40 protein-coding genes and 2 pseudogenes are annotated in these 44,853 nt (G+C 67.0%); 20 read left to right on the forward strand and 22 right to left on the reverse strand.

Translation table 11 applies throughout. The features are described from left to right. Window positions 1-245: 245 nt before the first annotated feature. Window positions 246-608 (forward strand): annotated as a pseudogene (locus A5724_RS07890) (FCD domain-containing protein); the annotation flags it as partial. On the opposite strand, the gene A5724_RS07895 reads toward A5724_RS07890, so the two are convergent. From A5724_RS07895 to A5724_RS07905, 3 genes are read right to left on the reverse strand one after another with little or no spacing between them, the layout of a single operon-like run. Next, window positions 605-1,189 carry a TetR/AcrR family transcriptional regulator gene (locus A5724_RS07895; RefSeq protein WP_067798885.1) on the reverse strand — a complete coding sequence of 195 codons (585 nt, stop codon included), beginning with the start codon at window positions 1,187-1,189 and terminating at the stop codon, window positions 605-607. The pseudogene A5724_RS07890 and the gene A5724_RS07895 sit on opposite strands and share 4 nt — an antisense overlap. Then, complete coding sequence (locus A5724_RS07900; RefSeq protein ID WP_067798888.1) at window positions 1,189-2,430, reverse strand: cytochrome P450; 1,242 nt, start codon at window positions 2,428-2,430, stop codon at window positions 1,189-1,191. The genes A5724_RS07895 and A5724_RS07900 overlap by 1 nt, the downstream gene beginning before the upstream one ends. Before the next feature lie 56 nt (window positions 2,431-2,486). Further along, window positions 2,487-3,851 carry an FAD-binding oxidoreductase gene (locus A5724_RS07905; protein ID WP_067798892.1) on the reverse strand — a complete coding sequence of 455 codons (1,365 nt, stop codon included), beginning with the start codon at window positions 3,849-3,851 and terminating at the stop codon, window positions 2,487-2,489. 72 nt (window positions 3,852-3,923) lie between these two features. On the opposite strand from A5724_RS07905, the gene A5724_RS07910 reads away from it, so the two are divergent. Continuing rightward, complete coding sequence (locus tag A5724_RS07910; RefSeq protein WP_067798895.1) at window positions 3,924-7,079, forward strand: adenylate/guanylate cyclase domain-containing protein; 3,156 nt, start codon at window positions 3,924-3,926, stop codon at window positions 7,077-7,079. On the opposite strand, the gene A5724_RS07915 is transcribed toward A5724_RS07910, so the two are convergent. Both A5724_RS07915 and A5724_RS07920 read right to left on the reverse strand, forming a co-directional pair. Continuing rightward, complete coding sequence (locus A5724_RS07915) at window positions 7,080-9,686, reverse strand: LuxR C-terminal-related transcriptional regulator (protein WP_067798897.1); 2,607 nt, start codon at window positions 9,684-9,686, stop codon at window positions 7,080-7,082. 54 nt (window positions 9,687-9,740) lie between these two features. Next, a complete protein-coding gene (locus tag A5724_RS07920) occupies window positions 9,741-10,967 on the reverse strand; it encodes an MFS transporter (RefSeq protein ID WP_067798900.1) in 1,227 nt (408 codons plus the stop codon). A 74-nt stretch (window positions 10,968-11,041) separates the two neighbouring features. Here A5724_RS07920 and A5724_RS07925 point away from each other — a divergent pair, with 74 nt between their 5' ends. The 3 genes from A5724_RS07925 to A5724_RS07935 are packed head-to-tail and all read left to right on the forward strand — an operon-like array spanning window position 11,042 to window position 13,364. Continuing rightward, complete coding sequence (locus A5724_RS07925; protein ID WP_067798903.1) at window positions 11,042-11,860, forward strand: uracil-DNA glycosylase; 819 nt, start codon at window positions 11,042-11,044, stop codon at window positions 11,858-11,860. Between the two features lie 7 nt (window positions 11,861-11,867). Further along, complete coding sequence (locus A5724_RS07930; RefSeq protein WP_067798992.1) at window positions 11,868-12,917, forward strand: LLM class flavin-dependent oxidoreductase; 1,050 nt, start codon at window positions 11,868-11,870, stop codon at window positions 12,915-12,917. A 15-nt stretch (window positions 12,918-12,932) separates the two neighbouring features. After that, the gene (locus tag A5724_RS07935) at window positions 12,933-13,364 is read left to right on the forward strand and encodes a Clp protease N-terminal domain-containing protein (RefSeq protein WP_067798906.1); all 432 of its coding nucleotides are present in this window, start codon (window positions 12,933-12,935) and stop codon (window positions 13,362-13,364) included. On the opposite strand, the gene A5724_RS07940 is transcribed toward A5724_RS07935, so the two are convergent. Genes A5724_RS07940 through A5724_RS07950 form a run of 3 tightly spaced genes read right to left on the reverse strand, consistent with a single transcriptional unit; the run spans window position 13,361 to window position 14,735 of the window. Then, the gene (locus A5724_RS07940) at window positions 13,361-13,810 is read right to left on the reverse strand and encodes a nitroreductase family deazaflavin-dependent oxidoreductase (RefSeq protein ID WP_067798907.1); all 450 of its coding nucleotides are present in this window, start codon (window positions 13,808-13,810) and stop codon (window positions 13,361-13,363) included. The two genes, A5724_RS07935 and A5724_RS07940, sit on opposite strands and share 4 nt — an antisense overlap. A gap of 4 nt (window positions 13,811-13,814) precedes the next feature. Further along, a complete protein-coding gene (locus tag A5724_RS07945; RefSeq protein ID WP_067798909.1) occupies window positions 13,815-14,252 on the reverse strand; it encodes an HIT family protein in 438 nt (145 codons plus the stop codon). 9 nt (window positions 14,253-14,261) lie between these two features. After that, window positions 14,262-14,735, reverse strand: coding sequence for a glyoxalase/bleomycin resistance/extradiol dioxygenase family protein (locus tag A5724_RS07950; RefSeq protein ID WP_067798911.1), 474 nt, complete (start codon window positions 14,733-14,735; stop codon window positions 14,262-14,264). 65 nt (window positions 14,736-14,800) lie between these two features. Between A5724_RS07950 and A5724_RS07955 the strand changes: the two genes are divergently transcribed. From A5724_RS07955 to A5724_RS07965, 3 genes are read left to right on the forward strand one after another with little or no spacing between them, the layout of a single operon-like run. Continuing rightward, a complete protein-coding gene (locus tag A5724_RS07955; RefSeq protein ID WP_232004742.1) occupies window positions 14,801-15,079 on the forward strand; it encodes a hypothetical protein in 279 nt (92 codons plus the stop codon). Between the two features lie 17 nt (window positions 15,080-15,096). Continuing rightward, window positions 15,097-15,909, forward strand: a complete 813-nt coding sequence (locus tag A5724_RS07960; RefSeq protein WP_067798914.1) for a helix-turn-helix domain-containing protein — start codon at window positions 15,097-15,099, stop codon at window positions 15,907-15,909. A gap of 8 nt (window positions 15,910-15,917) precedes the next feature. Then, window positions 15,918-17,297, forward strand: coding sequence for an amidase (locus tag A5724_RS07965; protein WP_067798916.1), 1,380 nt, complete (start codon window positions 15,918-15,920; stop codon window positions 17,295-17,297). Here the strand turns inward: A5724_RS07965 and A5724_RS07970 are convergent. Then, on the reverse strand, window positions 17,294-20,338 hold the full coding sequence (locus A5724_RS07970; RefSeq protein ID WP_232004743.1) for an adenylate/guanylate cyclase domain-containing protein: 3,045 nt from the start codon (window positions 20,336-20,338) through the stop codon (window positions 17,294-17,296). The genes A5724_RS07965 and A5724_RS07970 overlap by 4 nt on opposite strands. Window positions 20,339-20,477: 139 nt before the next feature. Continuing rightward, entirely contained in the window at window positions 20,478-20,975 is a 498-nt protein-coding gene (locus A5724_RS07975; RefSeq protein WP_067798922.1) for a DNA-deoxyinosine glycosylase, read from the reverse strand. Window positions 20,976-21,014: 39 nt separating this feature from the next. Here A5724_RS07975 and A5724_RS07980 point away from each other — a divergent pair, with 39 nt between their 5' ends. The 3 genes from A5724_RS07980 (at window position 21,015) to A5724_RS07990 (ending at window position 24,874) form a co-directional block, all read left to right on the forward strand. Further along, a complete protein-coding gene (locus A5724_RS07980; RefSeq protein WP_067798997.1) occupies window positions 21,015-22,133 on the forward strand; it encodes an adenylate/guanylate cyclase domain-containing protein in 1,119 nt (372 codons plus the stop codon). Between the two features lie 109 nt (window positions 22,134-22,242). Next, window positions 22,243-23,460, forward strand: a complete 1,218-nt coding sequence (locus A5724_RS07985; RefSeq protein ID WP_067799000.1) for a glycosyltransferase — start codon at window positions 22,243-22,245, stop codon at window positions 23,458-23,460. 40 nt (window positions 23,461-23,500) lie between these two features. Further along, window positions 23,501-24,874: an HNH endonuclease signature motif containing protein gene (locus A5724_RS07990; RefSeq protein ID WP_067798925.1), complete on the forward strand. Its 1,374-nt coding sequence runs from the start codon at window positions 23,501-23,503 to the stop codon at window positions 24,872-24,874. Here the strand turns inward: A5724_RS07990 and A5724_RS07995 are convergent, their stop codons facing one another. From A5724_RS07995 to A5724_RS08010, 4 genes and pseudogenes are all read right to left on the reverse strand, one after another. Then, on the reverse strand, window positions 24,875-27,064 hold the full coding sequence (locus A5724_RS07995) for a cation-translocating P-type ATPase (RefSeq protein WP_067798928.1): 2,190 nt from the start codon (window positions 27,062-27,064) through the stop codon (window positions 24,875-24,877). Then, window positions 27,061-27,351: pseudogene (locus A5724_RS08000) on the reverse strand (hypothetical protein); the annotation flags it as partial. The pseudogene A5724_RS08000 and the gene A5724_RS07995, both read right to left, overlap by 4 nt. Continuing rightward, a complete protein-coding gene (locus tag A5724_RS34165; protein WP_067798934.1) occupies window positions 27,327-27,533 on the reverse strand; it encodes a hypothetical protein in 207 nt (68 codons plus the stop codon). The pseudogene A5724_RS08000 and the gene A5724_RS34165, both read right to left, overlap by 25 nt. Beyond that, window positions 27,533-27,739, reverse strand: coding sequence for a heavy-metal-associated domain-containing protein (locus A5724_RS08010; RefSeq protein WP_067798949.1), 207 nt, complete (start codon window positions 27,737-27,739; stop codon window positions 27,533-27,535). Before A5724_RS08010 ends, A5724_RS34165 begins: the two co-directional genes overlap by 1 nt. 57 nt (window positions 27,740-27,796) lie before the next feature. On the opposite strand from A5724_RS08010, the gene A5724_RS08015 reads away from it, so the two are divergent. Beyond that, window positions 27,797-28,390, forward strand: a complete 594-nt coding sequence (locus A5724_RS08015; protein ID WP_067798952.1) for a DUF305 domain-containing protein — start codon at window positions 27,797-27,799, stop codon at window positions 28,388-28,390. A 19-nt stretch (window positions 28,391-28,409) separates the two neighbouring features. Here the strand turns inward: A5724_RS08015 and A5724_RS08020 are convergent, their stop codons facing one another. Further along, on the reverse strand, window positions 28,410-29,957 hold the full coding sequence (locus tag A5724_RS08020) for a class I adenylate-forming enzyme family protein (protein ID WP_232004744.1): 1,548 nt from the start codon (window positions 29,955-29,957) through the stop codon (window positions 28,410-28,412). 36 nt (window positions 29,958-29,993) lie between these two features. On the opposite strand from A5724_RS08020, the gene dtd reads away from it, so the two are divergent. Continuing rightward, complete coding sequence (gene dtd, locus A5724_RS08025; protein ID WP_067798958.1) at window positions 29,994-30,425, forward strand: D-aminoacyl-tRNA deacylase; 432 nt, start codon at window positions 29,994-29,996, stop codon at window positions 30,423-30,425. On the opposite strand, the gene A5724_RS08030 is transcribed toward dtd, so the two are convergent. Further along, on the reverse strand, window positions 30,422-31,270 hold the full coding sequence (locus A5724_RS08030) for an AIM24 family protein (protein ID WP_067798960.1): 849 nt from the start codon (window positions 31,268-31,270) through the stop codon (window positions 30,422-30,424). The two genes, dtd and A5724_RS08030, sit on opposite strands and share 4 nt — an antisense overlap. 40 nt (window positions 31,271-31,310) lie before the next feature. Between A5724_RS08030 and A5724_RS08035 the strand changes: the two genes are divergently transcribed. Then, window positions 31,311-31,511 carry a hypothetical protein gene (locus tag A5724_RS08035; RefSeq protein WP_067798963.1) on the forward strand — a complete coding sequence of 67 codons (201 nt, stop codon included), beginning with the start codon at window positions 31,311-31,313 and terminating at the stop codon, window positions 31,509-31,511. Here the strand turns inward: A5724_RS08035 and A5724_RS34440 are convergent. Both A5724_RS34440 and A5724_RS34445 read right to left on the reverse strand, forming a co-directional pair. After that, window positions 31,498-31,704, reverse strand: coding sequence for a hypothetical protein (locus A5724_RS34440; protein WP_232004745.1), 207 nt, complete (start codon window positions 31,702-31,704; stop codon window positions 31,498-31,500). The two genes, A5724_RS08035 and A5724_RS34440, sit on opposite strands and share 14 nt — an antisense overlap. After that, window positions 31,701-31,847 (reverse strand): MerR family transcriptional regulator, encoded by a 147-nt coding sequence (locus A5724_RS34445; RefSeq protein ID WP_232004746.1) that lies wholly within the window; start codon window positions 31,845-31,847, stop codon window positions 31,701-31,703. Before A5724_RS34445 ends, A5724_RS34440 begins: the two co-directional genes overlap by 4 nt. A gap of 160 nt (window positions 31,848-32,007) precedes the next feature. Here A5724_RS34445 and A5724_RS08045 point away from each other — a divergent pair, with 160 nt between their 5' ends. Both A5724_RS08045 and A5724_RS08050 read left to right on the forward strand, forming a co-directional pair. Continuing rightward, window positions 32,008-32,478: a class I SAM-dependent methyltransferase gene (locus A5724_RS08045; RefSeq protein ID WP_067798966.1), complete on the forward strand. Its 471-nt coding sequence runs from the start codon at window positions 32,008-32,010 to the stop codon at window positions 32,476-32,478. A gap of 41 nt (window positions 32,479-32,519) precedes the next feature. After that, window positions 32,520-33,077 carry a hypothetical protein gene (locus A5724_RS08050; RefSeq protein WP_067798969.1) on the forward strand — a complete coding sequence of 186 codons (558 nt, stop codon included), beginning with the start codon at window positions 32,520-32,522 and terminating at the stop codon, window positions 33,075-33,077. On the opposite strand, the gene A5724_RS08055 is transcribed toward A5724_RS08050, so the two are convergent. From A5724_RS08055 to A5724_RS08065, 3 genes are read right to left on the reverse strand one after another with little or no spacing between them, the layout of a single operon-like run. Beyond that, window positions 33,074-35,254: a molybdopterin-dependent oxidoreductase gene (locus A5724_RS08055; RefSeq protein WP_067798972.1), complete on the reverse strand. Its 2,181-nt coding sequence runs from the start codon at window positions 35,252-35,254 to the stop codon at window positions 33,074-33,076. The two genes, A5724_RS08050 and A5724_RS08055, sit on opposite strands and share 4 nt — an antisense overlap. A gap of 19 nt (window positions 35,255-35,273) precedes the next feature. Next, window positions 35,274-37,175 (reverse strand): ABC transporter ATP-binding protein, encoded by a 1,902-nt coding sequence (locus A5724_RS08060; RefSeq protein WP_197518587.1) that lies wholly within the window; start codon window positions 37,173-37,175, stop codon window positions 35,274-35,276. After that, a complete protein-coding gene (locus A5724_RS08065; RefSeq protein ID WP_067798976.1) occupies window positions 37,172-38,908 on the reverse strand; it encodes an ABC transporter ATP-binding protein in 1,737 nt (578 codons plus the stop codon). Before A5724_RS08065 ends, A5724_RS08060 begins: the two co-directional genes overlap by 4 nt. A gap of 196 nt (window positions 38,909-39,104) precedes the next feature. On the opposite strand from A5724_RS08065, the gene A5724_RS08070 reads away from it, so the two are divergent. Beyond that, window positions 39,105-39,614, forward strand: coding sequence for a DUF3558 domain-containing protein (locus A5724_RS08070; protein ID WP_067799006.1), 510 nt, complete (start codon window positions 39,105-39,107; stop codon window positions 39,612-39,614). Next, the gene (locus A5724_RS08075) at window positions 39,611-40,171 is read left to right on the forward strand and encodes a DUF3558 domain-containing protein (RefSeq protein ID WP_067798980.1); all 561 of its coding nucleotides are present in this window, start codon (window positions 39,611-39,613) and stop codon (window positions 40,169-40,171) included. The genes A5724_RS08070 and A5724_RS08075 overlap by 4 nt, the downstream gene beginning before the upstream one ends. Before the next feature lie 84 nt (window positions 40,172-40,255). Here the strand turns inward: A5724_RS08075 and A5724_RS08080 are convergent, their stop codons facing one another. Then, the gene (locus A5724_RS08080) at window positions 40,256-40,762 is read right to left on the reverse strand and encodes a histidine phosphatase family protein (protein ID WP_082964921.1); all 507 of its coding nucleotides are present in this window, start codon (window positions 40,760-40,762) and stop codon (window positions 40,256-40,258) included. Window positions 40,763-40,960: 198 nt separating this feature from the next. Here A5724_RS08080 and A5724_RS08085 point away from each other — a divergent pair, with 198 nt between their 5' ends. Together A5724_RS08085 and A5724_RS08090 are read left to right on the forward strand one after the other, a co-directional pair. Beyond that, window positions 40,961-42,142 carry an exonuclease SbcCD subunit D gene (locus A5724_RS08085; protein ID WP_067798986.1) on the forward strand — a complete coding sequence of 394 codons (1,182 nt, stop codon included), beginning with the start codon at window positions 40,961-40,963 and terminating at the stop codon, window positions 42,140-42,142. Then, window positions 42,139-44,763, forward strand: coding sequence for an ATP-binding protein (locus A5724_RS08090; RefSeq protein WP_067798989.1), 2,625 nt, complete (start codon window positions 42,139-42,141; stop codon window positions 44,761-44,763). The genes A5724_RS08085 and A5724_RS08090 overlap by 4 nt, the downstream gene beginning before the upstream one ends. Window positions 44,764-44,853 lie beyond the last annotated feature (90 nt).

The raw sequence follows: 44,853 nt of genomic DNA on the forward strand, positions 1-44,853 counted from the left end.
AGTTGAGCGCGCCGAGCAGCCGGTTGGCGGCGGTGGTGTTGCCGCCGTCGGCGCGGGTGCCGCCGGGTACGTCGGCGGGGGGGGGGGGGGGGGGGCCCCGGGCCCCCCCGGCGCTGCCCGGGGGGGAGGACCGCCGGGGGGGGGGGGGGGGGCGGGCCGCGCCGCCCAAATAACCCCCCACCACCACCCCCGGGGCTACCCCTTGGGGGGGGGGGCCCCCCCGGGCGCCCCCCGAGCGCGCGACCGAATTCGACAGGATGCAACTGCGTTCAGCGCAGCAGGCGATGGTTGATGTCGACGACGGAGCCAGGGCCAAGGCAGCGGCGAACCGGCGCTTCCATGAGGCGGTGTGGACGGCGAGCCACAACCCGACCCTGGTGGACTTGTTACAACGACTGAACGTTCACCTGGTGCGCTATCCGACCACGACGCTCACCTACGGCGATCGGTGGCAGGCCGTGCTTCGTGAGCATGAGGAACTGCTCGGGGCGATCGAGGCGCGTGACGGTGAGGCCGCGCGTCGCATCGCCGAACATCACATGTTCGGTGCGCGTGAGGTGCGCCTGCGCATGTATGCCGAACGCGAGCATGCAGGCGGCACAGGCTAACCCGTGGTTTCCCGCTGGGTAGGAACCACCATCGGCACGACGAACTCCTCGAGCATCGCGCGCTCGTCGGCCTCGTCGTGGCCGGGGAACAGGAACAGCGACGTCATCACCCGCACCAGCCAGCGGGCCCGCTGTGCGACGACGTCGGGCTCGTCAGGTCCCAGCGAGATCACGAATGCCTCGGTGAGCGCTCTGATCACCTCCGACTGCTCGGCCATCTCCGCGCCGATCGGCCGTTGGGTCGTCGCGAACCACGAAGCCAGCGCAGGGCTTTCGCGCACATTGCGGATCGAGGCGATCATTCCCTCGATCAGCCGTTCGCGGGGATCGGTCACGGAGTTGATCTGCTCGGTCATCTCGCGATACAGGCGGTACGCCTCGCGATGCACATAGGCGGTGTACAAGGCTTCGCGGTTCTCAAAGTACCGGTACAGCGTGGCGCGCGAACACCCAGCGGCCGAGGCGATTTCGTGCATGCCGACGGTCGCCGCCTCCTGCTGGGCGAACAGTTCGCCTGCCGCGTCGAGGATTCGGTCGGCCGCCACCTCGGTGCGCCGCGCTGCCAGCCAGTCCCCGGTCATCAGGTTTTCACCGTGATCGGCACCGACAACGGCCTGCGCACATAACTGCCGCCGGCCCACACGATTCCGTCCTCGTCGACGTCGAAGTCGGGGCAGCGCGCCAGCAGTTCGGTCAACGCGACGCGTGACTGCATGCGGGCCGCCGCGGCGCCGAGGCAGAAATGCGCGCCGTGGCTGAACGTCATGATGTTTCGCGGCCGCCGCTGCACGTCGAGTTCGGCTGCGTCGTCGCCGTATTCGCGCTCGTCGCGGTTGGCCGAGCCGTAGAGCAGCAGCACCTTGCGGCCGGCAGGGATCGTGGTGTCGCCGATGGTGACGTCCCGAGTGGTGGTGCGTGCCAGCCCCTGCACGGGGGAGGTCAGCCGCAGGAACTCGTCGATCGCCTCGGGGATCAAGTCGGGGTTCTCGACGAGCAGCCACCGCTGATCTGGCCGCTGATGCAGCAATTGCGCTGTGCCGCCGAGCATTCCGGTGGTGGTGTCGTTGCCGCCGGTCACCATCGTGAAGGTGAACGCCAGGATCGACAGCACGCCCGCGGTGTCGCCGTCGGCTCCGACTCCCGCCGCCACCAGATGTGAGATGGTGTCGTCGCCGGGGTCGCATCGGCGGCGTTCGATCAGCGCGGCGAAGTAGGCCATCATCTCGCCGAGGGCGTCGCCGAGGCCGCCAAGCGCGCCCGCCACACCGCCTGATGTGGTGTTGGCGGCCACGATCGCTTCGGTCCAGCCGTCGAACTGATCGCGGTCCGCATCGGGGACGCCGAGATAATGGGCGACGACCATCGACGGCAGCGGTTTGAACAACTCGGCGACGATGTCACCGCCGCCGTTGGCGCGCAACGCCTCGATGCGCTCGACGACGAACTCGCGCACCTTGGGCTCGACGGCCTCCACCTGTCGCGGGGTGAATCCCCGCGACACCCGCTTGCGGAACTCGGTGTGCACCGGCGGGTCCTGCATCACGAACGGCGGGTTGTCCTGAAGGCCGATCAATTCCAGCTCGCCGTAGTTGACGGTCAGCCCCTGCGCTGAGGAGAACGTCTGGTTGTCGCGGGCGGCCCGCCATGCGTCGGCGTGCCGGGACAGCACGTAGTAGTCGTGATCGGGATTGGTCTCCGGTACGACGCGGTGCACAGGGTCGTGGTCGCGCAGCGCCTTGTACATCGGCCACGGGTTCGGCCAGGTATCGGCGTCGGCGAGCCGAAACTGCACCGGCGACTCCTGAGACACAGTGGCTGTCATGTCTCATTCGTACGACAGGACGCTAGGACGTGTCAATAGCGTCTAGCGATTGGCGGTCAAATGGCGGCGCCCGGGTTCAGGATGCCGTCGGGATCCAAAGCCCGCTTGATCCGCTGGTTGAGTTCCATCGCTTCTGGGCCGAGTTGACCGGCCAACCAGGGTCGCTTCAACCGGCCAACACCGTGTTCGCCGGTGATCGTGCCGCCCAATCCGACCGCCAGATCCATGATGTCGCCGAACGCCTTGTGAGCGCGTTCGACCATCGCCTCGTCGGCGGGGTCGAACACGATCAACGGATGGGTGTTGCCGTCGCCGGCATGCGCGATGACCGAGATCATCACGTCGTGGTTGGCGGCGATCTTGCCCACTCCGGCGACCAGATCGGCCAGCGCGGGGAGTGGCACGCCGACGTCCTCGAGCAGCAGCGACCCCTTCATCTCGACCGCGGGTATGGCGAACCGCCGCGCGGCCACGAACGCCTCACCCTCGTCGGGATCCGACGTCGAAAACACTTCTTTCGCACCATGTTCCGTGAACACCGTCGACATGAACTCGGCGTCCTCGACCCCGGACGGTCCGCGGTCGTCGGTGGCGGCGACCATCATGGCGGCGGCGTTGCGGTCCAACCCCATCCGCAGCTTGTCCTCGACCGCGTTGATCGCCGCCGCGTCCATGAACTCCAGCATCGACGGGCGGATCTTCCCGGTGATGGCGACGACGGCATTGGCGGCGGCTTCGACTGAGTCGAAGGTCGCGACCACCGTGCACGCGACCTGCTGCGGCGGCAGCAGTCGCAGCGTGACTTCGGTGATGATGCCCAGCGTGCCCTCGCTGCCCACGAACAGCTTGGTCAGCGACAGCCCGGCGACGTCCTTCAAGCGCGGGCCGCCGAGACGCACAGCGGTGCCGTCGGCCAGCACCACCTGCAGGCCGAGCACGTAGTCGGTGGTGACGCCGTACTTCACGCAGCACAACCCGCCCGCGTTGGTGGCGATGTTGCCGCCGATGCTGCAGATCTCGAACGACGACGGATCCGGCGGATACCACAACCCGTACGCGGCGACCGCCCTCTTCACCTCGGCGTTCAACAGTCCGGGCTGCGCGACGGCCGTGCGCGTCACCGGGTCGACGGAGATATCGCGCATCTTCTCGGTGCTCAACACGACGCCGCCGGTCACCGCGGTCGCCCCGCCCGACAGCCCGGTGCCCGCGCCGCGGGGCACCACTGCGACCTTGTTGGCCGTCGCCCACCGCATCACGGCCTGCACCTCTTCGGTGCGATGCGGCCGCACAACGGCCATCGCCGTACCCGCATTCGGGTCCAGCGCACGGTCCTGCCGGTAGGACGCCACGATGTCGGGATCGGTGACCACGACGCCGTCGGGCAGTTCAGCGATCAGGCCGGCCAGCACAGAATCCACGCATCCGATCGTACGAGTCGCAGCTGTGCAGGCGCAGAAGCGCTTATCCTGAGCAAACGGGGAGGTCGGGGGATGACTGCAGCGACGGCGTGCATTGCGTGCGGCACCGACCTGCTCGAAAACGCCCGGTTCTGCCACGTGTGCGGGTCATCGATCACGACACCTGACGCGGGTGCCGAGTACAAACAGGTGACCGTCCTCTTCGCCGATGTCGTTGCATCGATGGACCTCGCGGCGGCCGTGGGCCCGGAACGACTCCGGGAAATCATGGGCGAACTCGCCCGTCGCGCATCCGCCGTCGTGCAACGCTACGGCGGCACCGTCGACAAGTTCACCGGCGACGGCGTGATGGCGTTGTTCGGTGCTCCGAGAGCGCTCGAGGATCACGCGATCCGAGCATGTTTGGCGGCGCTGGACATTCAGCGCGACGCGCGCGTCTTGGCGGCCGAGGTCGAGCACCGCGACGGCGTCGAGTTGCGACTGCGGGTCGGCCTGAACTCAGGCGAGGTGATCGCGGGCGAAATCGATTCGGGGACAACGAGCTACACCGTCATCGGCGAACAGGTCGGGATGGCTCAGAGGATGGAGTCCGTCGCTCCCGAAGGCGGTGTGATGCTGAGCGACTCCACTGCACGGCTCGTCGGAGAAGTCGCCATCCTGGGCGATCCGAAAACGGTGAACGTCAAGGGACTCCACGAGTCCGTCGAGGGACGAAGCCTGCTCGGTATCGCCTCCCACCGGCACGCGGACCGAGTCGCGCCGACCTTCGTGGGTCGAAAATGGGAACTGAGCGCGCTCAGCGGCATCCTCGACCAGGCGATCAGGGGTAAGGGAAGCGTGGTCGGCGTGGTCGGTCCCGCGGGCATCGGCAAAAGTCGCATCGTCGGCGAAGCGGTAGCGCTGGCGACCCGGCGAGGGATGGACAGTTTCACCGCCTACTGCGAATCACATACCAGCGAGGTGCCGTTCCACGCGGCGACGGAAGTGCTGCGTGCCGTCATCGGACTCAATGACCTCGACAGCGCCGCGGCGCGCGGGCAGGTGCGCGCGCGGTTGTCCGACGCCGACTCCGACGATCTGCTCCTGCTCGACGACCTCTTGGGAATCGCCGATCCCGACGCCGCCGAACCGCAGATCGATCCCGACGCTCGCCGTCGCCGCCTCGCCGCCATGGTCAACGCCGCGGCGTTGGCCCGTGTCACTCCGGCGGTCCTGGTGATCGAGGACGTGCACTGGATCGACGAGATCAGCGAGTCGATGATCGCCGGATTTCTCGCGGTGGTTCCGAGAAGTCACTGGTTGCTGATGATCACCTACCGACCCGAATACGACGGGGCGCTCTCGCGCACCACACGGTCGCAGACCTTGGCCCTTGAGCCGCTCGACGACGCGCAGATATCGGCACTGAGTTCAGAATTGCTCGGGGACCACCCCTCCGTCGGAACGCTTGCAGCGACGATTTCCAAACGCGCCGCGGGCAATCCGTTCTTCGCCGAGGAGATCGTGCGTGACCTGGTCGAGCGTGGCGTGCTGACTGGCACCCGTGGTGCCTACGTATGTGAGGATCCCGGCACTGAAGTCAGCGTGCCGGGAACTCTGCAGGCGACGATTGCCGCGCGCATCGATCGGCTCAGCCTGTCGGCCAAGCGGACACTCAGCGCAGCGGCGATCATCGGGTCCCGCTTCGACGCCGAGTTGCTCACGGCCCTGCAGCAGGTCGAGCCGTCGCTCGATGAGCTGATCGCGGCGGAACTGGTCGATCAAGTCACGTTCACGACGCGGCCGGAGTACGCCTTCCGGCATCCGCTGATCCGTGCCGTGGCCTACGAGTCGCAGTTGAAATCTGATCGTGCATCGCTGCATCGGCGGCTCGCCGCCATGATCGAGCCGGATGATCAGAATGCGGCGCTGATCGCCGAGCACCTCGAGGCGGCAGGCGATTTGGACGACGCATACCGCTACCACATGCAAGCAGGCGCTTGGTTGGCCAACCGGGACTACCCAGCGGCAAGGGTGGCCTGGCAGCGAGCACGGCAGGTGGCCGACCGGTTGCCCGCCGATCACCCGAACCGGATGGCGATGCGGATCGGCCCCCGCACTCTGCTGTGCGGCAGCGCGTACCGCACCGCCGCGGGCATCGCCGACGTCGGCTTCGACGAGTTGCGCGATCTCTGCACCGCTGCGGGTGACAAGTCCGCGCTGGTCGTTGGCATGGCGGGCCTGGTCTCGGTCTACGTGCTGCGCAACCGAATCCGTGAGGCCTCGCAGCTGGCATCCGAGTACATGGGGCTGGTCGAATCACTGGATGATCCCGTGCTCACCGTGGGACTTTCCTTCTCGGGCATCATCGCCAAGATCCAGCGGGCGGAAATGGGTGACGTGCTGCGGTGGTCGCAGCGAGTGATCGACCTCGCCGCGGGCGATCCGGAGATGGGCAATCTCTTCGTCGCATCGCCACTTTCGGCGGCACTCGCGTGGCGTGGCACCGCCTTGTTTTCGTTGGGCCAGCCGGGATGGCGGGAGGATTTCGAACGCGCGGTGAGGATGGCTCGGTCGACGGACCTGAGCGCCCAAGCAGTCGTCTTCGCCTTCAGCTACGGCCTCGCAATCCCGCGCGGTGTGCTTCCCGCCGACGACAAGGCGGTGCAGGAAATCGGGGAGGCGTTACAGATCGCCGAGCGAGCCAGCGACGAGGTCACACTCGTGCTACTGCGCTTCGCGCTGTGCGTCGCTTTGATGCACCGCGACGGAGCCGACGACCGCCAGCGCGGCATGGACATGCTGATCGAACTCCGCAGGACCTGTGTATCCCACGCCTACGCAATCAATCTGATTCCGGCTATCGACGCATTACTCGCGCGCGAAATGGCACTTCGAGGGGGCGTCGACGATGGGGTAGCGCAACTGCGGGCGATCACAGATGACGTGTACACCGCCGAGTACTTCTGGCCGTTTGTGCTCACGACAGCCATGCTGGTGGAGACGCTAGTGGAGCGTGGCACCGTTGATGACTTGGTTGAGGCCGAGGCCGCGATCGCTCGGATGGCGGCGCTGCCCAGCCATATCGATCCGGTAGGACGCGAGATCACGTTGTTGCGACTGCGCGCTCTACTGGCCCGCGCTCACGGCGACGAACCTGCCTACGCTGATCACCGCGATCGGTACCGCGAGAAGGCGACATCGCTCGGCTTCGAGGGCCACATCGCCATGGCCCGCGAAATGGCGTGACTACCGGTCGGGGAACACCATCTTGACGAGCTCGTCGCGAGTCGCCGCGCCGGTTTTCATCATCGCCCGGTAGATGTGGCCCTCAACGGTGCGCGCAGAAACGCACAACCGCTCGGCCACTTCCTTCGTCGAATACCCGGAGCCTAGCAGTCGCACGATCTCGCGTTCACGTCCGGTCAGCGGCAGCGGTTCGCTGACCTCACGCAGTGCCGGCGTACTGATGCCGCCACACCGCCGAGCCAACGCCTCGGCCCGCGCCGAACAGCCCAGTGCCGATCCGCGCAGTTCGCCTTGGCGGTAGGCGATGCAGGCGTGCGCGGCGGCGTCCACCGCCGCGACGAGGTCGCCGGCCTTCTCGAATTCCTCTGAGATAACCGACAATTCGGTGGCATCAGACGTTGCGAGCGCCGATGCGAACCGCGCGGCCAGCGGTGCCCGCGGCCCTTCGGCCATCGATGCCAGCTCGGCCAGTCGACCGGCGGGCGTCGCATCGCCGAACTGCACCGCGGTCTGCAGGCACATCACTTCGGCGCCGAATTGCCCCTTCTCCCTCGCCTTTTCCGCCGCCGACAGCACGGTGGTGACCGCCTCGGTCAGCGCGCCCTGGCCCGCCGCCAGCCATGCCCGCGCCAGGCTCTGCTCGTAGTCCAGCTTGCGGAACGGGCGCCGAATCGTGCCGAGCGAATACAGCACGGCGGCCGCCTGATCGGTGGCCCCCCGGATGGCCAGCGCGGTCGCATAGGGGACGTGATAGCGGTACCCCCAACCCATCTCGTTTCCGGATGCGGACAGCGCAGGCGCCGCGGTACCCAACAAGGTGCACGCCTCGTCCAATCGGCCCGCGAACAGTGCGGCGCGACCGGCGATCGCCGTGCCCACCAGTTGCGCCGCCCCCGGCAACTCGGCGCCCTGCTCGCGAACGCGTTGCGCCACCGCAAGACCCTGCGTGAACTCGCCCGCCAGCAGCAAGGCGCTCACATGCGCGTCGGCGATGTTGAACCGCATCTGCGGCGAGTCGAAGAAGCGTGCGGCCAAGGCGTAGCCGGTGTCCGCGACGGCCGCCGCCTCGGCAGCCTGTCCGGCGTCGGCAAGTACCACCGCGAGCGCCCATGCCGTCTCTGCGCCCGCGACCTCCGGGAGGTTTTCCAGCACAAAGTTTTTCGACGCTTCGATCGCTTCCTGCGGTTGATCGAGAGCAAACCAGTACACGGTGAGGAAGGCGTCGATCCACAGCCGAGGGCAGGCGCCACGCGCGGCATCGTCGATGATCTGTTTCGCGCGCGCGGCGTCTCCGACGGCCCACAGCATGTTCAGCGCGCGCATGTAGGCGAGTCGACCGCGGTCGTCGTCGCTCAGCTCCAACCCAGTCAACTCCGCGAACACGGCCTCGGCCTCAGCACCGGCCGGGAACCACGACAACGCATGCGCGCGAAGGAAATACGCCCGAGGTGAGCCGCCAGCCCGGATCGCAGCCTTGGCCAACCGGTCGGCCAGCCGAAGATCGCCAACCCAGACCGCGCCGCCCGCCGCCTTCAGCAGCAGCTCGGTGTCGGGCGTCAGATCGGAGTCGAGAATCAGCGAGGCGCGGCGCACGACCATGCTCATCTCGTCGCTGCCCGGTGTCGCCGCCAGTTCCGCCGCGACCCGCCCGCGCAATCGTCGCAACCTGGTCTCCGGCGAGCGGGCCCGTCGCACCTCGCCGTAGAGCGGGTGGGCCAGCCGCACCTCCAGCTCGTCGTCGAGTTCGTCGACCGTGATCAGGCCTCGAACGTGTGCGTCCTCGATCGCGTCGGGGTCCGCGATCCGCCGCAACGTCGACATCCCCAGCGGTTCTCCGACGGCCAGCGCGTCGACGACCTCACCGACGGTTTGGGACAGGCCGCTGAAGCGGGACTCGATCAACTCGACAAGGCCCCTTGGCATGCTTGGCTCACCGATCCACTGCCAGAAGCCGCTCTGCTGTGTGATCCGGCCGTCGGCGATCTCCTGTTCCACGATGTTGCGCAAATACAGCGCGTTGCCGCGGGTCAGCTTCCATAGCCTGGTCGCAGCGTCGGGATCCACCGGTCCGCCGAGCGCTTCGACCAGCAACTGACCGATGTCGTCGGCCGCCAGGGGTTGCAAGTCCAGGCGGTCGAACTGGCCGCCCCGCCATATCTCGTAGATCTCGGTGGGGACGCGTTCACCCTCGCGGACAGTGAGCACCACCTTGGCGGCGTCGCGCTGCACGATCTGGTGCAGGACGAAGGTCGACAGTTCGTCGAGCAAATGGACGTCGTCGACGCCCAAAACAACCTTCGTGCCCGCCGGGGCGGCCGTCACCGAGTCGATGACGCTGCGCACCAGTTGGAGCCGGTCGTTGGACGCCGAACCGGTCCACGGCGCGAACGCGCCGAGCGGCAGTTTGCGCGCCGACATCGTGCCGACGGCCCAGCGCGGCTCGAAACCCTGGGCTGCGATCGACGCCAGCCCCTCGCGCACGATGCGACTTTTGCCGACACCTGCGGGCCCGCTGATCAAAATGCCTGCCAGCCCCGGATCCGTAGCGGCCGCCACGATAGTCTGCATCTCCTCGGAGCGGCCGATCAATGGCCACCTCAACCGCACATCGAGAGCCTAGAACGCCGACCGAGCCTCGCACGGCAAACACGACGATCCGACCTAGTCCAGTGTCCGGTCCAATTCCCGCAACGCAGGCATGGCAGTTGCGGCCAACCCGAGTAGCAACATCGGCAGCGACAACGCCAGGAACGTCACATGCAGGCCTGCGGCATCGGCCAGCGGACCCGCCACGATCAGCCCTAACGGCCCCGCGGCGTAGGCCAGCGAGCCCATCACGCCGACCACCCGGCCGCGCAGATGCTGGGGTGCGCGGGTCTGCATCACGTAGTTGTAGATCGGCGCGATCGGCCCGTACACCAACCCGACCACCGCGCACAGCACCAGGATCACCGGCAGCGGCGGCAGGAACGCGATGATCGTCATCGCCACGCCAAGCGTCAGGACCGCGGTCAGCATCACGGTTCGCCTGCGCGAGTACTTCGACAGCACCGCATAGCCCAGCGCGCCGACCAGACCGCCGATGCTCAACGCCATCAGCACCCACCCCAGTTGCGCCGGTTCGTTGCGATCGGTGAAGTACTTCGGGAAGAGAACCGACTCCATCGGCATGTATAGCCCCGTGGCGATCAGGTCGACGATGGCCAGCGTGCGCAGCACCTTGTTGTGCCACACGAACTTCAAGCCCTCGACGATGCCTGCCCACACCCCTTCCGGCAGCACCGCGCGGTCGGGTTTGCCTGCGCCCTCCAACCGCAGACCGGCAATCGCTCCGATCGACAGTACGAACGCCGCCGCGGTGACCCACATGGTGTTCACGCCGCCCAGTACGGCGATCAGCAGGCCGCCGATACCGGGCCCGACGATGTAGGCCAGGTTGAAAATCGCTTCGTAGACGCTGTTGGCGTGGTCCAACGTCCACCCGGCGCGGGCCGACGCCTCGGGCAGCATCGTCTCGCGCGCCGTCATCCCGGCCGGGTCGAACAAGGCGCCGAGCGCCGCCAGCGTGGCCAGCACCCCGACGTTGATCACGTCCGCCCCGAACGTCAGCGCCAGCACCGGCACCGCCGCGACCGACATCGCTGACAGGGCATCGGAGATCATCGACACCCGCCTGCGGCCGAGATAGTCGACGGCGGCACCGGCGATCAGCGTCGCGGCCAGCAGCGGCAAAGTGCCTGCCATCGCCACGATCGAAGCGCTCAGAGCGGAACCGTTGCGCTGCAACACAAGCCAGGGAAATGCGACGATCGAGATGCCGTTTCCGGCGCCGGCCATGAGTGCGGCGAACAGAATGACGAACAGGGGGCCGCGCTTACCGGTCATCATGAGTTATCGCCGCGAATCTAACAGCGACCCAGCCCCCTGGGCACTCGTTTTTGCTCCGCGTGCACAGTGGTGGGGTGAAGCTGGCCCATCCGCGTACCGGCGCGATGTTCGATTCGCCCGTGCCTCCCGGCTCGGGCTGGCCCGGTGATCCCGCCACCGCACGCACCGCGGTGGCGCGGACGCAGGCGCAGGTCGTCTCGATGGCGGCGACGGTCAGAACCCTCGACGAGCTGGACGCGGAGGTGTCGGTCTGCCGCGCCTGCCCCCGCCTGGTCGAGTGGCGCGAAGAGGTGGCCGTCATCAAGCGCAAGTCGTTCGCCGACCAGCCGTACTGGGGCCGACCGATCACCGGCTGGGGGTCGTCGCGGCCACGCATATTGATTGTCGGCCTGGCACCCGCGGCGCACGGCGGCAACCGCACGGGCCGGGTGTTCACCGGCGACCGGTCCGGCGACTTCCTGTTCGCGGCGCTGCACCGCGCCGGTCTCGCGAATCAGGCCGAGTGCGTCGATGCTGCAGATGGGTTGGTGCTCAACGACACTCGGGTGGCCGCGGCGGTGCGCTGCGCTCCGCCCGGCAACGCGCCGACACCGGCCGAGCGTGCGACGTGCGCGCCGTGGCTGGACGCAGAGTGGCGGCTGGTCAGTCCTGACGTCCGGGTGATCATCGCGCTCGGCGGCTTCGCGTGGCGCGCGGCCCTGCAGATGGTCGGCGGCGCCCCGACACCGGCGCCGAAGTTCGGGCACGGCGCGACCGCCACGCTCGGTGAGGTGACGCTGATCGGCTGCTACCACCCCAGCCAGCAGAACACCTTCACCGGCAGGCTCACCCCGCAGATGCTCGACGACATCTTCGCGCTGGCCCGGGAACGAGCAGCGCAACGGAGGCGTTGAGATGTCCATGCGACTTTCCGTTCTCGACCTGGTGCCGGTGCGCACGGACCAGACGACGTCCGATGCCCTGGCTGCGACGACGCACCTCGCACAGACGGCCGACCGCCTCGGCTACACCCGTTACTGGATCGCCGAACACCACAACATGCCTGCAGTGGCGGCCACCAGCCCACCGGTGCTGATCGCACACCTGGCCGCGCAAACGGCGCAGCTGCGACTCGGGTCGGGCGGGGTGATGCTGCCCAACCACGCGCCGCTGGCCGTCGCGGAGCAGTTCGCCCTGCTCGAGGCAGCCCATCCCGGGCGCATCGACCTCGGGATCGGCAGAGCGCCGGGCTCTGACCCGGTCACCTCGCTGGCGCTGCGCGGGGCGGCGGGCCGCGACGACAGGGATATCGAGGCGTTCCCGCAGTACCTCGACGACGTGGTGGCGCTGATGGGCACCCACGGCGTGCGGGTGCCGTTGCCGCGGGACCTGATGCGGGAGAACTACATCCTCAAAGCGACACCGGCGGCGGCCTCAGAACCGAAGCTGTGGCTGCTGGGCTCGTCGATGTACTCCGCGCACCTGGCCGCGGCCAAAGGCCTGCCGTATGTGTTCGCGCATCACTTCTCGGGGCAGGGCACCGCCGAGGCGTTGGAGGTCTACCGGTCGGAGTTCCGGCCCAGCGACCTGGCGCCCGAACCGCTGACATTCCTGACCGTCAACGCGGTGGTGGCCGAAACCCGGGACGAGGCAATGGCTTTGCTGCTGCCGAACCTGCAGATGATGGGCCGGCTGCGGACAGGTCAACCGCTCGGCGCGCTGGATCTGGTCGAGGATGCGCAGCGCCAGGTGATGACGCCGCAGGCCCAGCGGGTGGTCGAGGGTGCGCTGCAGCGCGCGGTGGTGGGCACTCCGACCGAGGCGGCCGAGCAGGTGCGTGCGCTGGCTGAGCAGTTCGACGTCGACGAGGTGATGGTCAATCCGGTCGCGTCGGCTAGGCGGGGAACGGATCCCGCGACAGCGCCTGCCCGGGACACGACGCTGGAGTTGCTCGCCAAAGAGTTGTTCTAGTGCCAGGCTGGCCCGATGTTCGAACGATTCACCGAGACAGCACGACAGTCGATCGTGGGGTCGCAGCGCGAGGCCAAGTCGCTGAATCAAGCGTCTGTCGGCGCGGAGCTTCTTCTCGTGAGCGTGCTGGACCAACCAGATCCGATACTCGGCCCGATCCTCGAATCACATGGCATCAATGCCGCAGCCGTGCGCGGGCGCATCTGGGCGGTCTGCGATGCCGGCGGTGAAACACCAAGCGGGCACATCCCTTTCAGCCCGGAGGTGAAGAAGGCGCTCGAACTGTCGCTACGCGAATCGCTCGGGCTCGGGCACACTGAGATCGGACCGCTTCATTTGCTGCTCGGTGTGCTGGCCGAAGGCGACAACGCTGGCGTGCAGACCCTGCGCGACCTGAACGTCGATGTCGCCGCTCTGACGCGCGAGCTCAAGACGCGAGCCGGTTAGGGTGTCAGCACCACCACGGGTATCGGGCGCGACGTGCGCTTCTGATACGCCTCGTAGCGGTTGGCGTTGTTCTTGTTGACGATCTGCCAGAGCCGCGGGTAGTCGGGGTCATCGGGCAGTACCGGCTTCGCCGTCACCGCGAACCGCTTTGGCCCGACGTTGATTTCGACCTTTGGATTGGCTTTCAGGTTGTGATACCAGCCGGGCGCCTTGGGATTCCCGGCTTTGGAGGCGACCACCAGGTAGTTGCCGCCGTCCTTGGCGTATGTCAGCGAATTGGTCCGCTGGATACCGGTCTTCGCCCCGACAGTGTGCAACAGCAAGTTCGGCGGGGTGCCGGGCAGGATCCGATGCCCGATCCGGCCGTTGGTGCCCTTGTAGATCTTGTCGTGCAGCATCAACAACGGCAGGCCGATGTACTTCTCCAAGGCGGGCATACCACTCATGGGCTCAGTCTTGCGTAGCCGAGTCCAGTTCCGCTAGGGCCTCGCGCAGCAACCGCCCGGACTCTTCGCGATCCGGATCCTTCCGCAGCAGCATGCCCTTGGCGAACGACAGCTTGTCGCCGTTCTGCCGGGGCAGCACGTGCAGGTGGATGTGGAACACCGACTGGAACGCGGCCTTGCCGTCGTTGATGACGACGTTGTTGCCGTCGGCGTGCAGTCCCGACCGGCGTGCGGCGCGGGCGATGCGGTGACCGATACGCACCAGGTCGGCGACGGTGTCCGGCGGCGTATCGGTCAGGTCGACGGTGTGGCGTTTGGGGATGACCAGGGTGTGACCGCGGGTGAACGGGCGGATATCGAGGATGGCCAGGTAGTCGTCGTCCTCGTAGATCCGGATGGCCGGGGCTTCACCGGCGACGATGGCGCAGAAGACACAGGACATTCCGCCACGTTAGCCACCGACGTTTTCCTCGGCCCACTCGGCCAAGCGGCGGTCGCGTTCTTCAGCGGAGACATCCTCGACGCGGGTCATCACGGTCCAGCGCTGACCGAACGGGTCCAGGATCGAGGCGAATCGGTCGCCGGTGACGAACGTCTGCGCAGGCTCGCGGATGGTGGCTCCCGCCCGTTCTGCCTTGGTGACCACCGCGTCGACGTCCTCGCAGTAGAGGGCCACCGAGTGGGTGGCCGGTGCCGTCGGGTCTGGTGCAGCGATCTGATAGGCCTCCGCCGGGTCGCCGAGTTGCAGGCGGCCGTTGCCGAAGTCGAGTTCTGCGTGCGCGACCGCGCCGTCGGGGCCGTCCATCCGGTCGACGAGCTTGGCGCCGAACACCGACACGTAGAAGTCGATCGCTTGCGCCGCACCGTCGACGCAGAGGAAGGGGGTCAGGCTGGTGTAGCCCTCCGGAATTGCGTTGCTACTCATGTCGGCATCGTCGCGCGGCGCCGCTCGGCGGTATTGGAAAAACGCGACTGGCTAGGCTGATCGGCGTGCTTGACGATGCCGATTTCGAAGACGAATCCACTGACGACATGGAAGACACCGAAGAGGACGACAACGGCCATACGCTCTCGATACGCCGGGCAAACGGCGAAGAGATTCTGACCGTGTTCTCGCCTGGCGAGCAGTGGAGCGCCTATCTGTCCCCTGGCGGAGGGATGACCAACGCGTTCGTCGGGTCACCGGGTGATCCGATCGTCTGGGTCAACGCGAACGACCGCCAGGTCGAGCGCGACGAAGACGGAACCTACGTGATCCGCATCGACTAGTTCGTAGCCTGGTCTGTATGGGTGCTCGGAACGCGACGGCGCACGCCGCACCCGAACGTGGTGTGGTGGGCCGCGCCGCATCCGCCTCGGTGTTCGACCTCGAACGCTGGGCGCCGGCCGGTGACGCCGCCCGGTTCGTCGAGCACTACTGGTCGGTGAGCTGGAACCTCGACGACCCATTCGACAGCACAGTGATTACGTTTCCCGCTGTGCACCTGACGACCGAATGGGGCACCGACGGTAGCCGGCACGGTCACGAGTTGCCCGCGGTGCTGCTGCACGGGGTCGTCGAACGCGTCTTCCGCACGACGATCCGCGGTATCGGCACTGTCGTCGGCGCACGCTTTCACCCCGGTGGCTTCACCGCGCGCTACGGGCGCGACGCCGCGTCGTTGACCGGCAGGGTCGAGCGCGCAGAGGATCTGCTGGCCGATGCACCACACGATGTCGAGACCTGTTTGGCCGCAATGGAATCCGCAATCGCATCGGGAGCGCCGCTCGACGACACCTATGTACGGCTGCGCAAACTGGTGGAACGGATCCGCGACGACGACGGGCTGCACCGTGTCGAACAGGTGATGCAGTTCTCGCCGTGGAGCCAGCGCACCACGCAGCGCCTGTTCCGCCGTTACGTCGGCGTGCCGGTCAAATGGGTGCTGTGCCGGTATCGGTTACAGCAGGCCGCACTCGAAATCGAGAGCACGCCGGGCATCGACCACGCCGATCTCGCGATCCGGCTCGGCTGGTACGACCAGGCTCATTTCATCAACGACTTCCGCGCGATGTTGGGCACCACACCCGGCGAATACGCCGCAGCCCATGGACATTAGGAGATTGCGTGGACAGCAATGAGCTCGCGTTCGCCGGTGCCGCACAGCAGGCGCGATTGCTTGCCGACGGCGCCGTCACGGCGCAGGCCCTGTTGGACGTCTACCTCGACCGGGTCAGCCGGATCGATCGCGACCTGAGGTCATATCGCGTGGTGCTGGCCGACAGTGCACGCAAAGAGGCAGCCGCGGCGCAGGCGCGACTGGATGCGGGGGAGCGGTTGCCGCTGCTCGGCGTGCCCATCGCCATCAAGGACGACGTGGATGTCGCGGGTGAGGTGACCACGTACGGCACCGCCGCGCACGGCCCTGTGGTCAGCCAGGATGCCGAGGTGGTGCGACGACTGCGGTGCGCGGGCGCGGTTATCATCGGCAAAACTTCGGTGCCGGAGATGACGATCTGGTCGTTCACCGAGACCGTCACTTTCGGTGCCACCCGCAACCCGTGGAACACCGACTACACGCCAGGCGGCAGCAGCGGGGGTAGCGGCGCCGCGGTGGCGGCCGGACTGACATCGATGGCGCTGGGTTCGGACGGCATGGGTTCGATCCGGATCCCGTCGACGTGGTGCGGGTTGTTCGGGATCAAGCCGCAGCGCGACCGGGTGCCCATGGCGCCGCATGACGACGCGTGGAACGGATTGAGCGTGAACGGGCCGATGGCGCGCACGGTGGAGGACGCCGCGCTGTTCCTCGACGCCACGGCGCCAGGAAATGATTTCGTGGCTGCCGCCAACCGCCTGCCTGGTCGGTTGCGAATTGCATTGAGCCTCAAGGTTCCTCCACCGTTGACTGCGCGCGTCGGCAAGGCGCAGCGGGCGGCGGTGGAGGAGGCAGGGGTCCTGCTGCGAGAACTCGGACACGAGGTGGTGACGCGGGATCCCGACTATCCGCCGTCCGGCATGTACGGCCAGGGTCTGCCGCGGTACTTCCGCGGCGTGGCCGACGAAGTGCGGTTGCTGCCACACCCGGAGCGACTCGAACGCCGCACCCGTGGTTTCGCCCGGATCGGCGGACTGATCTCGGATCGGCGCATGAACGCCATCCGCGGCGCGGAAAGTCAAGTAATCGAACGGGTCCTTTCGATCTTCGATGACGTCGACGTGGTCGTCACACCCGGTACGGCGACGGGTCCGTCGCGTATCGGCGCGTACCAGCGGAGAGGCGCGGTTTCGACACTGGCGTTCGTGGCGCAGCGCGTTCCGTTCCAGGCGATGTTCAACGTGACAGGTCAGCCCGCGGCGGCGGTGCCGTGGGATCTGGACGGCGACGGTGTGCCGACCTCAATTCAGCTGGTGGGCAGGCCATCTGACGAGGCGACGTTGCTGTCGCTGGCGGCGCAGATCGAGCAGGCCCGGCCGTGGGCGCAGCGCCGCCCGCCGGTGTCTTAATCCATCGCCGCCGCCCACGCCATGTGGCCCTCGAAGTCCAGGCCGGTCGCCATTTGCCGATAGCGGTCGCGACAGTCGCGGTACGTCGCCTTGTCGCCGCGCGCGTCGGCCAGCAGCGCACGCAACTGCAGCAGCCAGAGGTCATGCAGCACAAAGCCCGGCTCAGTCGGATAGGCCGCCAATCTGTCGATGGCTCTCTGCGCCTCGTCGACGTCGCTGTCCAAGCGGCGTCGCAACAGCGACTCGACGAGTACGGAGGTGGCTTTCGCGATCCACTGTGCGGCCTCTGCCGCGTACAGCTCGTCGAGCGCCGCACGGACCAGTTCGACCGCCCCGTCGAGGTCACCGGTTCTGGCTTTCTCTCTCGCCAGGTGCAGCTGTATCACACGCAGATTGTTGCTGAAGTGGTAGGTGTCCGACGCGGCCAGCTCTGCGAGCAGTTGGTAACCCTCGTCACGCAGCGGTCCTTCCTGATGCACGACAGTGATCGCCCGTGTCGCCCTGGCCATGTCCAACACGAAATCGTCGCCGAATTGTTCCGCCGCAGAAAGTATCTCAGTGGTCTCTCTGAGAGCCACTGCATCCGGCAACAGGATGCCGTTGGCGATCGGGATGAGGCGAACGGTCCACAGCGCACCGGAGCGCATCGCGGGCTCGATCGTGTCGGCCGCCTCAATGGCCTGTGCGAAATCATCCCGCCAGCCGGGCAGACCCATCAGGCACCTGTTCAGCCCGCGATACGACAGCGCGGTCGTGAGCGGAGAGACGGTCAACATCCTGCCCCCGGTCACATCGCCCTCGGCCAAGTCGATGACCCGCTGCGCCAGCGCCAGGACGGTAGAGAAGCGACCGGCCTCCATATTGGCCGACATCGGCGGCACAGAGAGCGCAACGACCAACGTCGGGTCGTCGATGGCATCGAGAAGTTGGAGCAACTCGGAGGCGAGGCGCGACGACTCTTGTTCGTGCCCAAGGCCTTCCAGCTGCCTGGCCATCAGCAATCCGCACGTTCCGACGGCCAGCGACCGCTGATCGCCGGCCGCCGTGCACAGGCGACGCAGCTCCTCAAAGCCGGTGTCGAGCCCTTTGACACCAAGACGGTATGCATTGGCGCACAACTGCGTGCGTGCCGCTATGCGCATGGCCATGTGATCGGGTACGTCGTCGGACAACCGGTCGGCGACCTGTTTGGCCCTGTTCCAACTTGATCGCGCGGCCGCGATGTTTCGCCATGTCGACCAGGTCGCCGCGCGCATGTGCCAGCCGAAAGCGCCGGATAGATCGCCGGCCGCCTCTAGATGTTCGGCGATCAGGGCCGCGTTCTCGTCACCCGGTTTGCGCGATTCGATCGCCGAAGCCAACCGTCGATGAAGTAGCGCGCGATCGGCTTTCAGTTGAGCCTCGTAGGCGACGGCCCGGATGAGTGGGTGCCGGAAGCTGTATTCGGCCGACGGCGTGAACCTGACCTGGTCGACAAGCTGCGCTTCGATCAACGGTGTCACGTCGTGCTCTTCGACAAGCGCCGTCAGCAGTTCGGCGTCGAAGCGCATCCCGACGACGGCGGCCGCGTTGAGTGTTCTCTTCGCCGCAGGATCCAGGCGGTCGATACGAGCCCCGATGGTGGCTTGCAGAGAAGCAGGGACGTCGACGCTGGTTACGTCCCCATGTAGTTGGTACGACCCGGGCCGGCCCACAAGCACCCCGCGCTCGGCCAGGTCACGCACCGTCTCCTCGGCGAAGAAGGGGTTTCCGGCAGCCCGTTCCGCGACCAAAGCTGTCAACCCGCCCAATGAAGGATCTGTGCCGAGCAACTCCTTCGTGAGTGTGGTCACCTGCTCGTCGGTCAGCGGTCGCAGCGCGATTGTCTGCGTGCCTTGGGTGCGGGTCAGCGCACCCTCGTATTCCGGGCGGTACGTGATCAGCATCAGCGATCTGGTCTGCGGGATGACCGCGATGAAATCCGCGAGCATCGACTCACTGGCCTCGTCGATCCAGTGAGCGTCTTCAACGACGTATACGGCGGGCTCCGTTCGTGCCGTGGAACTCGCCTTGATCAACGCGGTCAGTCGGCGTCGACGCGCGTCGGGTCCAATAGCGGGGAGCGTCTCGGTCGGATCGCGGATTCCGAGTAGGTCCTCGAGCATTCGCACATCGTCGGCGCCGATATGGGGCGTTTGCGCCCGAAGGTGCGCACGCGCGGCCTGTCTGTCGAGGCCCTCGACTCCCGAGATCGCGCGCATCAGACGGCCGATCACGTGGAAAGGAACGTCACTGGTGTGCGATTCGCAGTAGGTGGTGAACACCGGCAGCTCACCTTTCGCCGCGACTGCGGAGACTTCACGGATGAGCCGGCTCTTTCCGATACCTGCCGGACCGACAATGTTGACGACACCGCCCATACCGGTTGTTGTTTCGGCGAGGATAGCGGTGACTGTGTCGAGTTCCCAGGTACGACCCACGAGTGTCGACTCGATACGCGCGGTCGGATGTGCACCGCCTGCCGCGAGCAGGCGTCGGGCGGCGACAGGAACGTTCGTGCCTTTGATTCGGACGAGTTCTCGGTCGGCGAGCAACACCGCGTTCTCGACCAGGCGCGCAGTCGACTCGCCGAGCATCACCCCGCCCGGCGGGGCGGCCGATTCCATGCGTTGGGCCATCCCGACCTGTTCCCCGATAGTCGTGTAAGGCGCAACGCTGGAACCGATTTCACCGGCGATGACCTGTCCGGAGTTCAGCCCGATGCGTAACGGCAGTGTCGAGCCGACCTCCTTTTGGATGTCCAGAGCCGCCATGCAGGCCCGGAATGCATGGTCTTCCAACATGATTGGCGCGCCGAACACGGCCATGATGCCGTCGCCGGTGAACTGGCTCAGCGTTCCGCCATATCGCTTCACGGCTGCCGCCGACCGGTCCAGCAGATCCGCCATCATCTCGCGAAGGCGCTCCGCGCCTTGTGACGCGGCGATGTCCATCGACCGCACGACGTCGGCGAACAGCACCGTCACCTGCTTGTACTCCGCAGCAGGCCGCGGCACCGTCATCGGCGCACCGCAGGCATCGCAGAACCGGGCGCCCTCGCGTGGTTCGCCCCCGCACGTCCGGCATGTCAACGCAGCCGACATCGGTAACCCCCATGGCCTGCTGAACTGAGGATAGGGGTCAGCCACTCGCCCCGGACGGTTATCGGTGCGCTGCGAGCGCTTCCCGCCATGCCGCCAGCTTGTCGGCGTAGCGCATGGTCTGGGCAGGGCTGGTCGACGGCAGCCGCCGGTACCGATAGTCCGGTGCCACGCGCACCAGCCGGTTGAAGTTCCTCTCGGCGGCGGCGCCGTTGAACAACACCGCCTCCAGATCGGCATGCTCGGCGAAGAACTCGTGAAAGTCGTTGGGCACCATGCTGTCCGGCTCGACGGCCGAATCGAGGCTGCCCACGCGGCGACAGGACTTCAGCACGTCCCAGACCGCGACGCCGTGCGCGGTCAGGCCCGCCGTTCGATCGTCATACGGCGCGTCCGCATCGAATCCGAAGATCTCGCCGGTGATCCGCCAGAACGCGTTGCGCGGATTGGCGTAATACTGCTGCGCGCCCAGCGACATCACGCTCGGCATGTTGCCCAGGATCAGTATCCGGGCGCGGTCGCCGACGATCGGCGCGAAGCCGTACAGATCGGTGGACATGCAGCCGAATATTCCACCTCTGCGGTATACGTTGTGGCGGTGGCCGAAGACTTCGACATCGAAGCGTCCGGGCTGCTCGACGGTCTGGAGGGCAAGGCTCGCGACGAGCGCGCCGAGTTGATCCCCTGGCTGCTCGAGCAGGGCATCACCGTCGAGCAGATCAGGAACAGCTACACACCGGCGCTGTTGGTGTCACGTCGCATCCTCGGCGACGACGGCGTCTATGTCTCCGCTAGAGAAGCCAGCGAGAAGACCGGCGTCGACCTCGACGTCCTCGAGCGCATCCAGCGCGCCATGGGATTGCCGACCGTCGACGATCCGGATGTGCCCGTGCTCCTGCGCGCCGACGCCGAGGCCGCCTCATTCGCGCAGAAGGCAATCGAACTGGGCATCGGCCCCGACCATCTGGTTCAGATCACCAGGGTGCTCGCGGAAGGGCTGTCGCGCACGACCGAAGTGATGCGATATGCGGTGCTGGCGACGCTGGTGGACCCGACCGCGACGGAGCTTCAGATAGCCAAGAATTCCGAGGCGTTGGTGCGGGAAATCGCCCCGATGCTCGGGCCCATGATCGATGAGATGCTGCGGTTTCAACTGCGCCATCAGATGGAAACCGAAGCCGTCACCGCGCGTGAGCGGGCCGAGGGGCAACGTCTTCCCGGCGCTCGCCTGGTGACGATCGCGTTCGCGGACCTCGTCGGCTTCACCCGGCTCGGCGAAGCAGTGCCGCCGGAGGATCTCGAGCAATTGGCCCACCGGCTGGCCGATCTGGCGCACGAGGTGGCGGTCCCGCCGGTGCGTTTCATCAAGACCATCGGCGATGAGGTGATGTTCGTGAGTTCGGAGCCCGCCGCCCTCCTGGACGCGGTGCTGAGCCTCGTCGATGCCACCGAAGGTGACGAGGATCTGCCCCGTCTGCGCGCGGGGATGGCCACCGGCATGGCGGTGAGCAGGGCGGGGGACTGGTTCGGCAGCTCGGTGAACCTCGCCAGCCGCGTCACCGGGGCAGCGCGGCCCGGGTCCGTCCTGACGTCGGAATCGGCACGTGAAGCGATCGGCGATGACGACCGGTTCACGTGGTCATTTGCGGGAGCGCGGCGCCTGAAAGGGATCAAGTCGGAGGTCAAGCTGTTCCGCGCGCGACGGGCGGGCGATTGATTTCCCTCCCACTCTCAATCTATAGCGCATAGGGGGGCTTGCGGCAAGACCCCGGTGGTGGTTGAAAATGCCTGCCCGAAGCCAATATTCGGGAGTGAGGGCAGTGAAATTGCGTGTGTTGTTGTCGACGTGGGGATCGCGCGGGGACGTCGAACCACTCCTGGGTCTCGCGGTGCGACTACAGGAACTCGGCGCGGAGGCGCTGTTGTGCGCACCTCCGGACTTCGCGGAGTTGGCGGCCCGCGTCGGTGTCGACATGGTGCCCGCGGGCTTGTCGGTGCGTGCGCTCGTGCACGGCAAAGACGGGACGAAACCGTCGACACCTGCCGACGCCCCGCGCGTCGCGGCGGCGTTGGTCGCCGCTCAGTTCCAGACGGTGGGCCCGGCCGCCGAGGGGTGCGACGCGGTGCTGGCGACCGGGTTGATGCCCGCGGGCGTGCGGTCGGTCGCCGAGAAGCGGGGAATTCCGTATGTGCTCGCGGCCTTCCACACGGGTTCGTTTCCGTCGCCGGATCGCGCGCCGCTACCAAGGCCCGGTAAACCGTTTCCGCCAGGCGAGACGGACAACAAGGTGCTCTGGCAGATCGACGCCGAGCGCGTGAATGCGTTGTACCGCGAACCGCTCAACACCCATCGCGTGGCACTCGGTCTGTCGCCGGTGGACGACGTCCGCGGGCACGTCTTCACCGATCAGCCGTGGTTGGCGACGGATCCGGTGTTGGCGCCGTGGCCCGGTTCGCCGTATCTCGACGTCGTGCAGACCGGCGCGTGGATGCTGCCCGACGATCGTCCGCTGCCTGCCGATCTGGCCGCGTTCCTGGACGCCGGATCCCCGCCGGTGTACGTCAGCATGGGTAGCGTCCGCGCCCCGGCGGACCTCGCTTCGGTGGCCGTCGAGGCGATTCGCAGGCATGGCCGGCGCGTGGTGATCGGCCGCGGATGGGCCGACCTGAACCTCACGGACGACGCCGACGACTGCCTGGCCGTCGGCGAGGTGAACCACCAAGCGCTGTTCCGGCGGGTGGCCGCAGTCGTCCACCACGGTGGCGCGGGAACCACGACCACGGCGGCCAGCGCCGGTGTGCCGCAGGTCGTCGTCCCGCAGTTCGCGGACCAGCCGTTCTGGGCCGGCCGGGTCGCAGACCTCGGCATCGGTGCCGCCCACGACGGCCCGACGCCGACGGTCGAGTCGCTGTCGGCGGCGCTCGCGACGGCGTTGGCGGCCGAGACCCGTACTCGGGCCAGCGACGTGGCCGGCTTGATCCGCACCGACGGCGCCGCAGTGGCTGCCAAGCGGCTGATCGCCCTCGCTGAAGCCTGTGGATGACTTTCTGCAGGCGTCAGTGGTTCGAACTAATGTTCGATGTATGGTGTCGGATCGCGAGGAGATCCTCGCCACGCTGGGGCGCTGGGAGCAGGTCCAGGCCGAAATGGCCGGGCTGGATTTCACCGCGCTGAGCGGACCCGAGGCGTTGGCCATCCAGACCCGGCTCGAGCAGAACTATCGCCGCCAACCTGCAGTCGACCACAAACTCATCCATCACCTGACCACCCAGAGCACACCGAAGGCGTTGGGTGCCACCAGTTGGCCCAAGGTGCTGTGCACCGCGCTGCGGATCACTGAGGCCGAAGCCAACCGGCGCATCACCCAGGCGGAATTGTTGGGGCCGCGCACCGCGCTCACCGGTGAGCCGTTGGCGCCGGCGTGGCCGAACGTGGCCGCCGCCCAGGCCCGCGGCCAGATCAGCGCCGAGCATGTGGCGGTCATCGAGAAGTTCTTCGACACGTTGCCCCGGTGTATCGACGCGCACACCCGCGGGCTGGTCGAGGCGGATCTGGCGCGCATCGCGACCGGGTTGGGGCCCACCGAGTTACGGGTGGCTGCGAAGCGGTTGGCGACGCTGCTCGACCAGGACGGCGAGTTACCCGACGACGCCGATCGGGCCCGGCGCCGCTACCTGAAGCTGCACACCCAAGACGCCCGGGGGATGACCCGCATCGAGGGACTGCTCGACCCGCAGGGCGCCGCCACGCTGGAGGCGGTGCTGGCCACCCTGGGCGCCCCGGGGATGTGCAATCCCGACGACGCAAACCCACGTGTGGACGGCCAGCCCAGCCAAGACGCGGTGCAGCGCGATACCCGCACCACCGGGCAGCGCCATCACGACGCGTTGACCGCGATGGGCCGCGCCGTGCTGGCCTCCGGGCAGTTGGGTCAACACAACGGGTTGCCTGCCACCATCATCATCAGCGCCGCGCTGCAGGATCTCCAGGCCGCCGCGGGGGTGGGGGTGACCGCCGCAGGGACCCTGGTGCCGATGCGCGACGTGATCGCCCTGGCCGCACAGGCCCACCACTATCTGGTGATCTATGACAAGCACACCCGCCAACCGCTGTACTGCGGGCGGGCCAAACGCTTCGCCACCCCGGGGCAGCGCATCGTGTTACACGCGATGGACCGCGGCTGCACCCGGCCCGGCTGCACCGTGCCCGGCTACTGGTGCCAGGTCCACCACGTCGACGGCTGGATCGCCGATCACGGCGAAACCAACATCGACACCCTGACCCTGGCCTGCGGGCCCGACAACCGTGCCGTCGAAGACCAGGGCTGGACCACCCGCAAACGCGCCGACGGCCGCACCGAATGGATCCCGCCACCACACCTGGACACCGGACAAACCCGCATCAACAACTACCACCACCCCGACCGATACCTCACACCCGAAGAAGACCACCCATAGTCAGCGTGACGCGCGGAATCGACGCAGTCGAAGACTGTTGCTGACCACGAAGACGGAGCTGAACGCCATTGCAGCCCCGGCGATCATCGGGTTGAGCAGGCCGGCCGCGGCGAGGGGAAGGGCCGCGACGTTGTACGCGAACGCCCAGAACAGGTTGCCCCTGATCGTGGTCAACGTGCTACGCGACAACCGGATTGCGTCGGGGACCGCGCGCAGATCGTCGCGCACCAAGGTGAGGTCGCTGGCCTCGATCGCGACGTCGGTGCCGCTGCCCATCGCCAGGCCGAGATCCGCCTGCGCCAGGGCCGCGGCATCGTTGACGCCGTCGCCGACCATCGCCACCACCCTGCCGTCGCCCTGCAGACGTTTGACCGCAGCAACCTTCTCCGCAGGCAGCACCTCGGCGATCACCTCGTCGATGCCCACCTGCCTCGCGATCACCCTGGCCGCTGCGTGGCTGTCGCCGGTCAGCATGATCGGCGTCAATCCCATCCGCCGAAGCTCGGCGATCGCCTCGACCGACGTCGGCTTCACCGCATCGGCGACGACGAGCACCCCGCGCGCCAGGCCATCCCAGCCGACGGTCACCGCGGTCTTGCCCTCGGATTCGGCCTCCTGCACCGCCTTCGCGAGCGGCTCAGGCAGATCGAACAGCCGCCGTCGCCCGACCACCACGTCGTGCCCGGCCACGCGGCCCTGCACGCCGAGCCCTTCCAGGCTCTTGAACTCGGCTACGCTCGGGAGGTCGCCCACCTTGTCGCGGGCTCCCGACGCGATCGCCTTGGCAATCGGGTGCTCCGACGAATCCTCGAGCGCCCCAGCCAATCGCAGGACTTCGTCGGGTTGTTCACCGTCGGGCGTGATCACGTCCAGCAGTGTCATCGTTCCGGTGGTCACGGTGCCCGTCTTGTCCAGCACGATGGTGTCGACGCGGCGAGTGGACTCGAGCACCTCGGGGCCCTTGATCAGAATCCCCAGCTGGGCGCCGCGGCCGGTGCCGACCATCAGCGCGGTGGGCGTGGCCAACCCGAGCGCGCACGGGCACGCGATGATCAGCACCGCCACCGCAGCGGTGAACGCCGCAGCGACCGAGCCGCCCGCGCCGATCCAGAAACCGAGCGTCGCCACCGACAGCGCGATGACGATCGGCACGAACACCCCGGAGATCTTGTCGGCCAATCGTTGCGCCGCAGCCTTACCGTTCTGCGCTTCCTCCACGAGACGTGCCATCTGTGCCAACTGCGTGTCGGCGCCGATTCTGCTGGCCCGCACCACAAGCCGTCCGTCGACGTTGACGGTCGCACCGACCACGCGGTCGCCTGGCCGCACGTCGACCGGCACCGATTCACCGGTGAGCATCGCGGCGTCGACGGCCGATGCGCCGTCGAGCACCACACCGTCGGTGGCGATCTTCTCGCCAGGGCGCACCACGAACTCGTCGCCCACCGACAGCTGCTCGACCGGAATGCGTTGTTCGACACCATCTCTGAGCACCGCGACGTCCTTGGCACCGAGTTCGAGCAGCGCCTCCAACGCTGCGCCCGCACGTCGTTTGGCCCGCGCTTCGAAATAGCGTCCCGCGAGGATGAACGTGGTCACCCCGGCCGCGGCTTCGAGGTAGATGTTGCCGGTGCCGTCGGTGCGCGCGATCGTCAAATCGAACGCATGCCTCATCCCCGGCATGCCGGCGGTTCCCCAGAACAGCGCGTACACCGACCAACCCAGCGCGGCCAGCGTGCCCATCGAGATCAGCGTGTCCATGGTTGCGGTGCCGTGTCGCAGGTTCGCCCACGCCGCCTGGTGGAACGGCCACGCCCCCCAGACCACCACCGGCGCCGCGAGCACCAACGACAGCCATTGCCAGTACGTGAACTGCAGTGCGGGCACCATCGCCATCGCGACCACCGGCACCGTCAACGCCGCCGAGATCAGCAGCCGGTGCCGAACCGACGCCGTCGGATCCGCGATCGCTTCGGCGGGCTCCTCGGGCAGATGCGCTTGGTAGCCCGCGTCTTTTACGGTTGCCACCAACTGTGCGGGTGTCACCTCATTGCGGTATTCGACGTGAGCCTTCTCGGTGGCGAAGTTGACCGTCGCGGTCACCCCGTCGAGTTTGTTGAGCTTCTTCTCGATTCGATGGGCACATGACGCACACGTCATCCCGTCAATCGACAATTCGACCGACGTCATGACGGATCACCCTCGTCGACGGACACCGTGAACGCCGCGGTGCGGACCACGCCCGCATGCTGGAAGTCGAGGAACAGCCGGTAGGCGCCCGCACTCGGAAAGGTGGTGTGGAAGCCGATGTCGGGTCCTGCCGACGCGTCGCCCGTCGGATGGACATGCAGATACTCCAGATCGGCCACACGCAACGCCACCAGATGACCGTAGGCACCCAGATACGGCTGCAGTTTGGTGACCGGCTCACCGTCGCGAGTCACCGTCATGGTCAGCATCGACGGCTCATCGGCCCTGGTTGTCCGAACAGGTTGTTGCTCAGCTCCAAAGAGTAGGTGTCGTCGTGCGCGGCGTGGGTCGCCTCGTGGGCGGGCACCTGTCGCACCTCGGGGTCGACGGCCTTGCCGACGAACACCGCCGCGACGAACACCACCGCCAGTCCGACGATGAAAGCCGCCAACTTCTGTGCGGCGTTCATCAGCCCGCCAACTGGTAGCCGGCTTCCTCAACGGCGTTCCTGATCGCGGCGTCGGTGACCGGATCCTCGCTTTCGATGATCACCGTGCCGGTGCCGAGATCTACATCGACGCCGTGTACGCCGGGAATCTCGCCGAGTTCCTCACGCACCGAGGCTGCGCATCCCCCGCAGTTCATGCCCATGACGGTCACCGTGGTTGTGCTCATGAGTCATGTGTACCATACCCCCCTAGGGTATGCAACGTGTAGAAAGGGCCCATGGCTATGTGGAAGCGAACGACCCTGATCGGAATCAGCGCCCTGGCGGCGTTGGCCGTCCTGACCGGCTGTGGCGGCTCCAACGAAACCGAGCACCCGGCCACGCACACTTCGTCGGCCACCGCGGCGGCCGAGGCCCACAACGACGCGGACGTGATGTTCGCCCAACACATGATCCCGCACCATCAGCAGGCCATCGAGATGAGCGACATGCTGCTCGCCAAACAGGGCATCGATCCGCGCGTCATCGACCTGGCGAACCAGATCAAGGCCGCCCAGGGGCCCGAGATCCAGCAAATGCAGGGTTGGTTGACGCAGTGGGGCAGCCCCGCGATGCCGCCGATGGCCGGACACGACATGCCGGGTATGCAGGGCATGATGTCGGAAGCGGACATGACGGCGTTGACTAACGCACAAGGTGTTGAGGCGTCGAAACTGTTTCTGACGCAGATGATCTCACATCACGAGGGCGCAATCACCATGTCGCAGAGCGAGATCAAGGACGGGCAGTACCCCGCTGCGATAGACCTGGCGAAGACCATCGAGACGACTCAGCAGAAGGAGATCGACACGATGCGAGGCCTGCTGGCCACCCTCTAGTGCGGGCCGCGCCATCGAGCTACGTCCGAAACTGCGCAGCCAGCGTCCGCTTGTCGACCTTCTCGCCCGCCAGCGTCGGCAGCGGTTCGCTGCGGATCTGCCAGCGCGTCGGTATCGCGAAGTACGCGACCACTCCGTCGAGGTGATCGCGCAGTTCCTGGGCTGTCGGCGGGCGGACACCGGGCCTGTGCACGACGACGGCGGCCAACTCCTCGCCGAGGTCCGGATGGGGAAGTCCGACCGCAGCGACCTCGACAACCGACGGATGAGTGGCTATCGCCGCCTCGACATGCGGGCACGCGATGTTCTCCCCGCCGCGGATCACGACGTCTTTGCTGTGGCCGTCGATGAACAGATAGCCGTTCTCGTTGAGGTGGCCGAGATCGCCGGTGTGCAGCCACCCATCGGAATCGACTGTGCCGTCGTCGATTCCGGCATAGCCGCGCATGACGGAGGGGGAGCGGGCCAGCACTTCGCCGACACCGTCGGCATCGGGTCCGTCGATCTTGAGTTCCACCACGGGATAGGGCCGGCCGACTGTACCCGGATAGCGCTCCAGGTCGCTGCCGACGGCCATCGTCAAGAAGCCGCCCGCTTCGGTCATTCCCCACGTGTTGGCCAGGCCCCGGCGGCGCAACCCCGGCATCTTCGCGCGGATGCGGTCCAGCAGCGCGGTGGTCACCTGCGCGCCGCCCAGCGGCCACGACCGCAGACTGGACAAGTCGTAGGCGTCGAAGTCGGGGTGTTCGAGCACCCGGATCGCCATCGTCGGCACCGCACCCCACGATTGCACCCGCTCGGTCTGGATCAGCTCGAGAATCTGCCTCGGGTTAAAACGCCCTTCGGTCAACACGATCCGGCCCCCCGTGAGGAACTGCGTGATCAGGTTGGACAGCCCGCCGACTTGAAACATCGGCGTACTTGCGAGATTCACCACTTGAGGCGAAGCCATATCCAGTTGGTCCGGTAACCGACCGCTGCGCAGCAGGATGCTGTGCTGGTTGCAGATCACGGCTCGGCGCGACAGCTCAACAGCTTTCGGCATTCCCGAACTGCCGGAGGTGAACAGGATGACCGCCACGGAATCCTCGTCCAACTCCTCGACGGCGCCCTGGCCTACTGCATCGAAGCAGACCCGCAGTGCGGCGATGTCGGTGGCGGCCACCGATGCAAGCTCGGTGTCGCTGATCGCGTGTGCGGGCGTCAGGAGCGTGACGGCGTGCTCGACCTCTTTGTCGCTCCACCACCGGTTGCCCAGCACCGGTACGGCACCGACGGTCCACAGCGACCATAGCGCGAGCGCCCACTCCGGGCTGTTGTAGGCAAACAGAAGTACTCGGTCGCCACGCGTTATCCCCAACTCGCGCAGGTACTGCCGCGCCGCGCCCATCGCGTCGATGAACTCGGCGTAGGTGATGCGTCGCCTGCCCTGCACCAGGAAGGTGCGTTCGCTCCAGCGCTGCGCGCCGTCGAGCAGTTCGACGAACGTGGTCGGACGCGGCTGGTAAAGCAGGCCGGGATGGCCGGCGTAGTGACCGTCGATGACGTTGCTACCCCACACTGGCACGCTCGACACGCTAGTCGTCTGGCAGCATCTGCGGTCATGCGCATCCTCGTCCAGCGGGTGACCTCAGCGTCAGTGACGGTCGACGGTGAGATCGTCGGCGCCATCGACCCGGACAGCCAGGGATTGTTGGCCCTGGTGGGCGTCACACACGACGACGACACCGGGAAGGCACAGCGGTTGGCCGAAAAGCTCTGGCAGCTAAGGATTCTCGAAGATGAGAAGTCGGCATCCGACGTCGGCGCGCCGATTCTCGTGGTCAGCCAATTCACCCTCTACGCCAACACCGCGAAGGGTCGGCGTCCGACCTGGAACGCCGCCGCACCCGGCGCCGTCGCCGAGCCTCTCGTGACAGCGTTCGCCGACGCGCTGCGCGGCCTCGGCGCGCATGTCGAAACCGGTGTGTTCGGCGCCGACATGCAGGTCGCGCTGGTCAACGACGGCCCGGTGACGGTGCTTCTGGAGGCTTAGGCCGTCGCGACCGGTGGCACGCCCTCAGAGGGTTGCACGATCACGAAGCCCTGACCGTAGAACGACACCTGCACCGCCTCACCCGAACCCCGGCCGATCAGCGCACCGGCCTTGAAGCTCGTCTTCAACTGCGTCTGCAGGTTCGCCGACCATGCCACCACGGCATTGGTGTCGGCGAATGTCGGCGCCTCCGCGGCGTTCAGCACGACCGGCGGTCCGTCGGTGGTCAGCGCCACCCAACCGGTGCCGCGCAATGTCGTGTTGAACAGCCCGCCCGCGACCATGCTGCCGCCCCGCACCCGCTCGATGTTCCAGTCGAGACTCGACGAGAACGCCAGCACGTTCTTGCCGCTGATCGACAGCCCGGAGTGGTTGAGGTTCAGCAGATGCACGTCGTAGGCGCGTTCGGCGAGGAACACGTCGCCCTGGCCCTGGCATCGCATCAACGGCAAACCCTCACCGGTAAGCGCCTTCTTGATGAACTTTGAGGCACCGCCGCCCTCGAACGCGAAGTCCACGTTGCCTTGATAGGCGACCATCGAGCCCTGGCGCGCCATGAACGGTTCGCCCAAGCGCACCCGCAACAGCTTCGAGTTCTGGTTGCCGATCGGTTTGGCCTCCTTCTCGCTGAAGCGTCCGTCGACCAGATCGCCGGTGATACCGGCGAATCCGTCGCCGACGGGGGCCGCCTGCGGCGGGGTCGACCGCGACAGGGACATCAGCGGTGCCCGGCTGACCTGACCGCGGTGCGACACCTGATCGGTCCAGCGTTGCCCGTCAAACCATCGGTATTCGTAGCGACCCTCGGGGTCGGGTTGCCAACTTCCAGGTCCGGTTCCTGTCATGGCGTCCAAATTAGTCGGCCGGCGATGGCATTCTGAGGACATGGCAAAGGAAATCGACCGGGTCAGGGCGCAGAGCGCCGTCGCGGTCATCAAACAGCATCCGGGCATGGTGCTGTTCGCCGTCTCGCCGGTTCTCATCGGCGTCGGCTTGGTGTGGTGGCTGGTCAGCCCGACGTTGGCCGTGCTGCTGTTGATCGGGGCGGTGGTCGGGGGCGCCGCGGTGCTACTCAGAAAGCGCTAGGCACTTCTCGGCCGTGTTCGGTCGCGAGTTGCTCGATGGTGACCCCTCCGAGACGCTTGTCGAGCACGTCGATCATGTGCTCGCACTCGTCCACGGGGTGATCCGCGGGACAGGCCAACCCGTGCTCGAGGAAGTTGCGGGCGCTGCCGCCCCTGGCGATGAGGTCGTCGAGCGCCGCGATCTGCTTGGTCACCACCTCACGCCACTGGTCGCTCGGCTCGTGCCACGGCCGCCGCGTCGTCCGGGCGTGACCAGGCCACGGTCCTCGTAGTAGCGCAGCGCCGACGTGTTGAGGCCGAGAAGTTGGGCCGCCTCACCGATCGTCATCTGGTCCATGCCCCCATTTGACTTCAACCCCGCTTGAAGTGCGAGCGTCGAGAAATGAACAACCCGTTCGCGAACCCCAGCGGCTGGCTCGGCAGGCTGGCGGGCCGGTTCATGCTGTGGACCAACAAGCACGACGATCTGATCGACGTCCTCGACGTGCAACCGAACGATGACGTACTCGAGGTCGGGCTACGGGCCGGGTGGGCTGATCAAACTGCTCGCCGAGCGCACCGACGCCGCGAGTATTCGAGGGATCGATCCGTCGCCAGTGATGCGCGACCAAGCCCGCCGACTGAACCGAGAGACTGTGCGCGCCGGTCGTGTTCGGCTCGACCTCGGCACCGCCGAACACACCGGTCTGCCCGACGCCAGCGTCGACCGTGTGGTTTCGGTACGCAACGTCGCGATATGGCCGGACCTCGAAGCCGGGGTGGCCGAATTGCATCGCGTGGTCCGCCCCTCAGGCGTGGTCGTGATCGCCTGGCACGGTGGCACGGCGCCGAACCGGATCGCCAAACCGTTGCACCTGCCCGCCGAGGAGCTAAACCGCATCGAGCAGGTGCTGCGCGACGGTTTCGGGCAGGTGACCCGCAGCCAGACCAAAAGCCTCGAGGTATTCACGGCCGTTCGCTCGCGGTGAAAGACCTACCAGCTGTGGTGTAACGGTGTAATGATGTAATCATGCGACACCATCATCCTCATGGCCGACGGTCCGGCCGCCCCGGCGGTTGGCAGCAGGCCGAACAACCCGACGCAAGCGACGCCGCCGACTGGTTCGCCGGCCGGCTGCCCGACGGCTGGTTCGCCGGCGACCCGACGGTCGTCGTCGACCGAGAAGAGATCACCGTCATCGGCCGCCTCCCCGAGGTGGACGGCGAAGAGAGCGAGGCCAGAGCGTCAGGCAGAGCCGCCCGGTTCCGCGAGGAGACCCGCGGTGAACGGATGCGGATCGCCGACGAGGCCGAAGCCCGTTACGGCCGCAAGGTTGCGTGGGGCGTGGAGGTGGGAAGCGAACGAATCGTCTTCACCAACATCGCGGTACCGGTGATGACGCGGTTGCGGCAATCCGAACGGCAGGTGCTCGACACGCTGGTCGACGCCGGCGTCGCGCGGTCGCGCTCGGATGCGTTGGCCTGGTCGGTTCGCCTGGTCGGGGAGCATGCCGACGAATGGCTTGGCAAGCTGCGCGACGCGATGAAGAATGTGGACGATCTGCGCGCCGAAGGTCCTGCGCTCTAAGCGCGTTCGATTCCGACGTACGACGAACTGAGTGCGGCGGTCTGCGATAACGGATCGATGGGTCCCCCGTCGACCAGTAGGTTGCGGTTGGCTCCGTAGGACTCTGGTTGCCCGCCGCCGCGCGGATCGAAAACCCTTGAACCCCACCCGTGGTCGATGACGACGACACCGCGCCGCGGCCGCTCGTCGACCGCCGCCGCCAGTTCGATCGCGCCGACTCGCGAATACACCCTGACCTTGTCGCCGTCGTTGACGCCGATCGCGGCCGCGTCGTCGGGATGGATCAGCACCTCGTTGCGTTTCCCGGCCGGATGCAGGCCCGGCAGTTCGTTGAGCCACGAGTTCATCGAATGCCGGTTACGCCGGTTCGCCAGCTGGAACGGATAGTCGGCGGGCGGCGCAGGGCATGGCTCGGCGAGCAACTCGCGCGCCCGCGCGACGAACTCCGGTGGCGCCGCGTGCACCTTCTTGTCGTCGGTGCGTAGGGCGCTCCTGAAATGGCCGAACTCCCGCGCGCCCAGCACCCAGCCGTGCGGATGTGACATCACGTCGCGCCATTTGATCTTGCGGCCGTTGACCTTTCGACTGGTGACGATTACCAGTCGGTCGATCCAGTGTGGGCCGAATGCGAGCGACGGCTTGCCGGTCACCCGGGACAACGTGCGCGTCGCCCTGATGAATCCGTTGAGCCCCTTGGCGCCGAACAGTGGCTTGCGCATGGCGATCGCGAGGTCGACGAAGATGCGCCATTCCTGCCGTGCGCCAGGTGGTGGTTCGACGGCCCTCGGTCCGTACTGCAGATAGGGCTCGTCGTGCATGTTGCTGGTGAACGCGAGCAGGTCGTCGCGCTCCAACCAGTGCACGGCGGGCAGCAACCAGTGCGCATGCCGGTGGCTCTCGCGCTGCACGAAGTCCATGGCCACCAGCAGGTCCAGTTGCGCCAGTGCCTTGTCCAGCTTGGCGCCGTCCGGTCCTGACACCACCGGGTTGCCGCAGTTGATCAACATCGCCTTGATCTGGCCCGGCCCGGGAATCGTTATCTCGTCGGGTAATTCGCTGAGCGCATGCGCGCCTGCCACCATGGGCCTGCCCGCCACCCGGCTGGTGTGGTCCGTCGCTTTGACCATGCCCGACAACCGGATCGCGTCGACGTAGCCGGGCTCGAACCTGCGCCCGCCCGGTCGATCCATCCGGCCGGTGATCACGTTGAGCACATGGCCGAGCCACTCGGCCACAGTGCCGGCAAGATGCAGCGACACTCCGGTCCGTGTCACCACCATCGCACCGCGCGCAGCGGCGAAATCTCGTGCCACTCCTTCGATCTGGGCGCGGGGGATCTCGCATCGTGCCGCCAGGTCGTCCAGGTCGGCGTCGGCGACGAGGCTGCGCAGATCGTCGACGCCGGTTGCCAGTTCGGTGCAGTCCTGCCGGTGTTCGAGTCTTTCGTCGAGGATCACTTTCACCATGGCGAGCAGTAGCGCCCAGTCCTGTCCGGGTCGGACGGCCAGGTGCACGTCGGCCTTCTCGGCGGACTCGGTGCGCAGCGGGTCGACCACGACGATGGTCGCCCCCTGCTTCTGCCGTTCGAGCGCGCGGCGCCATCCGCCCGGGACGGTTTCCAGCCAATTCCACGCGCTGACAGCGGGATTGGTCCCGACGAGCAGGAAGTAATCGCAGTTGTCGATGTCGGATACCGGGGCCATCAGCATCGACCCGTACATCGCCGCCGCGACGACGTGCATGGCGTTCTGGTCGACCGATCCGACGAAGTACCGGTTGTGGGTGCCGACCGCGTCCAGCCAGGCGTTCATGAAGATGATGTTCGACGACGAGAAACCCGACGGATTGCCGTAGTAGACACCGATCGCGTCGGGGCTGTCGGCGTCGATGAGCGCGTTCATCCGGGTGGCGATGTCGGTGATCGCCTCGTCCCACGTCGACTCGACGTAGCTGTCTGCGGTGTCGCCGACGCGGCGCATCGGGTTGAGGATCCGTCGCGGATGTTCGACGAGTTGGTTGGCGGTGCGGCCTTTGGCGCAGAAGTCCTGCCAGGTGTGCGGGTTCTGCTTGTCGGCCGAGATCTTGGTGACGCGGTTCTCCTCAACCGTCACTTCTACACCGCACGACGCCAGACAGTACCGGCAGAAGGTGTGCACGGTCTCGACGGTCGAGGTCATGGACCGCACCCTAGTCCGGCTAGACCTGCGTCATATCCCAATAAGCGCCATGCTTAGCGAGCAGTTCGGTGTGGCTCCCGCGTTCGACGATCCTGCCGGCTTCCATCACCAGGATGACGTCGGCGTCGCGGATGGTCGAAAGCCGGTGGGCGATGATGAAACTGGTGCGGCCGCGGCGCAGTTCGCGCATCGCATGCTGGATCAGCAGCTCGGTTCGGGTGTCCACCGAGCTGGTGGCCTCGTCGAGTACCAGCAGCTGCGGACGGGCCAGGAATGCGCGTGCGATGGTGATCAGCTGCTTTTCGCCCGCGCTGATGTTGCCGCCGTCATCGCTGACCACGGTCTGGTAGCCGTCGGGCAGCGTGTGCACGAACCGGTCGACGTAGGCGGCCTTCGCCGCGGCGACCACCTCGTCCTCACTCGCGTCCGGCCTGCCGTAGGCGATGTTGTCGTAGATGGTCCCGCCAAGCAGCCAGGTGTCCTGCAGCACCATCCCGATTTGCGAGCGCACCGACCGCCTGTCGACGGTCGAGATGTCCACCCCGTCAATCAGAATCCGGCCCGAGTCGACCTCGTAGAACCGCATCAGCAGATTCACCAGCGTCGTCTTGCCCGCGCCGGTCGGGCCGACGATCGCCACGGTGCTGCCCGGTTCGGCCACCAGCGAGAAGTCCTCGATCACCGGCGTGCCGGGCCGGTAGCTGAAGTCGACATGCTGGAACTCGACTCGGCCGCCGTTGACGGCCGGCAGGGCAACGTCGGGGTCCGGCGACTCCTCCTCGGCGTCGAGCAGATCGAAAACCCTTTCGGCGCTTGCGATCCCGGACTGCAGCGTGTTGTACATCGCGGCCACCTGCGTCAGCGGCTGGTTGAACTGCCGGACGTACTGGATGAAGGCTTGGATGCTGCCCAGCGTGATCTGGCCGGTCGCCACCTGCACACCGCCGACCACGGCGACCGCGACGTAGCTGAGGTTGCCGACGAACGTGGTGGCGGGTCCGACCAGACCGGAGAAGAACTGTGCGCCGAAGCTGGCGTGGTAGACGTCGTCGTTGGCCTCCCGGAACTGTTCCAGCGCGCCTGCCCGGTGGCCGAACGTCTTGACCACCGTGAAACCGCTGTAGGTCTCCTCGATGTGGGCGTTGAGCCTGCCGGTGTTCGTCCATTGCGCGACGAACAGTTTCTGCGAGCGACGCGCGATCGCCCGCGTCACCAACAGCGACAGCGGCACGGTGATGACCGTGAGCAGCGTCAGCAGTGGCGAGATGGTCAACATCATCACCAGCACCGCCACCACGGTCAGCACCGACGTCAGCAGTTGAGAGATCGTCATCGACAACGACTGCTGGATGTTGTCGACGTCGTTGGTGACCCGGCTCAGCACTTCCCCGCGCCGCCGAGAGTCGAAGTAACTCAGTGGCATCCGGTGCACCTTGTTCTCGACATCCGCGCGCAACGACACCATGGTGCGTTGCACGGCGACGTTGAGAAGCCGCGCCTGCAGCCAAACCATGAGAGCCGCAATCAGATACAAGCCCAGTGCCAACAGCAGCGTGCGGCCGACCGCGCCGAAGTCCACGCCGCGGCCAGGCACCACATTCATGCCCGACAGCAGATCGGCGAAGGTGTTGTCGCCGCGCGCCCGTGCTGCCGCGATGGCCTGCTCCTTTGTCAGCCCGGCGGGCAGCTGGCGGCCGATCACGCCGTTGAACAACAGGTCGGTGGCGTGACCGAGGATGCGCGGGCCGATCACGCCAATCGCGATGCCGCCGACGCCGAGCAGCATCACCATCGCGGTCAACCCGCGCTGCGGGGTGAGTTGTTCGACCAGTCGGATCGCCGAGCCCTTGAAGTCGCGTGACCGCTGCGTCGGCGCCTGCACGACGCCACGGATCGGACGCGCCATCGGCCCCGCGGTCATTCGCGTGCTCCGGCGCCGAGCGACTGCGAATCGGCGAATTCGGCGTAGGTGGGGCAGTCCGCCAGCAGCGTCTGGTGCGCGCCTATGCCCACCACCTGACCGTCGTCGATCACGACGATCTGATCTGCTTCAGCCACTGTCGAAATCCGCTGCGACACAATCACTACCGTCGCATCCGCCGACACCTCGCGCAGCGCGGCGCGAACCCGTGCGTCGGTGTGCACGTCGAGGGCGGAGAACGCGTCGTCGAACAGGTAGATGGCCGGCCTGCGGATCACCGCCCGCGCGATGGCCAACCGTTGCCGCTGCCCGCCGGAGAAATTGATGCCACCCTGCGCGACGGGCATCGCCAGACCCTCGGGGTGGGCGCGGACGAAATCGTCGGCGGCCGCGACCCGCAGCGCCTCCCACATCTCCTCGTCGGTCGCATGGGCCTTGCCGTAGCGCAGGTTGTCGGCGACGGTGCCGGAGAACAGGTAACCCCGCTGCGGCACCAGCCCGATGGCCGCCCACAACTGTTCAGTGTCGTAGTCGCGAACGTCGATGCCGTCGACGTACACCGCGCCGTCTGTCACGTCGTAGAGGCGGCAGATCATCGATATCAGAGTGGACTTCCCCGATCCGGTGGACCCGACGACAGCGGTGGTGACGCCTGCCCCGGCCGTCAGCGAGACACCCCGCAGCACCGGCCGGTCGGCGCGGGCGTAGCTGAATGTCGCATCGTCAAGCCGAATCTCGCCGTGGATGGTGTCCGGGCGCACCGGGTGCTGCGGACTGACGATGGCGGGTGCGGTGGACAGCACCTCGGTGATGCGTTCCGCGCATACCGACGCCCGCGGCAGCAGCACGAGGAGGAACGTGGCCAGCAGCACCGCCATCAGGATCTGCATGAAGTAGGACAGGAACGCGATCAGGGAGCCCACCTGCATCTGGCCGGCGTCGATCCGCAACCCGCCGAACCAGATCAGCGCGACACTCGAGATGTTGATCACCAGCGTGGTGACCGGCAGCATCAAGGCCTGCAACTTGCCTGCCTCCAGAGCGGAATCCGAGAGGGCCTGGTTCGCGACGCCGAATCGATTCCGCTCGAACGGTTCCCGCGCGAACGCCCGGATCACCCGGATACCGGACAGCTGCTCGCGCATCACCCGGTTGATGCCGTCGATCTGACGCTGCACGCGGCGGAAGATCGGCAGCAGCCGGGACACGATCAGATAGTTGGCCAGGGCCAGCACCGGCACGCTGATCAGCAGCAGCCAGGACAGCCCCGCGTCCTGATGCACCGCCATGAAGATGCCGCCGATCGACATGATCGGCGCAGTGATCAGCATGGTGCAGGTCAGCTGGACGAACTGCTGGATCTGCTGGACGTCGTTGGTGGTGCGGGTGAGCAGCGACGGGGCGCCGAAGCGCGCGGTCTCTTCCGCCGAGAAGCTGGTCACGTGGCCGAACATCGTCGAGCGCAGATCGCGTCCGACGCCCATGCCCGCCCGCGACCCGAAGTAGACCGCGCCGACGGCGCACACCACCTGCAGTCCGGTGACGCCCAGCATGACGCCGCCGAGTTCGACGATGCGGCGCAGATCGCCCTGGGCGACCCCGTCGTCGATGATCGCCGCGTTGACGGTCGGCAGGTACAGCGAGGCCAGCGTGCTGATCAGCTGGAGCCCGGCGACCGTGGCGAGCAGCGAGCGATACGGACGCGTGTACCGCCGCAGCAACGCCCAGAGCATCCCGTTACTGTCGCACACCGTCCCCGCCGAAGTTGTGTTCGGCAGGGCCACCTGAGAATTCGCTAAATCAGCTGGTCAATCGGCATGTCGGTGGTTGTGGGTTTGGGCTGCCGCTACAGTGCATGGCGTGACCCCCAGCAAGTGCGCGACCGGCAGGACCCGGTCCGCGAAGGTGCTGGCCGTGGCGGCCGCGGCCATGATGCCCGTGTTCGCCGCATGCTCGAACGAATCCGGAGGGTCCACGTCGCCAAGCGTCCCGGAGTCGCCGGGGCCGTCCCAGAATGCGTCGCACGGGCCGATGTTCCCGGAATGCGGCGGCATCTCCGACCAGACGCTCGCCGAGCAGACCCGCGTCACCGGGCTGGTCAACACGGCGAAGAACTCCGTGGGCTGCCAGTGGCTGCAGGGCGGCGGCATCCTGGGCCCGCACTTCTCGTTCACCTGGTACCGGGGCAGCCCGATCGGACGTGAGCGCAAGACGGAGGAACTTTCGCGGGCCAGCGTGGAGGACATCAACATCGAGGGCCACAGCGGTTTCATCGCCGTGGGCGAGGACCCCGCGCTCGGCAACAACCTGTGTGAGATCGGCATCCAATTCTCCGACGACTTCATCGAGTGGTCGATCAGCTTCTCCCAGCAGCCGTTCCCGGACCCCTGCGACGTGGCCAAGGAACTGACCCGCCAATCGATTGTGAACGCGAAATGAGCCGGACTTTGCACCGCCGTCGGGCGCTGGCCGGGCTGGTCGCCGTCGTGTCCGTGCTGACGTTGCTGACCGGGTGCACCAAGACCGTCGAGGGCACCGCGGCCAAGTCCGGTGCCGGCGACGTGCCCCGCAACGACGACTCTGCCAAGCAGTACCCCAACCTGTTGAAGGAATGCGAGGTGCTGACCGAGGACATCCTCGCCAAGACGGTCGGCGCCGACCCGCTCGACATCCAGAGCACGTTCGTCGGCGCCGTGTGTCGCTGGCAGGCCGCCAACCCGGCAGGCCTGATCGACATCACCCGGTTCTGGTACGAGCAGGGCAGCCTCGACAACGAGAAGAAGGTCGCCCAGAGCCTGAACTACCAGATCGAGAACCGGTCGATCGCGGGCGTCCCGTCCATCGTGATGAAGCCCAACGATCCCAACGGCTCGTGCGGCGTGGCCAGCGACGCGGGCGGTGTCGTGGGGTGGTGGATCAACCCGCAGACGCCCGGCATCGACGCGTGCGGAATGGCGATCAAGCTAATGGAGTTGACGCTGGCCACCAGCAGCTAGCGGGCTGGCTCTCCTCGAAATGCACGTTTTGTCTGGCGGCACTCGCAGTTCTGCGCCAAAACGTGCATTTCGGCGACGGAACCGTCACCGGGCCACGTGGAAACCGACCAGGGTGGCGCTGTTCAGCGTCAGCCGGTCCCACGGTTCGGCGGTGCGCAGCACGGCGATCGCTGACGTCGGGAACTTCGTCGAAATGCGCTCGGCCGCGGCGCTATTGTCGCCGTCGGTGGTGGCGAGCCCGAGCGACAGCGATGACATCGTCGGCTCGTGGCCGATCACCAGCAGCGTTTCGACTGCCGGATCGACCCGGTTGATCTCGTCGATGACCGCGCCGGGCGTCGCGTCGTAAAGCCGGTCGACGTACTGCACGGGCGCGTCGATACGGGTGCGGGCCAGTGTCTGGCGAGTGCGGGTGGCTGTCGAGCAGAGCACCGCGTCCACTGCGGGCGCATGGGCGCGCAACCAGTCGCCTGCGAGCGTGGCCTCGCGCTCGCCGCGCGGGGCCAGCGGCCGCTCGTGGTCGGCCACGCCCGGCGGATAGTCCGATTTGGCGTGCCGAAGCAGCAGCAGCGTGCGATACCGGTCGGTCACGGTGTCCACCGTAAGCCCCCGCACACCCGCCGACGCTACGGTTTCTGATGCATTTCGCGCTTGTTCTCATCACAAACCGTAGGCTCGGCGCCCCGCCCAATTGCCGTCGGACCTGCCGACCGAGGTCCGCCGACTTGTCGGCGCCCGGACCTACACTCGCGATGCCGAACAGATACGGGACAACTGAAGGGAGCCGAGATGCGATTCGTGCACACCGCCGACTGGCAGCTCGGCATGACCCGGTACTTCCTCAACGGTGAGGCGCAGCCGCGGTATTCGGCCGCCCGCCGCGACGTCGTGGCGGGCATCGGGCCGCTGGCTGTCGACGCAGGCGCTGAATTCGTGGTCGTCGCGGGCGATGTGTTCGAAGACAATCAGCTCGCGCCACGTGACGTCAGCCAGTCGCTGGAAGCCATGCGCGCCATAGGAATTCCGGTGTTTCTGCTGCCGGGCAACCACGACCCGCTCGACGCGGCGTCGGTGTACACCAGCGCGCTGTTCACCGCGGAATGCCCGGACAACGTCACGGTTCTCGACCGCGCGGGTGTTCATCAGGTGCGCCCCGGCCTGCAGATCGTCGCGGCGCCGTGGCGCTCGAAGAAACCGACCACCGACCTGGTGGCAGAGGTGCTCGACGGCCTCGAGGCCGACGGCATCACCCGAATTGTGTTGGGGCACGGCGGTATCGATATGTTCGAACCCGACAAGGACAAGCCGTCGCTGATTCGGCTCGCTGCGTTGGAGGCCGCCATCGACCGCGGTGCCGTGCACTACGTCGCCCTGGGGGACAAGCATTCTTGCACCGAGGTCGGCGCTACCGGCCGCATCTGGTATTCCGGCTCACCGGAAGTCACCAACTACGACGACATCGAACCCGATCCCGGGCACGTGTTGATCGTCGACATCGACGAGGACCATCCGCAGCGGCCGGTGCGGGTCGACGCCCGCCGCGTCGGTCGTTGGCGCTTCGTCACGCTGCGTCGCACGGTGGACAGCAGCCGCGACATCGCCGACCTCGACATCAACCTCGACCTGATGCCGGACAAGGAGCGCACGGTCGTGCGGCACGGGCTGAGCGGGTCACTGACCGTCACCGACAAGGCCGCGCTCGACGCGTGCTTGGACAAGTACGCCAGGCTGTTCGCCGCGCTGGTGCCGTGGGACAAGGAAACCGACGTCGCGGTGATCCCCGCCGACGGAGAGTTCGACGACCTCGGTATCGGCGGGTTCGCCGCCGCCGCCGTTGATGAACTGGTGAACGCCGCACGGTCCGACGGTGAGGACGCCGACGACGCCCGTGCCGCGCTGGCGCTGCTGCTGCGGCTGGCCGATCGAGGGGTCGATGAGCCGCTTGCGCGAAGAGCAAGGGGCATCGCATGAAGTTGCACCGTCTCGTGCTGACCAACTACCGCGGCGTCACCCACCGCGAGATCGAGTTCCCCGACCGCGGTGTGGTTGTGGTCAGCGGGGCCAACGAGATCGGCAAGTCGTCGATGATCGAGGCGCTCGACCTGCTGGTGCATTCCAAGGACCGGTCGAACAAGAAGGACGTCAAGCAGGTCAAGCCGACGCACGCCGATGTCGGCGCGGAGATCACGGCCGAGATCTCCACCGGCGCTTACCGATTCGTGTACCGCAAACGCTTCCACAAGCGCCCTGAAACCGAGCTGACGGTGCTGGCGCCGCGGCGCGAGCAGCTGACCGGTGACGAGGCGCACGAGCGGGTGTTGGCGATGCTGCACGAGACCGTCGACATGGACCTGTGGCAAGCGCAGCGGGTGCTGCAGTCGACGTCCACCGAGTCGGTGGATCTGTCGGGGTGCGATGCACTGTCGCGGGCGCTGGATGTGGCTGCGGGTGAGGCGGTTACGCTGTCGGGCGCCGAGCCGCTGCTGGTGGACCGCATTGACACCGAATACCTGCGCTATTACACGCCGACCGGCAGGCCCACCGGCGAATGGGCCGCCGCCGTGAAGCGGTTGCAGGCCGCCGAGGGCGAGGTGGCGCGCTGCGCGGCCGCCGTGGCCGAGGTCGACGACGCGGTGCACAGGCACGCCGCGCTGACTGACGACCTGTCGCGGCTCGCCGACGAACGGGCCAATGCCGCGAAACGGCTCATCGAAGCCCGGGCCGTAGCCGACGCCGTCGCGGCGTTGACCCAACAACTGAAGCACGCGGAGGTGGTCGCGGCGGCGGCCGACGCCACTCACGCCGCGTCGGTTGCGGCGCTGACCGAGCGGCGCAGGTTGCGTGCCGACATCGAGCAGCGTTCCGTCGCGATCGCTGAATTGGTGGCTGCGGGGGCCGAAACCCGCGAGGAGCTAGCCACCGCGACCGAGGTGCAGGAGGCGGCGCGGATCGCGGCGGAGCAGGCGCGCGCCGCGGTCGAGGCGTCGCAGGGCCGGGTCGACGGCGCCCGCCGCGTGGTCGAGCGAACGGCCGACCGCGAGCGGGCCAATCGGCTGGAGGCCCGGCTCGCCAAGCTCGATGCGGCACAACGGGAACTCGGTCGGGTGCAGCGCGAGTTGGCGGGCATCACGTTGACCGACGACACCATGCAGGCGATCGAAGCGGCGGCCATCGCCGTCGAGCGAGCGGCGGGTCTGGCCGAGCTGGCGTCCGCTCACGTAGACCTGGTCGCGGTCACCGATGTCGAATTGCGCGTCGACGGTGAGACGGTCGCGATCGCAGCCGGTGATGCATGGGCGGCGAGTGTCGGCTCGCCGACTGAGTTCGAGCTGCCCGGTGTGCTGCGTGCACGGGTGGTGCCCGGTACACCCGCGTCGGACTCACAAGCCAAACTCGAAGCGGCGCAAGAGGTTCTGACCGCAGCGTTGGTCGAGGCGCAGGTCGAAGATGTCGCGCAAGCGCGACTGCTCAACGATCGGCGTCGCGCGCTGACTGCATCGCGTGATCAGTTACGTGCGACGTACGAGGCGCTGCTCGGCGACGACGCCGTCGACCAATTACGAAGCAAGCTCAGCGAATTGCGTGATGGTGAGCCGACAGAGCCCGGCCTGTGGGACGAGGGAGATCCGGCGGCGGCGCGTGCCGAACTCGACGCCGCGGTGACGGCGCACAAGCAGGCGGTGGCGGACTGCGAGACGCATCGCAAGGTCGCCGAGGTCGCGGCGAAGAAGCTGGGGGAGCGAACGTCAGCCGCCGATGTGGCTCGCGAGAAGCTGGCCGCCGCGCAGGCGGAGCTGACCAACGCGCAAGAGCGATTGATTCAGCAGCGTTCCGTCGTCGGCGATGACGATCTTGCAGTGAAGGCGGAGGCCGACGGCGAGCAGGCGCGGCGCACCGCCGCACTTGTCGCGCAACTGGGCGCCGAGTTGGCGCAGCGAGCGCCGGACGCGGTGAGCGCCGCACTCAACGATGCGACGCGGGGGGCCGACGCGTTGAACAACCGTCACCAGGAGGCGTCCGACGCGCTGCGCGAGGTGACGGCGCAACTGAAGGTCTACGGCACCGAGGGCCGCAGAGGTCAACTCGATGCCGCGCAGACGGAACGGGAGCGCGCCGAGGCGGACTATCTGCGCATGCATCGCCGCGCTCGGGCCGCGCAGTTGTTGCGCTCGGTGATGGCGCGGCACCGGGACGCCACTCGGCAGCGCTATGTCGACCCGTTCCGCAATCAGGTGGAACGGTTGGGCCGCATCGTCTTTGGCGACAGCTTCGAGGTGGAGATCGACAGCGCGCTGCGGATCTGCAGCCGGACTCTGGCCGGCCGCACGGTGCCGTATGAGTCGTTGTCGGGCGGGGCCAAGGAACAGATGGGCATCGTCGCACGGTTGGCCGGTGCGGTGCTGGTGGCCAAGGAGGACAGTGTCCCGGTCGTCATCGACGACGCGCTCGGCTTCACAGATGCGGATCGGCTGACCAAGATGGGCGCGGTGTTCGACGCCGTCGGCGGTGATGGTCAGGTGATCGTGTTGACGTGCAGCCCGGAGCGCTACGCCAGCGTGACGGAAGCCCACCACATCGAATTGACGGCTTAATCGCGCGAGGGTCCTGCTCGCGCTGATATAGGTCGATAGTCCTTCACAAACGCCTCCGGGGGTGTCAGGAAGGGATTGTCAGTAGTTCCC

Source organism: Mycobacterium sp. ACS1612 (assembly GCF_001667505.1).
Classification (GTDB): domain Bacteria; phylum Actinomycetota; class Actinomycetes; order Mycobacteriales; family Mycobacteriaceae; genus Mycobacterium.

Bases quoted from the DNA above. Each gene is read 5' to 3' on its own strand.
- A5724_RS08015 (WP_067798952.1), top strand. From the start codon at position 27,797: ATGTGGAAGCGAACGACCCTGATCGGAATCAGCGCCCTGGCGGCGTTG.
- A5724_RS34445 (WP_232004746.1), bottom strand. From the start codon at position 31,847: ATGGACCAGATGACGATCGGTGAGGCGGCCCAACTTCTCGGCCTCAAC.
- dtd (WP_067798958.1), top strand. From the start codon at position 29,994: ATGCGCATCCTCGTCCAGCGGGTGACCTCAGCGTCAGTGACGGTCGAC.
- A5724_RS08030 (WP_067798960.1), bottom strand. From the start codon at position 31,270: ATGACAGGAACCGGACCTGGAAGTTGGCAACCCGACCCCGAGGGTCGC.
- A5724_RS07990 (WP_067798925.1), top strand. From the start codon at position 23,501: ATGGTGTCGGATCGCGAGGAGATCCTCGCCACGCTGGGGCGCTGGGAG.
- A5724_RS08090 (WP_067798989.1), top strand. From the start codon at position 42,139: ATGAAGTTGCACCGTCTCGTGCTGACCAACTACCGCGGCGTCACCCAC.
- A5724_RS07900 (WP_067798888.1), bottom strand. From the start codon at position 2,430: ATGACAGCCACTGTGTCTCAGGAGTCGCCGGTGCAGTTTCGGCTCGCC.
- A5724_RS08065 (WP_067798976.1), bottom strand. From the start codon at position 38,908: ATGCTCTGGGCGTTGCTGCGGCGGTACACGCGTCCGTATCGCTCGCTG.
- A5724_RS07920 (WP_067798900.1), bottom strand. From the start codon at position 10,967: ATGATGACCGGTAAGCGCGGCCCCCTGTTCGTCATTCTGTTCGCCGCA.
- A5724_RS08035 (WP_067798963.1), top strand. From the start codon at position 31,311: ATGGCAAAGGAAATCGACCGGGTCAGGGCGCAGAGCGCCGTCGCGGTC.
- A5724_RS08075 (WP_067798980.1), top strand. From the start codon at position 39,611: ATGAGCCGGACTTTGCACCGCCGTCGGGCGCTGGCCGGGCTGGTCGCC.
- A5724_RS34165 (WP_067798934.1), bottom strand. From the start codon at position 27,533: ATGAACGCCGCACAGAAGTTGGCGGCTTTCATCGTCGGACTGGCGGTG.
- A5724_RS08085 (WP_067798986.1), top strand. From the start codon at position 40,961: ATGCGATTCGTGCACACCGCCGACTGGCAGCTCGGCATGACCCGGTAC.
- A5724_RS07970 (WP_232004743.1), bottom strand. From the start codon at position 20,338: ATGACGGTGCCGCGGCCTGCTGCGGAGTACAAGCAGGTGACGGTGCTG.
- A5724_RS08010 (WP_067798949.1), bottom strand. From the start codon at position 27,739: ATGAGCACAACCACGGTGACCGTCATGGGCATGAACTGCGGGGGATGC.
- A5724_RS08070 (WP_067799006.1), top strand. From the start codon at position 39,105: ATGATGCCCGTGTTCGCCGCATGCTCGAACGAATCCGGAGGGTCCACG.
- A5724_RS08045 (WP_067798966.1), top strand. From the start codon at position 32,008: ATGACGTACTCGAGGTCGGGCTACGGGCCGGGTGGGCTGATCAAACTG.
- A5724_RS07995 (WP_067798928.1), bottom strand. From the start codon at position 27,064: ATGACGTCGGTCGAATTGTCGATTGACGGGATGACGTGTGCGTCATGT.
- A5724_RS08050 (WP_067798969.1), top strand. From the start codon at position 32,520: ATGCGACACCATCATCCTCATGGCCGACGGTCCGGCCGCCCCGGCGGT.
- A5724_RS07940 (WP_067798907.1), bottom strand. From the start codon at position 13,810: ATGAGTGGTATGCCCGCCTTGGAGAAGTACATCGGCCTGCCGTTGTTG.
- A5724_RS07910 (WP_067798895.1), top strand. From the start codon at position 3,924: ATGACTGCAGCGACGGCGTGCATTGCGTGCGGCACCGACCTGCTCGAA.
- A5724_RS08060 (WP_197518587.1), bottom strand. From the start codon at position 37,175: ATGACCGCGGGGCCGATGGCGCGTCCGATCCGTGGCGTCGTGCAGGCG.
- A5724_RS07975 (WP_067798922.1), bottom strand. From the start codon at position 20,975: ATGTCCACCGATCTGTACGGCTTCGCGCCGATCGTCGGCGACCGCGCC.
- A5724_RS07930 (WP_067798992.1), top strand. From the start codon at position 11,868: ATGCGACTTTCCGTTCTCGACCTGGTGCCGGTGCGCACGGACCAGACG.
- A5724_RS07950 (WP_067798911.1), bottom strand. From the start codon at position 14,735: ATGAGTAGCAACGCAATTCCGGAGGGCTACACCAGCCTGACCCCCTTC.
- A5724_RS07935 (WP_067798906.1), top strand. From the start codon at position 12,933: ATGTTCGAACGATTCACCGAGACAGCACGACAGTCGATCGTGGGGTCG.
- A5724_RS07895 (WP_067798885.1), bottom strand. From the start codon at position 1,189: ATGACCGGGGACTGGCTGGCAGCGCGGCGCACCGAGGTGGCGGCCGAC.
- A5724_RS08055 (WP_067798972.1), bottom strand. From the start codon at position 35,254: ATGACCTCGACCGTCGAGACCGTGCACACCTTCTGCCGGTACTGTCTG.
- A5724_RS07960 (WP_067798914.1), top strand. From the start codon at position 15,097: ATGGGTGCTCGGAACGCGACGGCGCACGCCGCACCCGAACGTGGTGTG.
- A5724_RS07945 (WP_067798909.1), bottom strand. From the start codon at position 14,252: ATGTCCTGTGTCTTCTGCGCCATCGTCGCCGGTGAAGCCCCGGCCATC.